This window comes from Acidovorax sp. Root275 (assembly GCF_001428965.1).
Taxonomy (GTDB): domain Bacteria; phylum Pseudomonadota; class Gammaproteobacteria; order Burkholderiales; family Burkholderiaceae_C; genus Acidovorax; species Acidovorax radicis.
On record NZ_LMJH01000001.1, the window covers coordinates 783,720 to 837,604 of the forward strand.

A 53,885-nucleotide genomic window follows, 5' to 3' on the forward strand; every position below is an offset into this window, starting at 1 on the left:
CCCAAACCAGAGGCTACCGGCGCCAGCCAGGCAGAGTGCCGCTTGACCGCAACGGCCCGCTCGATACCGATGACGGTGCCCATGAACCCGCAAATCATCAGTGCACCGTGGCTCACCGCTGCGTTGCCCAACCAATGGCCCGTCGGAAAGGGCAAAGAGAGTACCCAACCTGCTCGCAGCAGGCCTCCAGCGATGCCGCTCAGCAGCGCCAGTGCCACCAGTATCAAGAGGATGGGGACCAAGGTGCTGGCACGGGTAGATGCAGCGCGTTGCCTGGCAGGAGGTGAGCCCGCCGAAGGAGTCACCATCCCATGAAGCGCTTGGCGCCTTCGCTCAAGCGGTCGGTGGTCCATGGTGGCTCCCAGGCCAGCTCGACCTGGATCAGCAACTCCGGTGGCATGTCGCGGTCGAGCTCGGTTTCGATTTCTTCCAGGATCACGTCGGTCACGGGGCACGCTGCAGAGGTCATGGTGACCAGGGCATGCAGCTTTCCTTGCGCTACGGTGACGCCGTAGATCAGCCCCACATCCACCACGTTCATGGCTACCTCGGGATCGACCACACGGCGCAGCGCTGCAAGGATCGGTGCGCGCAACTCCTCTGGGCCGTCGTACGGAAAAGGTGATGCGCTCATGGCAATGTCTGCACTGCTTGGTGCCTACTCTTCACCGTGAGCGCGAGCAGGAGAATGGCTGTGGCGCCTGCTTGTGTAGGCGCTGAATGAGCGCCTGCAGAGGCCATTGGTGGGGAGGCGGTGGGCTGGAACATTGTGGCTCCTGAAAGGAAGTCAGCTTGGACGCACTATTGATTCGAATCGAGCACAGAGACCTTTGCAAGCACGCCAGGAGATCAATGGCGCGCAGCACTTGCAATGCAATGCAAACTCAAAGTGAAAAATATGAATTAAATCAGTCTCTGGCGCTTTATCAATAAGCGTTAGTGGCTATCAATTTAATAGTATTCTTTCTGCGACTCAACGCGGCACGCACCCCGCGAAGCCCTTCGGCCCCGCCGCATCCACGTCCGCCAGCGTCAGCGCCACCGTGCTGTCGTTCTGTCCCGGAATCTTGGTCAGTCGCTGTCCGTTTTGCCAACGCCACAGCTTGCCGTCAAAGCTGTAGATGAAGGTGTGGGTGCGGTTGGACAGCAGGTGCGCGGGGGTCAGGGTGATGGCCTGTGCGGCGGCCTCGGTGGTGGCCGTGGCCTGGGCTTCGTTGTCCTTGATGACGATCTTGCCGACGTAGGGTGTGACGGGCGATTCGGTGCGGTTGATTTCGCGCTGTACCAGGGCGGGGCTGTGGCCGGTCTTGGTCCATTCACCGCTGCCGCCTGGGCGCACATGGGGTTCGCGCGCGGCGAGGAACTGTGTACATGCTGCCACGAGGGTGCCGAAATCAGCCTCGGCAGTGCTGGATGTTGCAGGGATCTCGCCAGCCCGATCACACCCCGAAAGTACCAGGGCTGTCAGCACCAGGACCGATAGGCCCACAGGCCCTTTGGCGAACTGTGGCCAGTGGTGGAGGGCCGTGGATGGCGACGAGGAGGAAGGGCGGGGGATGTGGGGCACGGGGTGATTGTGGCGGCTCATGGGGGTGCGCGGTCTTGATGTGCGTCAAGTGCCGGTCTGTCGCTGCTGCTGCCGCCGCCGCCGCCATTCCCGCCGGCCACTCAGTCTGCCGGCCGGGCGTGTGGCAGCCAGACGCTGGCGACCAGCCCTGGGCCGTCTTGTGCCGGGTCCAGTGCCAGCCGTCCGCCCATCAGCTGCGCGTAGCGCGCCACGATGGACAGCCCCAGCCCCGCACCCTGGCCCAGGCGCACGCCCTGGTCGCCTTGTGCCCAGCGCTGCAGCAGGCGCTGCGCCAGTGCAGCGTCCACCCCGGGGCCGTTGTCGGCCACGCTCAGCACCACGTGCTCGCCCCGCATCTGCAGTGCGACGGTGATGCGGGGCGGGTTGCCGCGCCCGTAACGCAGCGAGTTGTCCAGCAGGTTGTTCAAGATGCCTTCCATGAGGGCCGCGCTGGCGCGCACCTCCACGGTCTGCTCCAGGCCTTCGGCCCCCAGGTCTACGCCCAGGGCGTCTGCGCGCGATAAAAAGCGCAGAAGTACATCGCGCACCAGGGCGTTGAGCGCGATCGTCTGCAGCGTCAGCGCAATGCCGCCTTCGGCCGCGCGTGCCAGTGCGAGAAGCTGGTCCACCGTGCGGCTGGCACGCTGTTCGGCCTGCGTGATGCCTTCGAGTTCGCTGCGCCAGATGGCGGGGTCGTCCTGTGCCAGCGCATGGGCGGCCTGGGCGCGGATACCCGCCAGGGGCGTGCGCAGCTCGTGCGCCACGTTGCCAGCGAACTCGCGCTGCGCATGCAGGCTGTGTTGCACCCGCGCCAGCAGGCCGTCCAGGGCCATGCCCAGGCGTTGAACATCGCGGGTGCCTGCCTGCTGCGTCAGCGCCTGTGACAGGGGCTGCAGGTCGGCGGCGTCGCGCTGGTCCACCGCATCCTGCAGCGTGGTCAGTGGCCGCAGGTCGCGTTCGATGCCACGCAACAGCCATGAGCCCAGCACCACCAGCAGCCACAGCTGGGCCAGGCCTGAATACACCAGCAGCCTGCGCAGCAGCTGTGTGCGCTCGGCCGTGGTTTGCGCCATGACCACCGTGAAGGAGGGGGTGCCTGCAATGTGCAGGCTCACGCGGCGCAGTTCGCGCCCTTGATGCGCGAGCTGCGAAAACGCGTGGGTGCTGCCCGGGGCCACGGTGCCCGCCGCCAGGTCGTGGTCGCCCGCGATGAAGATGCCGTCGGGCCCATACACCGCAAACCACACGGTCTCGCTTTGGTCAAAGCGCAGCAGGCCCACCTCGCGCGGGGTCAGGTCCAGCCGCAGCGCGTCGGCCCCTGGGCTCCCGCCGCGCACGTGGGCCGCCAGCGCATGGGCGTCGTCCAGCAGCGCACGGTCAAAGGCCTGGGCCACAAAGTGGTTGCCCACGCCCAGCACCACGGCACTGCCCAGTCCCCAGATCAGCACCAGTGACAGCAACACGCGGCGCCCGATGCGCTGGCGCAGGGCGGGCGGCTGGCGCCCGAGTGCCTGGCTGGCGCTAGGCACTGGTTGCCTCGTCCTCCAGCACATAACCCAGCCCGCGCAGGGTGCGGATCGCAGCGCCGCTGCCTGCGATCTTGCGCCGCAGGCGTGAAAACGAGGCCTCCAGTGCGTTCTCGCCCAGCACCTCGCCCGAATCGGACAGGCGCGACGACAGATCGCTCTTGCTCAGCACGCGGCCGGGCGGGGTCATCAGCTCCCACAGCAGGTCGAACTCGCGCGCGGGCAGCTCCAGCGGCTGCCCAGCCACGCTGACGCGGCGGGCCTGCCGGTCCAGCGCCAGTTGGCCCACGGTCACCAGGTCGGCCGTGCCGCTGGCGCGCCGCAGCAGCGCGCGCAGGCGGGCTTCGACCTCCTTGAGTTCGTAGGGCTTGCCCAGGTAGTCGTCGGCGCCTGCGTCCAGCCCGGCAATGCGTTCTTCGGTGCTGTCACGCGCGCTGAGCACCAGCACCGGCGTGCGGTCGCCACGTGCACGGGCGCCGCGCAAAGCCGTCAAACCGCTGCCCAGGCCGCTGCGAGCGTGTGCGGCATGGGGCAGGTTGAGGTCCAGCAGCACGGCGTCAAAGGCTTGCACGGCCCACCAGTGCTGGGCTTCTTCGATGGTGTGGGCCAGCTCGACGCGGTGGCCTGCGTTTTCAAGGCCGTGCGCCATGGTGCGGCTCAACACGGGATCGTCTTCCACCAGGAGGAGGCGCATGGGTCGGCTCTTCGTTCTACGCGAAATTACGCATGGCCCAGATCAGCCAGCGATCAGGTTCGATGGGGATAGTCCACCAGCATAACGTTTCAGGAGACAGACTTTTCATGATCAATCGCAATCTGGTCAGAGGCTTTGCCCTCATGGCCCTGGCGCTGGGCTTTGGCCTGCCGTCGATGGGCTACTCGCTGGGCTCGCTCAGCCGCGCCGGCTCGGGGCTGTTCCCGTTCATCGTCAGCTGCATACTTTTTGCCATCGGGGGCATCACCGTGGTGCGCGCGCGCCTGGTGGCGCCAGTGCCGATGGATTTTCAATACCGCAACATCGCCATCATCCTCGGCAGCCTGTGCGGCTTTGCCGCGCTGTCGCACTTCGTGAACATGATCGCGGGCATCGTCTTCCTGGTGTTCTGCTCGGGGTTTGCAGGCACGTCGTACTCGGTGGTGCGCAATCTCAAGATCGCGGCGGTGCTGGTGGGCATTGCCTTCATGTTCCAGAAGCTGCTGGGCGTCAACCTGCCGCTGTACTGAGGTCATCACCATGGACGTCCTCCACAACCTCGCGTTCGGCTTCAGCCACGCGCTCACACTGCAGAACCTGATGTTCTGTGCCCTCGGCTGCACCGTGGGCACCCTGGTGGGACTGCTGCCGGGCCTGGGCCCGCTGGCCACCATCAGCCTGTTGCTGCCGCTGACGTATTCCATCGACACCACCGGCGCACTCATCATGCTGGCCGGCATCTACTACGGGGCGCAATACGGCGACAGCGTGAGCGCCATCACCATGAAGATCCCGCACGCCAGCAGCATCGTGGCGTGTATCGATGGGTACCAGATGACGCTCAAAGGCAAGACGGGCCTGGCGCTGTTCACGGCGGGGGTCTCCAGTTTCATCGGTGGCACCGTGGCCATTGTGGTGCTGGCGTTTCTGGCCCCTAGCCTGGGTGAGGTGGCCTTCCTGTTCGGCCCGGCAGACTACTGCGCGCTGATGCTGGTGGGCTTTGTGTGCGTGAGTTTTGTGACCACGGGCAGCCTGCTCAACGGCCTGGCCATGTGCATGGTGGGCGTGCTGCTGGGCTCGATCGGTACGGACGTCAACAGCGGCCTGGCGCGCTTCACCTTCGACATGCCGTTTCTGGCCGATGGTGTGGGGATCGTGAGCATTGCGCTCGGCTGCTTTGGCATCGCCGAGATCACCAAGAACCTGGATGCCCGCGAAGAGCGCTCGCCCTTCAACGGCAAGATCAAGCTCATCCCCACCTGGCCCGAGTTCAAGCGCATCATCCCCAGCGCCCTGCGTGGCAGCGTGGTGGGCTCCATCCTGGGCATCCTGCCTGGCGGAGGCCCGGTGATCGCGCAGTTTGCGGCCTACGCGCTGGACAAGAAGGTCAGCAAGTACAAGCACGAGATCGGCAACGGCTCCATCGAAGGCGTGGCCGGCCAGGCCGCTGCCGACGAGGCCGCCGCGCGCACCAGCTTCATCCCGCTGATGAGCATCGGCATCCCCGAGAACGCGGTGATGGCGCTGATGATGGCCGCGTTCATCATCAAGGGCATCCAGCCCGGCCCCAACATGATCGCCGGCCACCCTGAGCTGTTCTGGGGCCTGGTGGCCAGCATGTGGATCGGCAACTGCTTTTTGCTCATACTGAACGTGCCGCTGGTGCGCTACTGGCTGTCGGTGTTCAAGATCCCGTACAACGTGTTGTTCCCGGCCATTTTGTTCTTCTGCTGCATCGGCACCTACAGCATCAACAACAACCTGGACGACGTGTTCATCACCGTGGCCTTCGGGGCGCTGGGCTACCTCTTCATGCGGCTGGAGATGGACCCGTCACCGCTGATGCTGGGCTTCATCCTGGGCCCCATGCTGGAGGAGAACTTCCGCCGCTCCATGCTGCTGTCGCGCGGCAGCTTCGATGTGTTCATCAACCGGCCCATCAGCGGCACGTTGATCAGCCTGATCGTTGCATTCATCCTGTGGCAGACCTTTGTGTTCTTCCGCCAGCGCGGCAGGGCCAAGCAGCTGGTGGTGGCAGAGCCCGCCGCAACCTGACGATTGACTCTCCGTTGGCTGCTTCGCAGTCTTGCAAGGCCGGTCGCCCCAGGGCGAGCGGCTTTTTTTGTAGATCACTCCACCTTCCACCATCCGGGCAGCAGCATGCGCACTTCGGCCCGCTCGAAGCGGTCGTCCATCAGGTGCACCACGCCTTCGTCGCTGGGCGTGCGGATCACCCGGCCTGCGGCCTGCACCACCTTTTGCAGCCCGGGGTAGAGGTACGTGTAGTCATACCCTTCCCCAAACAGTGCCTGCATGCGCTGGCGAATCTGCTCGTTGACGGGGTTGACCTGCGGCAGGCCCAGCGTGGCCAAAAACGCACCAATCAGCCGCCGGCCCGGCAGGTCGATACCCTCGGCAAACGCGCCGCCCAGCACGGCAAAGCCTATGCCTTCACTGGTGTCGGTAAAACGCTCCAGAAACTGCCGCTGCTCCGCTTCGAGCATGCGGCGCGACTGGCGCCAGTGCGGCAGATGCGGGTGTCGCTGCGCAAACCCATCGGCCACCTGCTGCAAGTATTCGTAGCTGCTGAAAAACGCCAGGTAGTTGCCCGGCCGCGCGTTGAACTGCTGTGCCATCAGGTCGGCAATCGGCACCAGCGATGCGTGGCGGTCTGCGTACCGGGTGGAGATGTGGCGCGCCACCTGCACGTGGAGCTGCGCACTCTCAAACGGCGACTCCACGTCCACCCACACATGCTGATCGGGCAGGCCCAGCAGGTCGGCGTAGTAGCGCGCGGGCTGCAGCGTGGCCGAAAACAGCGTGCTGGTGTGCGCGGCCGCAAGCCGCGGCTGCAGATAGGGCGCGGGCACGACGTTGCGGATGCACACCGTGGCGCTGCCGGGCTTGGCGGCGGCGCTGCCCGGGCGCGACAGATGTGATGCGTGCGGTGCAGGCCGGGCAATGTCTACCAGCGAATTCGAGTCCAGCAGCTCGGCCAGGCGCGTGATGTGCATCGCCTCGAAGTAGAAGGTCTGCAGCGCCACATCAAGGTCGGCTGGGTGGTCGGCAAAGTGGTCTGACAGTGTGGTGCCGCACTGCTGCAGTGCGCCCTGCAGCGCCTCCGGAAAGGCGTCGTACACGGCATAGTCTGCTGCCTGCGCTTTGTCGAGCGCCACCCAGCAGCGGCGCACCTTGTCCAGCGCCTTTTTCACCACGGGGTGGTGGCTGGCAGCGGGCGATGTGCGGGCCGCCGCCAGCGTGTCGGGGCGCAGCTCGGCGCTGTACATCTTGCGGCCGCGCTCCACCAGGTTGTGGGCCTCGTCCACCAGCAATGCGGCGCGCCATTGGTTGGCCTGCGTCAGCCCGTGCAGCAGGCCGCCAAAGTCAAAGTAGTAGTTGTAGTCGCCCACCACCACATCGGCCCAGCGGGCCAGCTCCTGGCTGAGGTAGTAGGGGCACACCCGGTGGGCCAGCGCCGCATCGCGCACCTGCGCCTGGTGCAGCGGCACGCTGTGGTGGTGATGGGCCGGGGCATTCGGTGCCGCTGCCTCCGCCGTACCCCGGGCCACTTCCGCCGATGCCGCACCGCTGCGCGCAGCCTGCAGCGCCGCAGCGCGCGCCCCGGGCAGCCGGTCGTAAAAGCCTTGCGCCAGCGGGCACGACTCGCCGTGGCAGGCCTTGTCGGGGTGCTCGCAGGCCTTGTCGCGCGCCACCAGCTCCAGCACGCGCAGCGGCAGCGTGGGCGCGCTGTCGGCCAGGCGCGCCAGTGCGTCCAGCGCGGTCTGCCGGCCCGAGGTTTTGGCAGCCAGAAAGAACACCTTGTCGAGCTGCTGCGCCGGCGCCGCCTTGAGCAGCGGGAACAGCGTGCCCATGGTCTTGCCAATGCCCGTGGGCGCCTGGGCCAGCAGGCAGCGGCCGCCGGTGGCCGCCTTGTACACGGCCTCGGCCAGCGGGCGCTGCCCCGCACGAAAGCCGCCAAACGGAAACATCAGCGCGCCCAGCGCCGCATCGCGCGCCGTGCGGTGCGCCACCTGCTGCTCGGCCCACGCCAAAAAGCGCTGGCACTGCGCCTCAAAGTGCTCGCGCAGTTCGTCGGCGGTGCAGTGCTCGGAAAACACCGTCTCCTTCTGCGAGCCAATGTCAAAGTACACCAACGCCACGTCGATGTGCGCCAGCTGCTCGTGCTGGCACAGCAGCCAGCCATACACCTTGGCCTGCGCCCAGTGCAGGTGGCGGTGTGATGCGGGCTGGCGGTCGAGCCGCCCCTTGAAGGTCTTGACCTCGTCGATGCGTTGCAGCGCAGGGTCGTAGCCGTCGGCACGGCCGCGCACCTGCAGCGTCTGGTAGCTGCCGCTCAGCGCCACTTCGGCGCGGTACCCCTTGCCCCGGCGCGCGGCCACTACGCCATGGCCGGCCATGCCTTCGAGTGCGGTAGGGGCGGGGGTAAAGCGCAGGTCCAGGTCGCCCTGCTTGGCGGTGAACTCGCACAGCTCCCGCACCGCCACGGTGTAGGTCATGGGGCCTCGGTGCAGGGCGGGGCGCTGTCGTCGGGCGGCAGGAGCAGCTCACCCGCCGCAGAGTCGCCCGCGCCGGGCTCACCCAGGTGCGCCTGCGCCAGTTCCGCCTCGCTGCGCATTGGCGTGGCCTTGCACAGCGCCATCCACACCGCAAAGGGCAGGGCGCAGCTGGCATGCCGCGCGGGCCGCAGCAGCTCAAAGCGGCCCCCATCGCCATCGTCCAGCCCGCCGTGCAGCACCCACACGCCAAAGTGCTCGGGGATCTCATCGGCCTCGGCCACGCCCGCGGGGAACACGTAATAGCACTCCTCGCACAGCCACTGGTAGGCCTGCCGCTTGGCGTCGTGCCGCAGGTCCGACAGCAGGTCGGCCCGGCTCGCCTTGACCTCGTGCACCATCGGCTGCAGGTACGCCGGCACCGTGGTGTTGCGCACCGAGAAGAGATCGGGCCGCGCCATGCGCCATACGTTGGCCGCGGCGCGGGTGGCGGGGGTGTCGGCGTCTTCGCTCCACAGCGGGGTGCTGTGGCGCTGGGTAGTGCTGCTGATGTTGCTGTTGCTGCCGGTGGGCGCGGTGGCCGCGGCGGTATCCAGCGGGTTGGCAGGCGGCTTCGGCGCCGGCCCATCCACCACCGCGCGCAGCGATAACTCCCGCCACACGATCCGCCCCGCCGCCAGCAGGTGCTCGGCAAACTTGGCCGCCAGCCGGTCGTGCGTGCTCAGCGCCCGCACGCTGCGCTGGCGCGCGACGGCCAGGGTGCGAATGCCTTCATCGGTGAGCCGCAGCGACTCGAACCCCTCGGGCGACACCTGCAGCGCCACCAGCTGCGCGGCCAGCAGGTCAATCTCCAGCGCGTCCTTGCACGGCCACCCCGCAGAGCGCCAGATTTGCATGAGGCGCGTGCGGTGGAAGCGGGTGAGTTGGATGGGGGGTGGAGAGGACGGGGTGGGGGAGGGCAGCGCCGTCATGGGGTGGAGGGACTGGTGGCTGGGAACTGATTTTAATCACAGTGTCCATGGGGGCGCGTCCCTCAAGCGGCTAGGGCAGCGCCAGACGGATGAAAATTGAGAGAAATTGGCCTCTAGCGCTTTATGGGTAAGCGCAATATGCTATAAAAAAGTGAGCATTCTTATGCAGGCAGCCGTATAGGCATACGATGACTGCCGTACAGCGGTTGCCGCCTTTGGCAGTCAGTTTTCTAGGGTCAGCTTTGTCGCCAAAAGCCGTGTGTGCAAGACGCCGACGCGTTGATCTGTCGATCCGCCTGAGTCCTGAGCTAGCTGTGCAACCGCCCCGAATGAAGGCATGTATATCCGAGCCAGGCTTTCATTGCCGACCGCTACATGATGGTGACGTAGCGCAATCAAGTGCTGGCGGCACCTTGTACGGCAGCGATGTATAGAGCGCTGCAGGTGCTCAAGCCGGGCGCTGGCGGCACACCCACCAAGAAAGGCCCAGGCCTACCACCGAAGCCACGCCGGTGACCACCCAGGTGAAATGCCAGCCACCCGCCAGGCCCGCCACCCAGGCCACAAGCGGTGGCCCCACGAACTGGCCACAGGCCGAGCACTGCTGCACCCAACCCATCGTGGTGGACACCGTACTCTCGCTGGGTGCCAGCCGTACCGCCAGGGCAAACAAGGTGGCGGGAATCATCCCGCCCACGGCCGAAAACGTCACCACGGCAGCGAAACGAAGTACCGGGCCATCGCCCGCGAAGGGGCTGAAGGCCACCACCGTCGCCAATGCCGTGCCGCCGAAACCGATGACCAACAGATGGTGCGTGCGCCAACCCGCCCGCATCAAGCCGCCGGCCCCCAGGTTCCCCACCACGTTGGCCGCGCAGGCCAGTGCGGTCAGCGCACCCGCAGCCACGCCGCTGACGCCCGCCTGCATGTAGATGGAGGGCAGAAACCCGATGACGGCCAGCCACTGGCAGGAGTACATGCCAAACGCCACCGCCACCACCCAGGGCCCGGGACTGGCCAGGGTGAGCCGCAGCCGCCGCGTCAGAAGCACCACCGCGGGAGGCGGCGGGTCGGTGCGCGGCCGCGCCACGGTGGCGCGCCGCGCATCCGGGCCAACGGCCAGGGCCAGCCAGAGCCCCGCGCAGCCCGCCAGCACACCCAGCAGCCCCCACCAAGCCTGCCAGTTCCACAGCCCCATGACCACCGGCCCCGCCAGAAGCGCCAGGGCAACGCCGGCGGGCATGTAGGCCCCCCACAGCCCCATGAAGGCGGGCAGCCTGGCAGCGGGCACCAACTGCCGCATCAAGCTGGGCGCCGGCAGCACAACCCACAGGAAACCCAGCCCCTCCAGCGCCCGCAATGCCAGCAGGTCCGCCGCCTGGCGGGCCCACACGCCCGCCAGGCTGGCGATACACAGCACGCCCAGCCCATACAGCATGCTGCGCCGCAGGCCAAAACCATCGGCCAGCGCCCCCACCAGAACGCCGAGCAGCATGCCCGCCAGCTGGACAGCCGACAGCAAGAAGCCCGCTTCGACCAGCGAGACCCCCAACGCATCCCGCAACACGCCGATGGCGGGTGGAATCTTGCCGATGTGCACGGCGGCCGCGAGCCCAGCCAGAAAGACGGCAATGGGCGCGCGCAGGGGAAAGGAAATCAACGATCGCATTTCTTCAAGGCCTGAATACGGAAGGGGGCGGCGGACATGCAATCCCCCACACGATAGCAGGCAGCCCCGCCGCCACGAAACACCGCCGTCGCCGGTGAGGTATGTCCTTGGCAGAGCGGCCCAGGCCCACTGTCGTGTTTTCAGGAATCGCGGACATGGACGCATTCCGCACCGACCACGCCGCGCGAAGGGCCTGTAGGCCTTGCGTCCCTCCAGGTGCCCCGATTGGCGCACTCGCGCTCGCGCTGCGCCAGACTGAAGAGGCAATCGTTGCCATCCGCCGAGTGGCATTTCGGGGTTCCCTTGGCGCACGCCGAAATGCCCGCCGAGTGACCTAGGGCACTTTTAACTATTGATACCCCAGAAGGGCATTCCACACGCGCATCTGGGCGATCTTCGGCACCGTGCCAAACGCGATGGATGAAGACGCTCCGGAGCCAATCAGTGCAGAGTTTGTGTTGCCACTGCCGTAGCTTTGCCAGACTGTGCCATCCGCAAAAGTCGCCGTCCCGTTTTGGGCGAAAGTGGCCACTGCGCTCATCAGATGCCGACTGAGCTGCTGCTCTGCAGCGCCCGATCCGACTTTTTGACGGTAGTAGTCAAGCCCATATGTGCCGAACAAGAACGGCAGCTCTGCACAATGGGGAACGCCTCGCCCCGGGGGGGGCAAGTCATGCATGAAGGTTCCATATCGCACGTTTGCGCCTTGCTTCACGAGACTGTCTGCATAGCGAACGCAGAAGTTGCGCAGGTTCCTGTCACCGTTGATTTCAACCCACAGGTTGCCCGGCGCTGAGGAACGACCCTCTGTCAGGGCCGCATCCTGGTAGGCTGTGATCACCTGGGAAGCCCGACTCGCAGAACCAGAAAGTGGCGCGACAAGGGCCGTGAGCGCCTCCATGGTGGAAGGCAGTGGAGCGGTGAGCGAAGCCTGCGTCACTGGATCGATCAGGTCAACAAAAAAAGACCCCTCAGTGAGCGTGTTCGTGATCAGCACCGGTACACGCTGGGGCCATGCCACCCGGGTCCAATCGGCGAACACAGTCTTCCCATCCATCACGGGCGACGCCTTGACGCCAAAGCCGGACCGAAACGTAGAGGGCAGCGGTTGAGCGTTCAGTGCCAACTCGGCCGCGTGCAATGTGGCCGCAGGAATGCCCAACAGCCCCTTAGGTGTCGTCTTGAGGCTCGTGGCCAGCAGCTCGGTGTAGCTGGCCGCGTCTTGAAGGGTGAACCCCGCAGGCGCTGCAATGCCGGCAGAACTGAACAAAACAGCTTTGTGCAGCCACTGGCTCCAGACAGGGTGCTGCGCGATCAATGCCGTGTTGACTGCGCCCGCTGATTGCCCTGCGAGGCACACGTTGCCTGGGTCTCCGCCGAACCGGGCAATATTCTCGTGCACCCAACGCAACGCGGCTGCCTGATCCTGCAGGCCCCAGTTCGCAGCAAGTCCGGTTTCAGGATCTGTGAAATCTGGGTGGGCCAGGCTGGACATTGCACCCAAGCGGTAGTTGACCGTGACGACAACCAGTCCCTGTTCAGCCAGTCTCTGCCCGTCCATCAGGGGCATGCTGGTCGCGCCCGTGCGCCACGCACCGCCATGGAGCCACACCATCACGGGGGCCTTGCTGACGTCGCGAGGTGCCCAGATATTGAGAGTGAGACAGTCTTCGCTCTGCGCTTCAGGTTGCGTGTAGATCCAGGTCACGTTCGCAGGGAGCGTCTGCAAGCTGGCAGGACCAAACGCTGTGGCAGGGGTCACCTGGGCCGTGGTGGGCACATAGGGCTTGGGCGATTGAAACCGCAGCGCTCCAACAGGCGGCTGCGCATAGGGGATACCCTTGTACATCGCAGTGCCACCCAGCACGGCTCCGCTGAACTTGCCCGAAGTGGTGTCCACCACGGGGTTGTCATCGCCTCCGCCGCCACACCCTATCAACGAACCGGCAAGCGCCCCGGAGGAAACCTGTAGAAAGATCCTTCGCGTTGTCATCATGTCTCCTGGAATAGTTGGTCTAGATGTCAGTTGCTGACAAACTTATGCTAGGTAACCAACCTTGTGGTGGCGAGACTCACTGATAGAACACCCCGTTGCAAAAACAGGCCCATCGAAGCAGGTCTGGGCTGCAGCAACCTATGGCAAGCTGGGAATTGCACAGCGGTAGAGCTTGAACCTCAGGCGCACGCGTTATTTGCACAACGACGATGACGGATGGACCTAATGGACAACGTGTTGCTGGCTGTGGAAGACCTTCTGAGTTTTGTAGAGGTAGCCGACGCACGAGGCTTCACCGCTGCCAGCAGGCGCACAGGCATACCGAAGTCGCGATTGAGTCGGCGCGTGGCGGCTCTTGAGTCATTCCTTGGGGTTGCCCTACTGCACCGCAATGCAAGGCGGTTTGAATTGACCGATGTAGGGCAACGCATTTTTCTACATGGCCAGGTGGTGCGAGCTGAAACGCAAACTGCTATCGCCGTCGCACGTGAGAGCCTGGAGAGTCCCTGGGGGCAACTACGGGTGGCTTGCCCAGCAGCCATTGCGGCATCGCTTGTTGGCCGAATAGCCCTGCAATTCAGCGCTCGCTATCCTCGCGTCACCCTGTCACTTCAAACTACTGACGGGCGTTTGCGCCCTTTGGATGACACGGTGGATCTCGTGATTCAGCCGACCACACAGCCTCTGACAGACTCCAGCCTCGTCGCCAGAAGGCTTGCAACGGTCCCCTATGCCTTGTACGCAAATCCAGCACTCGTTGCAGCTCTCAACACCCCGGAGACGCCATTGGCACTATCCCGCTGCGCTGCTGTCGGCTGGAGCATTACTGCGTCACCGGCGCGCTGGACGCTAATCGGCCCCCAGAACCAAAGCGCGGACGTCGAACTGGACGTGCGCTTCGTGAGCGACAACCTGCTATTGAACCGGGACGCGGCGCTTCAGGGGCTAGGGGTTGTGCAGCTTCCAAGGATCATGGCGGCCAGCTTTGTCGCGAGCGGACAACTGCTTCAGGTGGCGCCCGACTGGGTTCCCCCCGCGATGCACATCTACGCCCTGTATCCGTCGCGCCGCCACCTCACGCTCGCGGGTCGCTGCTTTCTGGATATGCTGGAAGAGGGAATGAAAGATGCAGCAATCACTCCGGCCTGAATCGTCCCGGGGGCGATTCACTTATGTTGCATGACCAGCGCTCGCGATCCGACCTGATCGCCACAGCAGACGTCAAGGAGGTTGAGGGCCACCCAGCCGCATCCGCGAAGCTTGCTGTCAATTCCCAAATGGAAGAGCGCCAACTCCCGCACCCGGTTTTCCATCTGCAATCTCACGCGGAGCGCTCAGATGTCTCTGGGCTTGAACGGTGCTTTTTGACTAACAATCGTGCCTTTGGTCCAGGGCTCGCGATGTACAGCGACACTGGCGGATTCCATGATGGTGTCCCACTGAGTTGAGGGACCAGAGACGATGCGCCTTTCGATTGCAGTTGTCCACACCACGCTGGCCGTGATAGGCCTTGAATTTAGAGATTCGCTCGACGGTGACGTTCAATGACTGCTCCCGCAATGAGCAGCCGCTCGCCGACGGCGGGCTGAGCGGCTGCATGCAGCCTCAAGCGACCCTGCACGCGGCACCCGCGAGGGACATTTCCCTGAGCTCACAACCACTGAAAAACTACAGCAAAGCTTGTCAGTGTCGTGAGATGCTAAGGTGAGCCCAATTGCATCAACACGCGCTGGAGGGCATTTCTAAACCTCGGATCCATCACTGCCCCCACGTTGTAGCGCGACCATGGGGAGGCCGCTGAGGCGTCGACGCCAAAAATCCTGCCCGGAGCCAGTCGTATGTTGTGCGGCAGCAGGGAGTCTGCAAGAGTCATCGAATCATCCACCCCTGGCATGGATGCCCACAGGTAGAGGGACTGGGCGTTCTTCGCGAAGATGTTCGCTCCGACGGATTCGAACAGTGCTCGTGCTCCTTCTGTGGCTTCCCCGAGCCGACTACGCAACCGGGTCAGATGCCGCTGATAGTGGCCTTCGCTCAACATGACATCGACCGTCCTTTCGCAAAGCTCCGAACTACTTACGTGGATCAGCGCTTTCAGGTCGGCAAGATCACTGGCTAAATCTGCGCCACAAGCAATGAAACCCACACGCAGCGCGGCCGAGAACGACTTTGAGAAGCTGCCGATGTAGATCGTGCGCTCAAGTTGGTCCAGAGAAGCCAAACGTGGCGACGATGTCGGTTTGAAGTCCGCAAGCGGATCGTTCTCAACGATCAGTAGATCGTATTTCTGTGCCAGTTGCAGCACGCGAAAGGCTTTTGCTGCGGACAGGTCCGAGCCTGTCGGGTTGTGTGCAAGCGACTGCGTAAAGAAGAGCCTGGGCCGCTGGGTGATCAACAACTGCTCCAAGGCTTCCAGGTCCGGCCCATCGTGCAGGCGCGGCACGCCTAGAACCTCAGCACTGGCCATCTTCAACTTGCCGAACAAAGGGTAGTAGCCGGGGTCGTCCACCAGAACCTTGCCACCGGGCGGCACGAAATAGCGAATGACGATGTCCATCGCCTCGTTGGCACCGTGCGTCAAAACGATCTGCCGGGGTTCGGCACCGATCCCAAAGTCCGCGAGCTTGCGCACCAAATGCTTTCGCAGTGGCGCGTACCCGAAGCGGCTGCCATAGCGGAACAGGGAGCCCAGTCCCGTGCGCACGACTTTCTGGTGGTACTTGTCCAGCCTCACATCCGAAAGCCATTCGACTGGCGGGAAGCCATCAGCTATTGCCAGCGCGCCAGGCTCGGTCTTGAGCTGCTCACGCATCAGCCAAACGATGTCTTTTGCTCGCCCCAAGCTTCCCGCCTCGTCGTCGGCCGCCTTGGATGGAGGCTTGTCGACCACAAAGTACCCGGCACCTCGACGAGGTTCAATCAGCCCGCGCGAAACGAGTAGTTCGAAAGCCGTGACCACCGTGTTCTTGGCGTACTTGTGGAGTTCGGCCATCTCGCGCAGCGAGGGCAATTTATCGCCGACCTTGTAGGCCCCGTCGCGTATCTGCCTCTCGATGCCGTCTGCAACCGAGACGGGCAATGTGGCTGATCTGGAGCGATGTGTCGGGGAGTGTCCTTCAACTGTCATTTGTCAACTATGGCACATCGCTGAACTTTGCCAGAAGAGAGACTGTTTGGCCAAACTGTACCTTTCTTGTTTGGTACGGTGGTTTTAAAGTTTACCCATACCGTAACCACCACTGAGCAGGCAACTAATGGTCGATTCACGACTCCCGAATTTTCGTTCCCTCACCCCTGCACAGCGACTGGAGCATGTCGCACGTATCGCCAACCTGTCCGAGGGAGACATCGCGCTCATCACCCAGCCCGGAGCGCTCAGCGTAGAGCGCGCCAACGGCATGGTGGAGAACGTCATCGGAACGTTCGAACTCCCGTTCGGCATCGGCGGCAATTTCCAGATCAACGGTCGCGATGTCCTGGTGCCGATGGTGGTCGAAGAGCCTTCTGTCGTGGCCGCAGCTTCGTTCATGGCCAAGTTGGCCCGCGACTGCGGCGGCTTCGAAACCTCCAGCACGGGGCCGCTGATGCGCGCCCAGGTGCAGGTCATCGGCATCACCGACCCCTATGGCGCCCGTCTGGCGCTCCTGAAGCATCGCGATGAAATCTTGGAGGTCGCCAACAGCCGCGATAAGGTGCTCATTGGCCTGGGCGGCGGCTGCCGCGACATTGAGATCCACGTGTTCCCTGACACGGCCCGCGGTCCGATGATCGTCATGCACCTGATCGTCGACGTGCGCGACGCGATGGGTGCCAACACCGTCAACACCATGGCCGAGTCGGTTTCACCTCTGGTCGAGAAGCTCACGGGCGGCATCGTGCGGCTGCGCATCCTGTCCAACCTGGCAGACCTGCGTCTGTCACGTGCCCGCGTGCGGCTTACGCCCGAGACGCTCAAAACCAAGGAGCGCAGCGGCGAAGAGATCATCGAAGGCGTGCTCGATGCCTACACGTTCGCTGCCATCGATCCCTACCGTGCGGCCACACACAACAAAGGCATCATGAACGGTATTGATCCTGTCATCGTCGCCACCGGCAACGACTGGCGTGCGGTCGAGGCCGGCGCCCATGCCTACGCTTGCCGAAGCGGCCGCTACACCTCGCTGACGACCTGGGAGAAAGACACCCAGGGCGCGCTGGTCGGCACCATTGAAATGCCCATGTCAGTGGGCCTGGTGGGGGGCGCGACCAAGACACACCCTTTGGCCCGGTTGTCACTCAAGATCATGGGCGTCAAGTCGGCGCAGGAGCTGGGCGAGGTGGCCGTCGCCGTGGGCCTGGCCCAGAACTTAGGAGCGTTGCGAGCCCTGGCCACCGAAGGGATCCAGCGCGGCCATATGGCTCTGCACGCCCGCAACATTGCAATGGTTGCAGGGGCAGCGGGTGACGAAATCGAGATCGTTGCCAAGCACATGGCAGATGAACATGACGTACGCACCGACCGAGCGCTCGCCTTGCTCGAAGAGCTGCGCCGCAAGTAAGGCAGCCACCGTTCCCGACTGGGTGGCTGATTCAGCCGACCTCGAAGCCAGTGAGACCTTTCGCCCATCTAATAACTTGGAGACTATCGAAATGACACAAACTCAGCTCAAGCGCCGCACGGTGCTCAGCTCCCTCGGCGCCACAATGTTGTCAACGTTGGCGTCTCCCACGCTAGCCCAGAGTGCTGCGTTCCCCAACCGTCCGATCAAGATCATTGTCCCCTGGGCAGCGGGGGGCGGCGGTGATGTGATCGTGCGTCTCATGGGCACGAGTCTTCAGAAGCGGCTCGGCCAGGCCATCGTGGTTGACAACCGCCCCGGCGCTGTCGGCACGATCGGCAGCGTCGCGGCTGCGCGCAGTCCGGCCGATGGTTATACGCTCGTGTATGGCGGAATGGAGTCGCACACCATCGCGCCCCATGCAATGAAGAGGGCACCATACGACCCCAAGAAGGAATTTGTTGCCATTGCACCGCTGGGCTTCTTCCCCGCAGCCTTGGTCGTGAGCGCTTCACACCCAGCCAAGAACCTGAGCCAGTTCCTGCAGATGGCCAAGGATGCCAAGACCCCGATGAGCTTCGGCTCGTGGAGCACTGCCACTTCCGGACACCTCATGATGGAGGCCCTCAAGGTGGCGAAGAGTGTCGATCTCCTGCATGTGCCGTATAACGGCACCGCGCCCCTGCTCAATGCCCAACTGTCTCAACAGGTCGACTGCTCCATCAACGTCTTGTCGACCGTTGAACCCCACATCCGCAGCGGCACACTGCGCTTGCTGGCAGTTTCAATGCCCCAACGCCTGCCGGAGTTTCCGGACGTTCCGACCCTGAAAGAGATCGGTCTCAATGTCGAAAGAGGACCGTGGGTGGGAATTTTTGGCCCGGCAGGCATGCCGGAAGACGTCATTTCGCGCGTGCATCAGGCGGTCGACGCCACCCTCAAGGAGCCTGCCATCGTTGAGCAGACCAAGAAGATGTTCTTCGTCGTCGAGCACATGGACCAGCGCACGTACCAGAATTTCTATTTCAGCGAGATCGATCGCTGGGGTCAGTACGTCAAAACGGCCAAGGTAGCGATCGAGTGATCGCATCCCCGTTGCGTAAAGGCACAGGTAGACAACCCCGGGGACCTGTGCCGCATGCGCCTCGGCGGGGCGAACGCCCGTTTTGAGGGCGGCGCCCCAAGCCGGTTGCAGTCCGTTGTAGATCAAGCCACTTCAGCACCAGCAAACCCCATGAGCGAGCACATCAAGATTGTTGAAGTCGGGCCCCGAGATGGTCTGCAGAACGAGAAGCAGCCCATTAGCGTGGACACCAAGGTCGGACTGGTCGAACGGCTGGTTGATGCAGGCGTCAGGCACATCGAGGCAGCGTCTTTCGTATCTCCAAAATGGGTGCCGCAAATGGCTGGCAGCGCGGAGGTCATGCACCGCGTGCCGCGCACGGCTAACTTGTACTACAGCGCGCTCACGCCTAACCTTAAAGGACTGGAGGCCGCCATCGCGGCCGGCTGTGAGGAAGTGGCGGTCTTTGGCGCTGCCTCGGAAACGTTTTCGCAGCGAAATATTAACTGCTCGATACGCGAGAGCTTGGAGCGCTTTCGCTCTGTAATTGAGGTCGCGCTTGAAAGTAAGCTGCGGGTACGCGGTTATGTTTCTTGTGTCTTGGGGTGTCCATATAAAGGAGACATCGCACCCGAGAGGGTCTCCGAAGTGGCGCTCATGCTGAGCGAGATGGGGTGCCACGAGATCTCACTTGGAGACACCATTGGTCGCGGAAACCCCAACTCCACACGACGCATGCTGGAGGCCTGTATTCGTGTGATTCCAGCATCGCAGTTGGCAGGTCACTACCACGATACCTACGGGATGGCCATTGCCAACATTGTTGCGTCTCTGGAACTGGGTCTCCGTACCTTCGACAGCTCCGTTTCGGGGCTGGGAGGCTGCCCCTACGCCACTGGCGCTTCCGGCAACGTCGCTACTGAGGACGTGGTGTACCTGCTTCACGGCCTGGGGCATGAGACCGGTATCGATCTGCCCAAGCTTATCCAGGCGGGGCTGTACATCAGCTCTGCATTGGGACGTGGGACCTCTTCGCGCGTGGCGCTGGCCATGTCCAGCAACTGCTCAACAACATCGGCTGATTGATCGTGCTACGAGGAAAGTAGGCTAGACGCCAGCGAGCGGCGTAGATTTATCGCAAAAACACTCGCGGCCTTTTTTACGGACGGCAATCCGGACCTTTTGCAGCCGACAGTGCGTATCCGTTTGCAGGCGCCTCATGTACGAACTCACCTGCAGCAGTCCTCAGCATGCAGATGGCGACTTCGCAGCAGTTGCTGCCGGTGATGTCGGCCCCCTGAGTTCACGTTCTGGGCCACGCAGCGGTCATTCAAGCGCGAGCGCCATCTCGGACCCATGGACCGGTTTCAAAGTACTGCTGGCCTTGCCAGCCAGCCGGTATGTTCATGACGCCTGAAAGTCTGCTGACCTCGTCCAATTCGGCGCGAACTGGCTTGCAGATTATTGAACCCGCAGTACCTCAAACTGCTGTCGGATGGGAGCGACCTGCATCGACACCTCATCACCCTCGCATTTCCCTAGCATGGCCCTGCCCAAAGGGGCTTCGCTGCTAATGACCTGAACGAGCTGAGCGCCGCTGAACAACTTCATGCTGCCCCCGTCGGGACCGAGAAAGATCTGTTGCTGCTTGTCGTCGGAATCGATCAGGCAGACCAGCGCGCCGAGCTGTATACCTTTGCTGGCGTCGTAGGGGCGCGGGCGGAATCGGCGCCAATTGGCCATCGCCTGGCGGATGGCTTCGGCGCGCCGGGCTTGACCGGTGGCCAGGTAGGCGGCTTCGAGTCCCAATGTGTCGTATTTGTTTTCGGCGATGTTTTCTTCGTGGGTCGCCGTTTCATGGGCCGCCTGCACTGCCTGTTCGGCTTGCAGCAGGTCTTCGGCGAGCTGTTCCAACACCTGCTGCTGCAGCAAAAATTTATCCATCATGAGAAGTAGGCATCTCGAAAAAATTGGAGCAGGTCTTCATTGTGAAGGGCTTCACCAGCCGTCGACGCTTTTGTTGGCTGCAGGTTTACTTCAGCTAAGGGCCTACTGCTACCGGCGAGATCATTGATGGAGCCTGTCACCAGGTACGAAGGGATAGACTGAGCTATGCAAAGATTTCCCCTCAGCGCTATCGCAGCCATTCGTTGGTTGGCTTTGACAATTTTGTGCTTTGGCATTGTCACTGTCGGCAAGATGCTGATTTTTTATCAGGTCACGCTTTGGGGGAGTTTTGTCTGTCCAGACGGGTGGTGGCGCTCATCGCCCGGACTATGTGCTTTTCCACCCGTATCAATTTCGATCTGGTCGATTAGCTACGCTGCAGTTTCGATACTTCTTGTCTGTGCCGCAGTGTTGCTCGCGCCCTCACATAAGCTTAAAGTTTGCGCGGCTCTGCTGATCGCGTTGATGAGTTGGCAAGCCCACATCCTCATCTCCAAATCCTTTTCTTGGGTGGCTCTCGGGTCGCTGTGTGCAGTGGTTGGTATAGCAACGTGCTTTAGCCTTGGCGCTCTGGCTTCGCGTAGCCCATCATTGCGGCGAACGTACCAAAATATCCCCGCTCCCCAGTAGATTAAGCATCCGTTGCCGCTAGCGCTTGGACGGCGCCTACTGGTCAATAGCCACAGTCATTGCAGCGGCTGCAACGGGCCCGTAGTGAAATTGCGGCCTACTGCCCGCCCAGAGCCTGTTGGAACGCAAGCAGATACCCGTTGCAATCGGCGACGGAAAATTCTCTGCTTCCATAGGGCATATCCTGTAGAGGCTAGGCAACGGACGTCTTGTCTTTGAAGGCAGAAAAATACCGGTCCACATCCGCAACGGTGAGGTAAATCGTCCCTGAAATGATGGGATGCGTGCGCCACAAATCTCGGTCCGTGAAAATGAGGCGGGCTCCATTCTTTGAGACGGTGATCGTGCTGCCGGCAGTTGATGCCGTGCTGAAACCAAGCACAGATTCGTAGGAGTTCCTCGTCTGCTCGATGTCAAAGCACCGCAACAAAATAGACAAACTCATGTTCACTCCGAGAAGCAATGTCCGTGGTTGGGGCAGCCTTATGGTTCGGCTGACTGTGCTGCAGCATTGGGCCCTGAGCAGCCGGTGGACAGCATTACCCCAAAACTGGCATTTGTCATAACCCGGCTTGCTCGCTGTCCGAAAATATGCCGATTGAAAGCCAGGCCCTTGCCTGCTCGCAAGCTATAGTTTGCCCAGTTGCTCTTGCTAGGTCTCGCGGAATTTCGACTTGGACGTTGAACATCCCTGTGCTTGCACACCTAAGTTGCAAACCACTTCCAGGAGGAGCAGTGTCCAGAATATCCCGCACGATCCGGTTCATTCCGCAGACGCTGCGGGTTACATCATGTAGAGATTCCGAATGCAGTCACCCACAAATCAAGCTTTCTCGCCAAACACTAAGGTCAACTGGTGGTCTGCATTGGTGGGAAGCGCGGCAGCCATTGGCGGGTCTGCTTTTCTTGGAACGGTCGTCGCAAACGCATATCTCTGGCTGCACCTAGCTAAAGGGTTTTCCCCTGAGCAAGCGTATGCGCAAATGGGACGCGGACTCACATCAACAGTTGAGCTTTTATCACTCGCTACTCTCGCAATTGCCACTGTTTTCGGTGGCTATGTGTCCGCACTTTACGGAAAAGGACGTGACCTCATTCAGGGCCTCATAGCGGGAGTCCTAAGCACATCTTTTTTCTTCGTCATGGCTCTTAACCCAGCGAGCACGTCTGTTCTGACCTGGAGCGCGGCTATTTACTTTGTCGTTGCCACCTTGTCTGGCTTGTTCGGCGGCTTTGTTCGCGCCCAGCGGACTGTCTAACCCCAGCAGTCAAGCAGGCCCGCATGCTGCGGGCCTCATACTTTGTCTGTTGCGCCCCTTTCGTTAGCCGCAACAGGCGGCTTCTGGCCAATGGTACGCACTCGTAAAGACGAAGCGAGTGCCCGCAGCCAGCCTGAAGCAGCATTTCGTTTGAGTGTGGTTTCGCTGGTTGGGTCGCCGTTATGGGTAGTCTGACGGACCGGTGCTTATCTCCCTTTGCCCGCGGCAGGCATCGCCCCCATTGGCACAAGCCGTGATCTCTCGCAAAATCTGCGCGAAGCACCGTGCGCTTGAATAAACATGACTCCAGACCCGCTTGACTCGTTTCTTTCCCAGTCGTCCTGGATGTCCTCTCTGACCGGCGAAGAAGCTAAACGCGTGCGCAGTGCCATCACGGTGCGCAGCTTTGCTGCTGGCAGCGCCGTATTTGCACGCGGTATGCCCCCTGCGCATTGGGCCGGCGTGATGGAGGGCATGCTCAAGCTCGACAACATTACCGAAGAAGGTCGGATCAGCACGTTCGCAGGCGTGCCATCGGGCGCATGGTTCGGCGAGGGCTCGGTGCTCAAGGATGAGCCCCGGCCCTATGCGGTGACGGCGCTGACCGACAGCGTGGTGGCGCTGCTGCCTCGCAGCGAGTTTTTGCGGCTACTGCACGAGAGCCATCCGTTTGCGCTGTGGCTGATCGGGCAGCTCAACGCGCGCCTGGCCCACTACGTGGCGCAGGTGCAGACCGACCGGCTGGGTGACACCACGGCGCAGGTGGCCTACAGCCTGTCGGGGCTGTTCAACGATGCGCTGTTCCCCAACACTGCCCGGCGCATCACGCTGTCGCAGGAAGAGCTGGGGCGCCTGTCGGGCGTGTCGCGCCAGGTGGCCAACCGGGCGCTGCAGGAGCTGCAGGACCGGGGCGCCATTCGCCTGGGCTATGGGTCGATCGAGGTGATCGACCTGAAGGTACTGCAGTCGATTGCCCGCGAAGGCTGAATGCTCAGCCTGCAGGCTCGGCCTGAACCTGCGCCAGCTTTGTGATGGCCTCGCGGCTGCCCGCGATCTCGCGCAGGCGGAACTTCTGGATCTTGCCGGTGGCGGTCTTGGGCAAGACCTCGAATACGATCCGGCGCGGGCACTTGAAGCGCGCCAGATGCTCGCGGCAAAACGCGATCAGTTCGTCGGCGCTGACCGTGCCCACCGCATCGGGCTTGAGCTCCACGAAGGCGCAGGGCACCTCGCCCCACCGCTCGTCGGGCTGCGCCACCACGGCGGCCAGCAGCACGGCGGGGTGGCGGTGCAGCACGTCCTCTACCTCCACCGAGGAGATGTTCTCGCCGCCCGAGATGATCACGTCCTTGGAGCGGTCAGTGATCTGCACATAGCCATCAGGGTGCAGCACTGCGATGTCGCCGGTGTGGAACCAGCCGCCCGCAAAGGCCTTGGCCGTGGCGCCGGGGTTCTTGAGGTAGCCCTTCATCACAGTATTGCCGCGCAGCATGATTTCACCAGCCGTCACGCCATCGGCCGGCACGGACTGCAGGGTGTCGGGGTGGAGCACGCGCAGGTGTTCCAGCGCGGCGGCGCGCACGCCCTGGCGCGCCTGCAACTGCGCGCGCCCGGCTTCGGGCAAGGTGGCCCAGACCGGCTGGTGCACGCAGCTCACGGGTGTGCCCGAGACCTCGGTGATGCCGTACACATGGTCCACGTCGAAACCCATGGCCGCAATCGCCTGCAGGATGGCTGCGGGCGGTGGCGAGCCCGCTGTGAGCACGCGCACCGGGCGCGGCAGCGCGATGCGCTCGTGCGCCGGTGCATTGGCCAGCATGGCCAACACCGTGGGCGCGGCACAGAAATGGTCCACACCATGCTCGGCAATGGCCTCGAAGATGGCCTTGGCCGTGACCTTGCGCAGGCACACGTGCGTGCCCGCCGCCGCCGTGATGGCCCAGGTGAAGCACCAGCCGTTGGCGTGGAACATGGGCAGCGTCCACAGGTACACCGGGCGACGCGGCATGGCCCAGTCTGTCATCTGCAGCAGGCTCATGAGGTAAGTGCCGCGGTGGCTGGGCACCACGCCCTTGGGGTCGCCCGTGGTGCCCGACGTGTAGTTCAGCGCGATGGGGTCCCACTCATCCTCGGGCCACAGGCCTTCGAAGGCCGGGTCGCCTTCGGCCAGCAGGGCTTCGTAGTCCATTGCACCGAAGGCCGGCTGCGCGGGCAGGCCCGCATCGTGGACGGCGACCACCAGCGGCGGCTGGTCCAGGCCCGCAACGGCCTTGTCTGCCAGCGCTGCGAATTCGCTGTCCACCAACAGGATGCGCGCCTCGCCGTGCTGCAGGATGAAGGCGATGCCCTCGGCATCGAGCCGGCAATTGATGGCGTTAATGACCGCGCCGCACAGGGGGATGCCCAGGTGCGCCTCCAGCATGGCGGGCGTGTTGGGCGCCAGGATGGCCACGGTGTCGCCGCGCCGCACGCCGCGCTGTGCGAGTGCACTGGCTAGGCGGTAGGCACGATCGCGCGTTAGCGCCCAGGTTTGCTTGGTACCCGCATGCACCACTGCAATTCCCTCAGGGTGGACCAGTGCGCTGCGGTCCAGGAAACCGAGAGGCGTGAGCGGCAGGTGGTTGGCGGGTGTACGTTCCAGGCCGTTCTGGTAGGGACTGCGGGATGGGCTGCTTGCCGTAGTGGGGGTCATGCTGTTGTCTCCATAGCTGCTATTCGTGGTAGGTGGTGAAGGATTCGACGCTCTCGCGCTCGGTCACCAACGTGTTCTCGATGCGGGCTGGGTCGGCATGGCCCAAGCTCATGCCGCAGACCACCATGTGGGTGTCGGGTATGCCCAGCTCGGCATGGATGATCTGGTGAAACTTGGTGAACGCTACCTGAGGGCAGGTATCAAGCCCGCGTGCACGGGCTGCCACCATCACGCTCTGAAGGAACATGCCGTAGTCCATGAGGCTGCCGGCCTGCATGACACGGTCCACCGTGAAGATCAGCCCTACCGGCGCATCAAAGAAACGATAGTTGCGGCCGTGTTGCGCGTGCATGCGCGCCTTGTCACCCTTGGCAATGCCAAGCAGGCCATACAGGTCCCAGCCCACTTTGCGGCGTCGATCCACATAAGGTGATACCCATTCGAGTGGGTAATAGTGGTAGGGCTCTGTGAGTTCCGTGGACGCTTCCCCATCGTTGTCCGCCGTAGCGATGGCTGAACTCAGCCGTTCCTTGGCGCTGCCCGTTAGCACATGCACGCGCCAGGGCTGGGTGTTCATGCCTGAGGCTGCGTGGCGCGCTACGTCCAGGATGGCATGAACCTCTTCGCGGGGGACCTGCGTAGGCATGAAAGCGCGAATGCTGCGCCGCGATACGATGGCCCAGTCCACCGCCTCGCTACTTTGGAGTGTGGTGCCGAGCGCTTGAACGTGCAAACGGCCTGTGGACCTTGTTGGAGGCGTGTACGAACTGCTCATGCCGGAATGCTAGGCATTGATACCGCTCATGACTGTCGATGCGATGACATTTGCGATCTGCAGAAGTACCGTCCAAATTCTTGAATCTGTATTTCTCGACAGTCTGACCACTTGGTCCTGGCACCCGTTTTCTAGCTCCTAGAGGCAGGCGGTAGGCAGTAGAAAATAAGGCGTAAGCCAGCTACACCAGTAGTCGGAGATTGTTCAAATCAATCTACTGCTGCGTAGTACCTGGCGCAGCGAGCTACATGCGTCCAAGGTGGTGCGCAAGCTCCGGGACGTGGAGCGTGGTTTTGTATGGATGTAGAAGAAAAACGGCTGTGGAAGAACTGCCAGAGGCTACCCAACGCCTGCCTGCAATGGATCCACCTTGCATTTTTTTGACACCGTCCGTCAGAAGATCGTGGACAGGTTCTTCGGACTGTTGGCAATGTTCGGTATCAAGGGTTTATGGTCACGGGCTTGCCGAAGTGAAGCGGCAGCATTCAGCCTGGCGCAGCCATCCTGCCGATGAGGGCGCCGCCGCTGCGGTCCTCAGTGTGCTTGAGACGGGTGAATTGAGCTCCGCATGGACGTGTTGATGCCCCTGGCCGGATGTAGACGCGGCGCAGCACCCCAAACACCCTCACCACTCCGCAAAACTCCCGTCCCGATGCCGCCACACCGGATTCCTCCACCGGTGCCCCTGCTGCGCGCGCTCCCGCACGTACTCCTCGTTGACCTCAATCCCCAAACCCGGCCCGCTCGGGATGGCCACCATCCCGTCCTCGTACTTGAACACTTCCGGGTTGGACACGTAGTCCATCAGGTCGTTGTCCTGGTTGTAGTGGATGCCCAGGCTTTGCTCCTGGATGAAGGCGTTGTAGCAGACCGCGTCCAGCTGCAAATTGGCGGCCAGCGCGATGGGGCCCAGGGGGCAGTGCAGTGCCAGGGCCACGTCGTAGGCCTCGGCCATGGTGGCGATCTTGCGGGTTTCGGTGATGCCGCCGGAGTGCGAGGGGTCGGGCTGGATGATGTCGGCATACCCCTCCTGCAGCACGCGCTTGAAGTCCCAGCGCGAGTACAGGCGCTCACCCAGGGCGATGGGGGTGGACGAGATGCGGGCGATCTCCTTCAGGGCCTCTTCGTGCTCGCTGAGAACGGGCTCTTCAATGAACATGAGCTTGTAGGGCTCCAGTTCCTTGATCAGCACCTTGGCCATGGGGCGGTGCACGCGGCCGTGAAAATCTACGCCGATGCCCACGTTCGGGCCCACTGCCTCGCGCACGGCGGCCACGTTTTGCAGGCAGCGCTCCACCTTGTCGAAGGTGTCCACAAACTGCATTTCTTCGGTGCCGTTCATCTTGACGGCAGTAAAGCCGCGGGCCACGGCGTCGCGGGCTTGCTGCGCGGTTTCGCTGGGGCGGTCGCCGCCGATCCAGCTGTACACGCGAATGCGGTCGCGCACGTTGCCGCCCAGCAGTTCGGACACGGGCACGCCCAGGGCCTTGCCCTTGATGTCCCACAGCGCCTGGTCAATGCCGGCCAGCGCGCTCATGTGCACGCCGCCGCCGCGGTAGAAGCCGCCGCGGTACAGCACCGTCCAGTGGTCCTCGATGTGGCGCGGATCCTTGCCAATGAGGTAGTCGCCCAGCTCTTCAACTGCGGCAGCAACGGTCTGCGCGCGGCCTTCCAGGATGGGTTCGCCCCAGCCGACGATGCCTTCGTCGGTTTCGATTTTCAGAAAGCACCAGCGCGGGGGAACGATGAACGTGGTCAGTCGGGTGATCTTCATGGGAGGGCGGGGGAAGGGGGCGAGAGAGGACGTTGAAGAAAAAGAACTGGACTAGGCGCTGGCGGTGGCCTGGCCGGGTGCGGTGGCGGCCGCTGCAGCGCGTGCCGCGCCGTAGGAGGTGTGCCATGCGGCCACAAACGCGGCGGCCTTGCCGGCCACGTCGGTGGCGCTGTCGCCAGGGCGGTACAGGGCCGAGCCCAAGCCGAAACCGCTGGCGCCTGCTGCGGCATAGGTGGCAATGTTTTCGGGTGCGATGCCGCCCACCGGCACCAGGGCCATGGGCGGGGTGATGACGGCGCGCCAGGCCTTGAGCACATGCGGTGGCAGGGCCTCGGCCGGGAAGAGCTTGAGCATGTTGGCGCCAGCGGCCAGCGCGGCATAGGCTTCGGTCAGCGTGGCCACGCCGGGTGCGCAGGCCATGCCGGCAGCGCGCGCGGCGCGGATCACAGTGGGGTCGCTGTGGGGCATGACGATGATCTGCCCGCCAGCGGCCTGTACATCGGCACACGCCTCGGCCGACAGCACGGTGCCCGCGCCGATTAGGCAGTCGGCAGGCAACGCGTCTCGCAGCGCACGGATGCTGGCCAGCGGCTCGGGGGAGTTGAGCGGCACCTCGATGATGCGAAAACCCGCGTCGTACAGCGCGTGGCCAATGGCCGCGACTTCGTGCGGCCGCACGCCACGCAGGATGGCGATCAGGCCGCACTGCTGCATGGTCTTGTACAGATTCTTGTCGATCGGGTTCATGCGGCGAGGCTCCTGGTGGATGGGGTGGGCTGCGCGTGGGTGGCTGTCGTCACCAGCCCGGCGGCCTGCGCGATCTGCCACAGGCCGGTGACGGTGGCCTGCGCCGCAATGGTGGGCGGCGCAAATCCGTAGGCTTGCAGCGCGAGCGTGTATCTGCGGCACAGATCGGGCTCGCCACACAGCACCAGCTGGTGCGGCGCGGCGCTCGTGGGCGGGTGCACGCGTGCCAAGCCTGCGATCTCATGGCCGATGAGGATGCCCGAGAGGTAGTCCGCCTGCGCGGCGGCGGGCAGCGCGCCCGTGAGGCCCAGCGTGCGGGTGCTGAAGATGTGCGACAGCAGGCCCAGGTCGGCATCGCTGCCGCGCGCCACCTGCAAGCCCTGAGCGAATCCGGCGTCGTCGGGCTCGGCTGGCGGCTGCATGGTCTTGCCCAGGATGGTGTGCCCGCGCAGTGCGGCAAACACTTCGCCTGTCATGAAGGTGTGGAACCGCTGGATGCTGCACCGGGTGCCATCCTTTTGCGCCACCACCCACTTGCTGTGTGTTCCGGGCAGGCCTACCAGCAACGGGCCTTGGCCCACCAACGCGGCATCGCCTAGCACGCCCAGCACCTGCGTTTCTTCTCCGCGCATCACGTTGGGCAGGCCCGTGCGCTGCAGCAGCCCGGGCACGATGTGCAGGGGTGTGGCACTGCCACGGCCCACCACCGTCAGCCCGCGCGCCAGGTCGTCGAGCGAGGTGGGTGCGTCGAGGTATTTGGCTTCGCGCCAGCCCTGGGCGCTGCCGACCATGCCACAGGCCAGCAGGGGCACCGAGGGCAGGGTGGCCAGCCAGTCGCCGCAAGTGTCTTGCAGTGCACGCTCGAAGGCTGCCCCGGGCTCTGCGCCAGTTTGGTCCGCGGGAGCCGGCGGCAGATTCATGATGCCCCAGGGGCGGCTGCGTTGCTCCAGCACCTGCCCGCTGGCACCCAGGCGGAAGGCGCGCAGCGAGCTGGTGCCCCAGTCCAGGGCCACCAGGTGGGTGCCAGCGAGGTTGGCGGTGATATCTGCCATGGCGTGCTTATTTGCCCCAGCGCAGCACCAGCGGGTCCAGCCGGCGCGCGATGTCAATGAGGCCCCGGCGAACCTCGGGGTGCATGGCCGGGAAGGGGTGGCGCCCCGCCTCGCAGGCAATCACGCCGCCTTCCTTCATCAAGGCCTTGGCCGTCAGGATGCCGCCCTGACGGTTCTCGTGGTTGATGAGCGGCAGCCAGCGCTGGTAGAGCGCAAAGGCCTGGTCCATATCGCCCTGGCGGTGGGCCTCAATGATGGGGCGAATGCCATCGGGGAAGGCGCCGCCCGTCATCGCGCCGGTGGCACCCGCATCCAGGTCGGCCAGCAGGGTGATGGCCTCTTCGCCATCCCACGGGCCTTCGATGGCCGCGCCGCCCAGGCGGATCAGCTCGCGCAGCTTGCTGGCGGCACCCGGCACTTCGATCTTGAAGTAAGCCAGGTGCTCGATCTCCTGCGCCATGCGGGCGAGGAACGGGGCCGACAGCACGGTGCCGCTGGCGGGGGCGTCCTGCACCATGATCGGGATGCTGATCGCATCGGACACACGGGCGTAGAACTCATAGATCTGCGCTTCGGGCACGCGAAAGGTGGCACCGTGGTAGGGCGGCATCACCATCACCATAGCGGCGCCCATGTCCTGTGCGGCGCGGCTGCGCTCGGCGCAGACCCGGGTGCCGTAGTGGGTGGTGGTGACGATGACCGGCACGCGGCCGGCCACATGTTCCAGGGAGACGCGGGTCAGTGTCTCGCGCTCGGCATCGGACAGCGAGAACTGCTCGGAGAAGTTGGCCAGGATGCAGAGGCCATCCACGCCGGCGTCGATCATGAAGTCGAGGCAGCGCTTCTGGCTGTCGATGTCGAGGGTGCCGTCTTCATGGAAGGTGGTGGGCACGACGGGGAAGATGCCGCGGTAGCGGGCGAGGGCAGCGGTAGATGTCATGGGTCAGGTGGCTTTGATGTCGTTCTTCTTGGCGATTTCGCCCCACAGGCGATAGTTGTCGCGGGTCAGTTTGGCCAGCCGTTCCGGTGTGCCGCCGCCCACCATGTCACCGTTCTTGGTGACGGTGCCGCTGACCGCCGGGTTGGCGAGCGCCGCGTTGAGCGCGGCATTGGTCTTGCTGACGATGTCCGGGGTGAGGCTGGGTGGCCCCCACAGGCCGACGAACACGGTCACGAGGAAGTCCTTCAGACCCGCTTCGGCCGCGGTGGGCACGTCGGGCAGCGCGGGAAGGCGCTCGGCACCAGTGACCACAATGGCGCGCAGCCGGCCGGATGCAATGAAGGGGATGAGCAGCGACGCGGCATCCACGATGCACGGCACCTGGTTGCCCACCACGTCCTGGATGGCGGGGGCGCTGCCTTTGTAGGGCACCTGGTTCATCGGTGGCAGGCCGGCGCGCTCGCGCAGGTGCTCCATCGCCAGATGGGTGTTGCCGCCACTGCCCGCAGAGGCATAGCTGAAGCCACCAGCCTTGACGCCAGCCCGCACCCAGGTACGGAAGTCTTCGAGCGTCTTCACCGGTGCGGATGGGTGCACGCACAGCACCAGCTGTGATTCCAGCACCAGACCGATGGGCGTGAAGTCCAGCGGATTGGGCGACGGTGTCGCATAGGTGTGCGGGTTGATGGTGAGGCTGGTGTTGGCCACCAGCAGCTTGTGGCTGTCGTTCAGGCGCAGGGCCTCGGCCGCTGCCAGGTTACCGGAGGCGCCGGGTTTGTTCTCCACCACCACCGGTTGGCCCAGCGCGCTGGCAAGGCCGTTGGTGATGAAGCGCGCGCCAGCGTCGGTCAAGCCGCCGGGCGGGTAGCCGACAAGCAGCGAGACGGGTTTGGAGGGCCAGGCCGGTGCAGCGGCCACGGCAGATGTGGCGCCCAGCGCGGACAAGGCACTGCCGGCTGCCGCGGTGAGAATGGTGCGTCGGGAGGGGGACCGCATGGAGTCTCCTTGTTCTTGTTTCAAGTGGGCGTGATCAGTGCGAATGGCGCGGCACAGCCGAGCCGCGGCAGCCCACCAGAAAGTCGAAGTCGCAGCCCTCGTCCGCCTGCAGCACATGGTCTACATACAGGCGCTGGTAACCACCGCGGCCACCCTGGTCGGTGGTGGACAGCGCATCCAGGCGAGCGGCCAGCTCTTCGTCGCTGATGTCGAGGTGCAAGCGACCTTGTTCGCAGTCGAGCTCGATGAAGTCACCATCTCGCACGGCGGCCAGCGGGCCACCGTCAGCGGCCTCGGGCGCCACGTGCAGCACGACGGTGCCGTAGGCGGTACCGCTCATGCGCGCGTCGGAGATGCGCACCATGTCCTTCACGCCCTGGCGCAGCAGCTTGGGGGGCAGGCCCATGTTGCCCACCTCGGCCATGCCGGGGTAGCCCTTGGGGCCGCAGTTCTTCATCACCATCACGCAGCTGGCGTCGATGTCCAGGTTCTCATCGACGATGCGCTCCTTGTAGTGCTCCAGGTTCTCGAACACCACAGCGCGGCCGCGGTGCTTGAGCAGCTCGGGCGATGCGGCGGACGGCTTGAGCACCGCACCGCGGGGGGACAGGTTGCCGCGCAGGATGCAGATGCCACCGTCGGCGATGAGCGGGTTGTCGATCGTGCGGATGACCTCGTCGTTGTACTGGGGCGCCTCGCGCACGTTGTCCCACAAACTCTTGCCGTTGACGGTCAGCGCGTTGGGGTGGGGCAGCAGGTTGTTCTCGCCCAGTCGGCGGAGCACGGCAGGCAAGCCGCCAGCGTAGTAGAACTCTTCCATCAGGAAGCGGCCGGAGGGCTGCAGGTCCACCAGGGTGGGCGTGCCGCGGCCGATGCGCGTCCAGTCCTCCAGGTCCAGCTGCACGCCGATGCGGCCCGCGATGGCCTTGAGGTGAATGACCGCATTGGTCGAACCGCCGATGGCCGCGTTGGTGCGGATGGCGTTCTCGAAAGCTTCGCGGGTCAGGATCTTGGACAGCGTCAGGCCTTCGTGCGCCATCTCCACAATGCGTTTGCCCGACATGTGGGCCAGCACATAGCGGCGTGAATCCACGGCCGGGATGGCCGCGTTGTGCGGCAGCGAGGTGCCCAGCGCCTCGGCCATGCAGGCCATGGTGCTGGCCGTGCCCATGGTGTTGCAGGTGCCGGCGGAGCGGGACATGCCCGCTTCGGCCGCGAAGAACTGGTGCTCGTTGATTTCGCCGGCCTTCAGCGATTCGTGCAGCTGCCACACGGCCGTGCCCGAACCGATGTTCTTGCCTTCGAGCTTGCCGTTGAGCATGGGGCCGCCGGTGACCACGATGGCAGGCACGTCGCAGCTGGCCGCGCCCATCAACAGCGCGGGCGTGGTCTTGTCGCAGCCCACCAGCAGCACCACCGCATCGATGGGGTTGCCGCGAATGGCTTCCTCCACGTCCATGCTGGCCAGATTGCGCGTGAGCATGGCCGTGGGGCGCAGGTTGGATTCGCCGTTGGAGAACACCGGGAACTCGACCGGAAAGCCGCCCGCCTCGTAGATGCCGCGCTTGACATGCTCGGCGATCTTGCGAAAGTGGGCGTTGCAGGGCGTGAGCTCGGACCAGGTGTTGCAGATGCCGATGATGGGGCGGCCATCAAATTCATGGTCGGGGATGCCCTGGTTCTTCATCCAGCTGCGGTACATGAAGCCGTTCTTGTCGGCCGTGCCGAACCAGGCAGTGGAGCGGAGTTTGCGCGGGGTGGTGGTCATTGTGATGATGGGTCAGAGAGATGATGGAAAGAAGGTCAGGACCGCTTGGCGGCGCGGCGTGTGAGCAGGCGCTGCAGCAGGCAAAAAACAAACAGCAGCACGCCGACGACGATGCGCGTCCACCACGAGCTGAGCGTTCCGTCGAACGAGATCAGGGTCTGGATGATTCCGAGCATGAGCACGCCAAACAGCGTGCCGGCCACATAGCCCACGCCGCCCGTGAGCAACGTGCCGCCGATCACCACGGCGGCGATGGCGTCGAGCTCCATGCCCACGGCGTGCAGGCCGTAGCCCGAGAGCATGTAGAACGTAAACACCACGCCCGCCAGGGCAGAGCAAAAGCCCGAGAGCGTGTACACGCCGATGACCGTGGCGCGCACGGGCAGGCCCATGAGCACGGCGGAGTTCTCGCTGCCGCCCACGGCATACACCGCGCGGCCAAACGGCGTGCAGTGCGCGATGAACAGGGCGGCCAACAGCACCGCGATTGCGATCAGCGCGCCGAGGGACAGCGAAGCGCCTTCCCACAACTCCAGCCGCCATTGCGACAGCTCGGAATACGCTTCGTTGGTGATGCTGATCGAGTCGATGCTGATGAGGTAGCACAGCCCGCGTGCAAGGAACATGCCGGCCAGCGTCACGATGAAGGGCTGCAGCTTGAAGCGCTCGATCAGGACGCCCATGAACGCGCCGAACAGCGTGCCCATCAGCAGCACGACCGGCACGGCCACCAGCGGGCTCCAGCCTTTGTGCTCCACCAGCGCGGCGAGCACCATGGTGGTCAGCGCCACCACCGAGCCCACCGACAGGTCGATGCCACCCGACAGGATGACAAACGTCATGCCCACCGCCACGATGATGAGGAAGGCGTTGTCAATCAGCAGGTTGAGGAACACCTGGGCCGAGAAGAAACCGGTGTACATCACCGAGCCCAGCGTGGCCATGGCCACAAAGAGCGAAATGGTGGCGGCGAGCGGCAGGTACTTGGGGTTCCACCGGGCGCGCGCTGCGCCCGGCTGAGGCGCCACCTCGGCGGCAGCGCCGAAAGAAGTCTTGGGCACGGCGCTCATGACACGGCTCCTGCGCCCGGGCGGCGTGCGATGGCGCCAATCTGCGCGCGGAACTCTGGCGACTGCAGCAGCATCACGATGAACACCACCACCGCCTTGACCACCAGGTTGACCTCGGGCGGTACGCCCAGCGAATAGATGGCGTACGTCAGCGTCTGGATGATGAGCGCACCGATCACGCTGCCGACTAGGCTGAATCGCCCGCCGGTCAGGGCGGTGCCGCCCAGTGTCACGGCCAGGATGGCGTCAAGCTCCAGCAGCTGGCCGGCGTTGTTGCCGTCGGCGCTTTTCACGTTGGAGCTGATCAACAGCCCCGCGATGCCCGCGCACACGCCGCAGAAGACGTAGGCCGCTACGGTCAGGCGGCCCGCCTGCACGCCCGCCACGCGCGCCGCCGTGGGGTTGATGCCCACCGCCTGCACGAACAGGCCCAGCGCCGTGCGCGTGACGGCCAGGTACAGCACGGCAAACACGGCCGCCACGATGAACAGCGAGAACGGCAGACCGGCCAGGTACCCGCCGCCGATGAAGAAGTAGGGCGTGTAGTAGATGGTGATGATCTGCCCGTCGGTGATCAGCTGGGCGATGCCCCGGCCAGCCACCATGAGGATCAGCGTGGCAATGATGGGTTGCATGCCCACGCGCGCCACCAGCACGCCGTTCCACAACCCGCAGAGCAGGGCCACACCAAGGGCGCCAAGGATGGCCACGGGCAGCGGAAAGCGGCTTTCTGTGCCCGATACCGAGCCGCCGATCATCCAGGCCGCCACGGCAGCGGCAATGGCCACGACGGCACCTACCGAGATATCGATGCCGCGCGTGGCGATCACCATCGTCATGCCCAGCGACACCAGCACCAGCGGCGCGGCGCGGTTGAGGATGTCGATCAGACTGCCGTACAGGTGCCCGTCGCGCCATTCGATGTGCAAGAAGCTGGCGTTGAAGGCCGTGTTGACGGCCAGCAGGAGCAGCAGCGTGATGATGGGCCACGCCAGGCGGTGGCGCATCAGCGCTGCAAAAGGGGAAGGGGTATTGCGTTCGTCAGACATACAAGTCATTCATGGCGTAGCGCACGACACTGGCGCGGCCTAGGCCAGGGCGGCCGCGCAAGGGCCGCCCCGCCGCGCTGGCTGCGTCCCCCTGTCCGCAGCGCGTAGCGATGCGAGAGCGGGGGGAAGACGCGAAGCGGCTCAGGGGGGTGTTCTCTATTTCAAGCATGTTGTTCAGCGGCGATCAGTTCGTAGACGGCGTCTTCGGTACTGCCAGCGGGCAGCTCGCCGACCTTGCGGCGGTCGCGGAGCACGACGATGCGGTGGGATACGCGCACCACCTCGCTCATCTCGGATGAGATGAACAGCACGGCCATGCCGGCCTGGGCCAGTCGCAGGATCTGCTCCATGATTTCCTGCTTGGCCGCCACGTCGATGCCCCGGGTGGGCTCGTCCAGGATCAACAGGCGCGGCTCGATGGCCATCCAGCGCGCGAGGATGGCCTTTTGCTGGTTGCCGCCCGACAGCAGGCCGATGGGGGTGTCCACGCTGGCGGTCTTGATGCCCAGCAGCTGCACGTAGCGGTCGGCAATGGCCGTCTGCTCGGCGCGGGAGAGGAACTTGCCCACGCCCATGCGCGCCTGCAGCGCCAGCGCAATGTTCTCGCGCACCGACAGTTCGGCGACGATGCCGTCGGTCTTGCGCTCTTCGGGGCACAGGGCCAGGCCCTGGCGAATCGCATCCATGGGGTTGGAGAAGCTCACAGCTTTGCCGTCGATGCGCAGCATGCCGCGGTCAGGCTGCTCCAGCCCGAAGAGCAGGCGCGCCAGTTCGGTGCGGCCCGCGCCCAGCAGGCCTGCGAGTCCAACGACTTCGCCTGCTCGGATCTGTAGGTCCAGCGGTTGCAACTGTCCGGTCTGCCCCAGGCCTTCGGTTTGCAGCAGCGCGGTATCCGACGCGTTCGCCGGGGGCGGCGGCGATGTCTGCGCGGCCTGTGCGGCCAGGTCGCGGCCCAGCATGGCGGCGATCAAGGCTTGGGGCCCCAGGTCTTTGACAGGCCATTCGCCCACCCAGCTGCCGTTGCGCAGCACGGTGATGCGGTCCGACACGGCATACACCTGGTTCAAAAAGTGCGTCACGAAAACGATGGACAAGCCCTCGCCACGCAGACGGCGCAGCACCTCGAAGAGTTTTTGCACCTCGTCGTCGTCCAGGCTGGAGGTGGGCTCGTCCAGGATCAGCACGCGCGCTTCGATGCTGAGTGCGCGGGCAATGGCCACCAGCTGCTGCACGGCCACGGGGTAGTCCGACAGCAGGCGCGTCACATCAATGGACAGGCCGATGCGCTCCACCAGCTCGCGCGAGCGCTGGTGCATCTGCGCCCAGTCGATGCGAAAGCCCTGCGCGATGCCGCAACGCGGATAGCGGCCTGCAAAGATGTTCTCGGCCACCGAGAGGTTGGGGCAGAGGTTGACCTCCTGGTACACGGTGCTGATGCCAAGGCGCTGCGCGGCCAGGGGCGAATCGGGCCACACCGGCTCGCCGCCCAGTTGCATCTGGCCGCCGCTGGGCTTGATCACACCCGTGAGCACCTTGATGAGCGTGGACTTGCCCGCGCCGTTCTGCCCCATCAGCGCATGGATCTCGCCGGGGTACAGGCGCAGCTGCACATCGCGCAGCACGGGGATGCCCGCAAACTGCTTGTGAATGCCCGCGAGTTCGAGCACGGGGGCAGGGGTGTGAGCGGTGGCCGCGTCCATGGGATCAGGCTTTGTTCTTGTTGTAAACGTCGACCAGCACGGCAGCCAGCAGCACCACGCCCTTGATGACTTGCTGGTAGTCGATGCCGATGCCCAGGATCGACATGCCGTTGTTCATCACGCCCATCACAAAGGCGCCGATGACAGCACCCATCACCTTGCCCACACCGCCCGAGGCCGAGGCGCCGCCGATGAAGCAGGCCGCGATGACATCGAGCTCGAAGCCCAGGCCCGCCTTGGGCGTGGCGGTGTTCAGGCGCGCTGCAAACACCAAGCCTGCCAGCGCGGCCAACACGCCCATGTTGACGAAGGCATAGAACGACAGTCGTTCGGTCTTGATGCCCGAGAGCTTGGCCGCCTTTTCGTTGCCGCCCATGGCGTAGATGCGCCGGCCGATGGTGGTGCGGCTGGTGATGAAGTCGAACAGCACGATCAGCAGCGCCATCACGATGAGCACGTTGGGCAGGCCCTTGTACGAAGCGAGCAGATAGCTGAAGTAGATGAGCAGCGCTGCAAATACTGCGTTGCGCGCCACGAAGAAGGCGGTGGGCTCCACGTGCACACCGTGGCGCAGCCGGTTGGCCCGGGCCCGGATGCCTGCCACCACCAGCGCTGCGGCCACGGCCACGCCCAGCAGCAGCGACGTGAGCTTGATGCCTTCCACGCTGAACAGGTCGGGCATGAAGCCCGAGCTCAGCATCTGAAACGCCTCTGGGAAGGGGCCGACCGATTGCCCGGCCAGCAGCGCCAGCGCCAGACCCTTGAACACCAGCATGCCGGCCAGCGTGACGATGAACGAAGGAATCCGCGAGAACGCCACAAACCAGCCCTGCACCGCGCCAATGAGGCCGCCGCACAGCAGGCAAGCCAGCGTGGCGGGCACGAAGTGCCACTGGTACTGCACCATCAGCACCGCGGCCAGCGCGCCGATGAAGCCGCACACGGACCCCACCGACAGGTCGATGTGCCCGGCCACGATCACCAGCAGCATGCCCAGCGCCATGATGACGATGTAGCTGTTTTGCAGCACCAGGTTGGTGAGGTTGAGCGGCTGCATCAGCGTGCCGTCCGTCATGTACTGGAAGAAGCCCATGATGGCGACCAGCGTGATCAACATGCCGTACTCGCGCAGGTTGTGCTTGGCGTGGTCCAGCAACGAACGGGTGGGGCGGGCCGCTGCACCCATTGCAGGCGCAGCCGAGGCCGTGGGGGAGGGATTGGTCATCTGGCTCATGGTTGTTATGCGTTGCGCTGGTTGCTGTTCGATGCGTCCACACTGGCGCTGCCCAGACCAGGGCCGCCGTGCAAGGGCCGCCCCGCCGCACGGGCGGCGTTCCCCTTGGGGGGGATGGCGCGAAGCGCCTCAGGGGGGGCATTTACTATGACGCGCATGATCTTTTCCTGCGTTGCCTCGGCGGTGGGCATCTCGGCGACAAAGCGGCCTTCGTTCATCACGTACAGGCGGTCGGTGATGCCCAGCAGCTCGGGCATTTCTGAAGAGATCACGATCACGCACTTGCCCTCGGCCGCCAGCTGGGCTATGAGGGTGTAGATCTCGTACTTGGCGCCCACGTCAATGCCGCGCGTAGGCTCGTCGAGGATCAGCACCTCGGGGTTGGTAAAGAGCCATTTGCTCAGCACCACTTTTTGCTGGTTGCCGCCCGAGAGGTTCAGCGTTTTCTGGTCCACGCCCGAGCAGCGGATGCGCAGCTTCTCGCGGTAGTCCTGCGCCACGCGGTGCTCGCGGCCGCTGTCGATCACGGCGGCCGTGGAGACGCCACCCAGGTTGGCCAGCGACACATTGAACTGGATGTCTTCGCTCAGCACCAACCCGTTGCCCTTGCGGTCTTCAGTCACGTAGGCCAAGCCATGGGCCACGGCCTTCTCTACCGTGCCCACGTCGATGGGGCGGCCGTGCAGCAGCACCTGGCCACCGATGCGCTCGCCCCAGGAGCGGCCAAAGATGCTCATGGCCAGCTCGGTGCGGCCTGCGCCCATCAGCCCGGCAATGCCCACGATCTCGCCTTTGCGGACCTGCAGGTTGATGTTTTTGATAAAGGCGCGCTCGGGGCGCTGCGGGTGGTATGCGTTCCAGTCGCGCACCTCAAACACCGTCTCGCCGATGCACGGCTCGCGCGGGGGGTAGCGGTCGGCCATCTCGCGGCCGACCATGGCCTTGATCACGCGGTCTTCGCTCACGGGCGCTGCGCGGCAGTCCATCGTCTCGACGGTGCTGCCGTCGCGCAACACGGTGATGGAGTCCGCTACGCGCGAGATCTCGTTGAGCTTGTGCGAGATCAGGATGCAGGTGATTCCCTGGGCCTTGAGCTCCAGCAGCAAATCCAACAGCGCCTGGCTGTCGTTTTCGTTCAGGCTGGCGGTGGGCTCGTCCAGGATCAACAGGCGCACCTGGCGTGACAGCGCCTTGGCGATCTCCACCAGTTGCTGCTTGCCCACGCCCAGGTGGGTGATCAGTGTTTCGGGCGATTCGCGCAGGCCCACCTTGTGCAGCAGTGCTTGCGTTTTGCTGTGCGCCGCCATCCAGTCGATGACGCCGTACTGCGCGGTCTCGTTGCCCAGGAAGATGTTTTCGGCGATGGAGAGCAGAGGCACCAGGGCCAGCTCCTGGTGGATGATGATCACACCCAGGTGCTCGCTGTCGCGGATGCCGCCGAACTGGCGTTCCTCGCCGTCATAGACGATCTCGCCGCTGTAGCTGCCGTGCGGGTACACGCCGGAGAGCACCTTCATCAGCGTGGACTTGCCCGCGCCGTTCTCGCCGACAATTGCGTGGATTTCACCCGCCTTCACGCGCAGGTTCACTTGGTTCAGTGCCACCACACCAGGGAATGTTTTGCGGATATTCCGCATTTCAAGAAGCATGGTCTCGGAGTCTCTTGGCGGGCCATCGGCCCATCGTCGCGTCTGTTGCACGGCCGCCTGCAAGGCCTGTGGGGTGCACTTGCAGGCGGCCAGTCCCACGCCGCTTCGGGAGCGGCTTGGAGCTTCTTACCTACCTACTTACTTGACCTGCGATTCCTTGTAGTAGCCGCTGCCTACCAGGATGGAGTTCCAGTTGGAGGCATCCACCGACACGGGTTTGAGCAGGTACGAGGGCACCACCTTCACGCCGTTGTTGTAGGTCTTGGTGTCGTTGATTTCGGGCTGCTTGCCCGACAAGGTGGCGTCCACCATGTTGGCGGCGACCTTGGCCAGCTCGCGCGTGTCCTTGAACACGGTGGAGTACTGCTCGCCCTTCAAGATGGACTTGACCGAGGGCACTTCGGCGTCCTGGCCGCTGACCACGGGGCAGGGCTGCTGGGCCGTGCAGTAACCGACGCCCTTCAGGGACGACAGGATGCCGATGGACAGACCGTCATACGGCGACAGCACCGCGTGGACCTTGTCCTTGCCGTAGTAGGCTGACAGCAGGTTGTCCATGCGCGCCTGGGCCACCGAGCCATCCCAGCGCAGCGTGCCCACCTTGTTCATGCCGGTCTGCTTGCTGCGCACCACAAGCTTGCCGCTGTCGATGTACGGTTGCAGCACGCTCATGGCGCCGTCGTAGAAGAAGAAGGCGTTGTTGTCGTCGGGCGAGCCGCCGAAGAGTTCGATGTTGAACGGGCCCTTGCCTTGCTTGAGGCCGAGCTTGTCGACGATGGAAGTGGCCTGGAGCACACCCACCTGGAAGTTGTCGAACGTGGCGTAGTAGTCCACGTTCTTGGAGCCCTTGATCAGGCGGTCATAGGCGATGACCTTGACGCCCTTGTCCGCAGCACTTTGCAGCACGCGCGAGAGGGTGGTGCCGTCGATGGAAGCAATCACCAGCACCTTGGCGCCCTTGGTGATCATGTTCTCGATCTGTGCGAGCTGGTTCGGGATGTCGTCGTCGGCGTACTGCAGATCGGTCTTGTAGCCGCGCTCCTTGAGCACCTTGACCATGTTGTCGCCGTCGGCGATCCAGCGCGACGAGGACTTGGTGGGCATCGAGATGCCGATGCTGCCCTTGTCCTGCGCCAGTAGCAGGGGCGATGCGCCCATGGCGGAAAGGGCCACAGTGGCCAGCACGGTCTTGAAAATTGCACGCTTCATTGAAGTGTCTCCAGGTGTTGTTGTGTTTTTGCGCTTGCGCGCGCCAGGGTTTTTTTTTGAAACTGACGCTCATCCAACCAGAGCCGCCAGGCAGCGAAGTGGGCTTTCCTTCTGCACGCGCTGGCGGCTCAATGGCTGTTAGTACTTCCGGTTCGGAAACTCTTTGGCAGCCACTTCCATCGGGAAGATGCCTTCTTCGGTCACGATGCGCTTTTGCACCGCCTTGCCGGCCTTGATGTCCTTGACCGCGCTCATCAGTTGCGGGCCCAGCAGGGGGCTGCACTCCACGCTCACGTTGAGCTTGCCGGCGATCATGGCTTCGAAGGCGCCCTTGACCGCATCGATGGAGATGATGGTGATGTCCTTGGCGGGCTTGAGGCCCGCTTCCTCGATGGCCTGGATCGCGCCGATGGCCATGTCGTCGTTGTGCGCGTACAGCACGTTGATCTTCTTGCCCTCGGCCTTCAGGAAGGCTTCCATCACTTCCTTGCCCTTGGCGCGGGTGAAGTCGCCGGTCTGCGAGCGCAGGATCTTGAACTTGGGGTCGGCCTTGATGACTTCTTCAAAGCCCTTCTTGCGGTCGATGGCGGGGGCGGAGCCCACGGTGCCTTGCAGTTCGACGATGTTGACCTCGCCCTTTTGGTCCTTCATCTTCTCAACCAGCCAGCGGCCGGCCTTGCGGCCTTCTTCCACAAAGTCCGATCCCATGAAGGTGACGTACAGCGAGGTGTCCTTGGTGTTCACCGCACGGTCGGTCAGCACCACGGGGATCTTGGCGGCCTTAGCTTCGCGCAGCACGGGCTCCCAGCCCGACTCGACTACCGGCGAGAACGCAATCACGTCCACCTTCTGGGCGATGAACGAGCGGATGGCCTTGATCTGGTTTTCCTGCTTTTGCTGGGCGTCCGAGAATTTCAACTCAATCCCGGCCTCCTTGGCGGCGGACTTGATCGACTCGGTATTGGCGGTGCGCCACTCGCTCTCGGCCCCCACCTGGCTGAAACCCAGCACGATGGGCTTTTGGGCCCATGCAGCTGCGGGGAGCAGTGCGGCCACGGGCGCGCAAGCAAGGGCTGCGGCAACAGTGCGGCGGTTCAATTTCATCATCTTGTCTCCTGTCTTTAATGGTTGGTTGACGATGGGTTGCGGGATCGGTGACTGGGGAGAGGCTGGGGCTCAGGCCAGCATGTAGCCTGTCTTGACGGTGGTGTAGAACTCGGCAGCGTAGCGGCCCTGTTCGCGCGGGCCATGGCTCGACTCCTTGCGGCCGCCAAAGGGCACGTGGAAGTCCACACCCGCCGTGGGCAGGTTCACCATGGTCATGCCCACCACGGCGTGGCGCTTGAAGTGCATGGCGTGCTTGAGCGATGTGGTGCAGATGCCTGCACACAGGCCAAACGGCGTGTCGTTGGCCAGGGCCAGCGCGTGTTCGTAGTCGTCCGCGCGCAGCACGCAGGCCACCGGGCCAAAAACTTCTTCGCGCGCAATGCGGTGCTCGGGGCGGGCCAGGAACAGCGCCGGGCTCATGTAGTGGCCGGGTGTGGCGCGCTCCAGGCGCTCGCCGCCCCATACGTGCTCGGCGCCTTCATTGCGAGCAATCTCCACGTAACCCAGGTTCTGCTCCAGCTGGCTGCTGTCCACCACCGGGCCCATTTCGGTGCCACGCTCCAGCGCGTGGCCCACCTTCAGGCTGACCAGCCGCTGGCGCAGCCGGGCCACAAAAGCGTCGTGCACGCTGGATTCCACAATCAGGCGGCTCGATGCCGTGCAGCGCTGGCCGGTGGAGAAGTACGAGCCCTGCAGTGCGCAGTCGATGGCCTGGTCCATGTCGGCGTCGGCCAGCACGATGAGCGGGTTCTTGCCCCCCATCTCCAGCTGCACCTTGGCGCGGCGTTGACTGGCGGCGCGCAGGATGCGGTCGCCCGTGGCCACCGAGCCCGTGAAGCTCAGCGCGTTGACCAGCGGGTGGTCCACCAGCGTCTGCCCCACCTCGCGGCCACTGCCCATGATGAGGTTGAATGCGCCAGCGGGCAGGCCGCTGCGGCTGATGATCTCGGCCAGCGCCCAGCCACAGGCGGGTACCAGCTCGGCGGGCTTGAAGACCACCGTGTTGCCGTAGGCCAGCGCCGGGGCGATCTTCCAGGCCGGGATGGCAAAGGGGAAGTTCCACGGCGCGATGATGCCCACCACGCCCACGGGTTCGCGGGTCACGTCCACCTGCACGCCCTGGCGCACCGATGCCATCAGTTCGCCCGGGATGCGCAGCGCCTCACCAGCAAAGAACTTGAAGATCTGCCCGCTGCGGGCAACTTCGGCCACGGCTTCGGGCAGGGTCTTGCCTTCTTCGCGAGCCAGCAGCATGCCCAGCTCGTCCTTGCGGGCCAGCAGCTCGGTTCCGATCATGTCCAGCACATCGGCGCGGCGCTGTGGCGTGCTTTGGCTCCAGTAGGGCAGGGCGTCCGTGGCGGCGCGCACGGCCAGTTCGGTCTGGTTGCGGTCGGCCCGGGCGTATTCGGCCACCACTTCACGGGTGTCCGAAGGATTGGTGCTGACGCCTGTGGTGGTGCCGATCTCCCAGCGGCCATTGATCAGGTGCCGGGGGTTCTGCTGCATGTCGCCGAACTTCATGGAGGCCTTTGTAACTATTGCGGCGAAGTCTATGGATGATTTTGATATCAATCCAATCATTTTTTAGACAAAATACATATCTATCCCTGCATTCTGGAAAACCCCATGAGCACCTACAACCACTGGTTCATCCGCGCCCGCCTCAAGACGCGCCAACTGCTCCTGTTGGTGGCCTTGGCCGAGGAGGGCAACATCCACCGCGCGGCCCAGGTGCTCAGCATGACCCAGCCCGCGGCGTCCAAGCTGCTCAAGGATCTGGAGGATGTGCTGGAGGTCCCGCTGTTCGAGCGCCTGCCGCGCGGCATGCGGCCCACCTGGTACGGCGAGACCATGATCCGCCACGCCCGCATGGCCCTGGCCAGCCTGAACCAGGCGCACGACGAGATCGGCGCGCTCAAGACCGGGCACTATGGCCAGGTGGGCATCGGCGCCATCACGTCGCCCGGCCTGACCCTGTTGCCCGCAGCGGTGGCCCTGGTCAAGCAAGAGCACCCCACGCTGCGCATTTCCCTCGATATCGAAACCAGCCCGGTGCTGCTGGAGCGGCTGGACCAGGGCAAGCTCGACATCGTGATCGGCCGCCTGTTTGCCGAGCACGACAAGAGCAACCTGCGCTATGAATCGCTGACGGAAGAAATGGTGTGCGCCGTCACGCGCCCGGGCCACCCGTTGTCGAGCATGGGTGGGTTGACGCTGCGCGACGTGCTGTCGGCCAGCTGGATCGTGCCGCCCGCGGGCAGCGTGCTGCGGCACCGGTTTGACCTGATGTTCCAGCAAGACGGCCTGGCGCCGCCGATCCACACGGTGGAGACCTCGGCGCTGTTGTTCATCACGCGGATGCTGCAGCAGAGCGACATGATCGCGGTGCTGGGCGCAGATGTGTCCCACTACTACGCGGCACACGGGATCGTGACCGTGTTGCCGCTGGAGATGCCGTGCCATATGGACGCGTTCGGGATCATCACGCGGTCGGACAGGCTGTTGTCGCCGGCTGCGAAGGTGATGATGAAGGCGTTGAAGCAGTCGAGTCTGGTGCAGTATGGGCGGAGGTTAGAGGCGGGAGATTGAGGGGTGGGGTTTAGGTAAAAATGGGCTATAGCGCTTGTCTGGTAATCGCTGGTAGCTATTGTTTTTGTAGTGGCTGAGTTTTTACCTGCCGTTCGAGCCCGTCAAAGCCAAGGTGAACTGCCCTCCACCCGTTCGGGCTGAGCTTGTCGAAGCCTAGGCGTGCTGGTTTGAAAGGCGTGCTTGTGTTGAGGGCGGAGGCCGGGAGTCGCCCGGCATGCGAGTAACTTTCTTTCGCGTCGCCGAAAGAAAGTCACCAAAGAAAGGGCGACCCCCAGTCTGCGACCCCTTCGCGTTGCGAAGGGGCGACCTGCGGCGGGGCGGTTGCGGGGTGCGCCGTGGAACTCGCTTTGCGCTGGCGCGCGCCGCTCGGACAGCCACGGCGAGTCAGTTAACGAGGCATTGGCGCTCCGACGCCCATGCTCACCCCGCAACCGCCCCGCCGCAGGCGCAGCCAGCAGGGGGTTGGGCAGCCGAACAGCCACACGGGCCATTGCTTCGCTCGGCCTCGCGGTCGCGGCGCGAAGCGCTCGCGCGTTCGGGGCCGAGCGAAGCAACGGCCCGTGCGGATGTCCGCTTCCGGGTTCCCTTCAGGATGCGCCGAGGAGCGCAGCGGCCAGCGGATCAGGGCTCGCGATTGTCTGAGCGCAACGCAGTGAAGCGAGTTCGAGCGAGACCCCGCTGGACGCGAGCACCGCAGGTTTCCCCGCCCGCACGCAGGGCGGGTGGGGACGCAGGCTGTAGGGTCGCCTTTTCTTTGGTGACTTTCTTTTGGCGACCCAAAAGAAAGTTACTGCGCCGCCGGGCGCACACCCCGGCTCCCGCCCTCGGCACAGGCATGCAACCAACCCAGCGCACGTGCCCCGGCTTCGACAAGCTCAGCCCGAACGGGTGAAGTGGAGCTCAGGCTTCAACAAGCTCAGGCTCATAAGTGGGGTAGTGCTCAGGCTTCGATCACTTCAGCCCGACCGGATAGAGAAGCCGCAAACACTACAAAAACAATAGCTATCAGCGCAATTCAGACAAGCGCTACAGCCCATTTCAATTCAAAAACCTCAAACCCACCCCGCATCCACCTTGAACTCCTGCGCCGTACACATCGCCCCATCATCCGACGCCAAAAACAGCACCATCCGCGCAATGTCATGCGGCCTCAGCTTGTCCGGCAAGCACTGATTGCGCGCAATCTCTTCCTCCCCCGCCGCATCGAGCCACAGCTTGATCTGCCGCTCCGTCATCACCCAGCCGGGCGACACGGTGTTGATGCGGATGCGGTCCTGCCCCAGCGTCTTGGCCAGCCCGCGCGTGAGGCCGTTCACCGAAGACTTGGCGATCGCATAGCAGGGGTAGCCCGTGCCCTTGCCCTGCCAGCCGGTGGAGCCCAGGTTGACCACCGAGCCGCCGCCCAGCTTGCGCATGCCGGGCACCACGGACTGGATGGCGAAGAAGGCCGGGCGTTCGTTGATGGCCATGCGCTCGTCGTAGTAGGCGGGCGTGACGGATTCCAGCGTGTGGCGGTCGTCGCTGGCCACGTTGTTCACCAGCACCGAAAAGTCGCCCAGCTCGGCGGCGGCCTCGGCAATGCAGGCCTGCAGTGCCCCGATATCGCGCACATCGCAGGTGCGCCACCAGGGGCGCTCCATGCCGGCGTCGGCCAGTTGCTGCGCCAGGGCCTCGCTGGCCTCGCGGGCCACGTCCACAAAGGCTACGCGGGCGCCTTGTTCTGCAAACGCGGCCACGATGGCGGCGCCAATGCCGCTGCCGCCGCCGGTGATGAACACCGAGCGCCCGCGCAGGCTGGGAAAGCGCGACAAGCCCTGCGACCCTGCCGCCGTGGTGGTGCTGGAGGAGGAAGAGGAGGGGAGATACGTGTCGGAAGAATGTGACATATCAATATATATATCAATTGATGGTAAAAATATTCATTACAGGCATCAATTGGCGTTGATAAGATGCCGTCCGTCAAGTGCCTGGCAGCAGGCAAGTGCAAAAAAACTACCGGAGACAAGCGTGCACCACCTGGATAACCCCCTCCAACCGCTTGCGGGCGCTGCCTTTGCTACCCCCGTGGCCGGGGCCGTGCGCTGTGTGCAGGCGTTGGGCTGCGAACTGGGCGAAGGCCTGCTGTGGTCTGTGCGCGAACAGGCCCTGTACTGGGTGGACATCCTTGCATGCCACCTGCACCGGTGGGACCCCGCCAGCGGCGCGCTGCAGCGCTGGACCTTTGCCGAAGAAATCTCTGCCCTGGCCGAACGCGCCCAGGCACCGGGCCTCATCGTGACCCTGCGCCGGGGTTTTGCCCTGTTCGACCCAGCCACCGATGCCGCCCCCCGCTACCTGCACCAGCCCGAGCCCGAGCGCCCGGGCAACCGCTTCAACGACGGCAAGTGCGATGCGCAGGGCCGGTTCTGGGCGGGCTCCATGGACTTTGCCTGCGAGGCCCCCACCGGCGCGCTCTACCGCTACGACCCCGATGGACGCTGCACGCGCCACGACGACGGTTTTGCCGTGACCAATGGCCCCACCTGGTCTGGCACGGGGCAGGGCACGGCCATGTATTTCAACGCCACCATCGAAGGCAACACCTACCGCTACGACAGCGACCCCGCCACCGGCACGGTGTCGAACAAAACGCTGTGGAAACACTGGCTGCCCGAAGACGGCCTGCCCGATGGCATGACGACCGACGCCCAGGGCCGCGTGTGGATTGCGCACTGGGGCGGCTGGTGCGTCACCTGCCACGACCCCGTCACCGCCGCCGAGCTGGGCCGCGTGACCTTGCCGGTGAGCCAGGTCACCACCTGTGCCTTTGGCGGCGCCGACCTGCGCACGCTGTTCATCACTTCGGCGCGGGTGGGCCTCACCCCCGAGCAGCTCGCTGCCGAGCCCCTGGCCGGCGCGCTGTTTGCGGTGGACACCGACAGCCTGGGCCTGCCGGCCCATCCGTTTGGCGGCTGAGAGCCCTGCACCTGGCATTGCCTGTGTTCCTGCAGGCCCGTCAGCGTGCCGGACAGCCCCCGCCCATCCTGCCATTCCTTTTTTCAACCCTTTTCAGAAAGCCCACCCATGACCGAGGCCTCCCACCCCATCGTCTGGCTGCACCACGCCGGCCAGCATCTTGGCCTGGTGCCCTCGCTGGGCGGCAGCGTGGCTGCCTGGCAGATCGACGACCCGGAGGGTTCGCAGGCCCGCATCGACCTGTGGCGGCCGTGGGACGGCAAGACGCCGGACCTGTACCAGATGGCGTCCTTTGCCATGGTACCCTGGTCCAACCGCATCAGCGGCGGCGGGTTTGAGCACGCCGGGCAGTTCCACCCCATGCAGCCCAACCGCGCGGGCGAGCCCTATCCCATCCATGGCGACGGCTGGCTGCAGCCCTGGCAGATCACCCAGCCAGCGGCCGACACGCTGCAGATGACCTTGCGCTCGCAGCACTTCGACGGCAACCCGTACGACTACGAATGTGTGCAGACCTTCCGCCTGGTGGATGGCGGCCTCGACCAGTCGGTGCAGGTGCGCCACCTGGGGCCAGAGCCGCTGCCCTACGGCCTGGGCCTGCACCCCTGGTTTCCGCGCACGCCCGCCACGCGCATCACGGCCCCGGTGCAGGCCGTCTGGCTGTGCGGCAACGACCCGCTGCCCACCGAACTGACGCAGCATTTCCCCCCAGGTTGGGACCTGAATGCCGGTGCTTCGGCCCATGGCGGCCTGATCGACAACGCCTACACGGGCTGGGGCGGCACGGCGCAAATCGACTGGCCCGAGCGCGGACTGCACCTGACCGCCCACATGCCCGACTTTGCGCAAGACGGTGGCACCGCCCGGCACTACTGCCTGATCTACCGCCCACCCCAGGGCTCCGCCTTCTGTTTTGAACCCATCACCCAGCCCATCGACGCTTTCCACCAGCCCGGGCAGCCCGGCCTGCGCACCCTGGCGCAGGGGGAGGCGACGGCACTGAAGGTGCAGTGGCGCTACCGCAGCGGCGCGGGGGCAGCGGGTTCGGGTCAGTAGATTTTGATAAAAATCGGCCCTGGCGCTTGATGGGTAACGTTTGATTGCTATTGAAAAAGTAGCAATCAAGCCAGGCCATTTCGCGCAGACCTTTCGGGCCTGACTAACGGACCTGACTAATGGGCTGCCCCTGCAGCCCGCGCTGGTTTTGCCTTGGCCTTGGCACCCTCGGCATTCAAGGCCACCGCTGCACGGATCAGCGCCTTGAAGGCCTCCGCGTCCACGGTGTCCCCTTCGTGGATATCAATCGCGCGCCGGGCGTTGCCATCCAGGCTGGCGTTGAAGAGTTTTGCCGGGTCTGGCAATGAAGCACCTTTCAGAAAGGTCAGCTTCACCGCGGTCTTGTACGACTCGCCCGTGCACAGAATGCCGCCCAGCGACCACACGGGCGTGCCTTTCCACTTCCACTCCTCCACCACTTCGGGCGCCGCCTCGTGGATCAGCTGGCGCATGCGGCCCAGCACGGGCCCGCGCCAGTCCTGAAGGTGGGCGATGCGCTCGTCGATCAGCACCGATGCGGGCGGGCCTTCGGGGGGTTTCGCGATGCTCATGGGGTCTCCTTGTCGGTCAATGTGGCCAGCACCGCCTCCAGCCGGTCCAGATTCTGCTCATTGGCGGGGATGACCAGCTCGCGCAGCCTGGCCGCCAGTTCAGTGCTGGCAAATTCCTGTGCCCAGGCCAGGTGGGTGTGGTGTTCGCCGTGGGGGGCCAGCTCCACCGTCAGCGTGAACAGCGGCGCCATCACATGCTCGATCACGATCCGCGTGTCGGGCTCGATGGCGCGGAACACGTTCTCGTTGGGGTAGTGCGTGCCGTCCGGGCCGTGCATCACAAACACCCACCGCCCGCCCGGCGCAAAGTCAAACCGCTCGAACGTGTTGGTAAACCCCGCCGGCCCCCACCAGCGTGCCAGCAGCTCTGGCTGCCGGAAGGCGGCAAACACCTGGCTTGGGCTGGCGTGCAGCAGGCGTTGGGTGGCAAGGGTGGCGTCTGGATGGCGGCTGGGCATGGGCAACTCCCTGGGGTGATGCGGATGGGCTGGCAAATGGCGGCGTCGGGACGCAATGATGCCAGCCAGACATGGTTAGGAGCGTGCTGCAAGCGTGTTCAGCATGGGGCTTCATGCCCAGGCGCTGTATGGCTTGGGCGGTGCTCCGGGCCACCTCCACGCGCCACATCCGCTCCCGCTTCAGCGATTGTGATAATTTGCAACTATCTCGCCGCCATCCCAACCACCCCAGAGGCATCCACTGATGAACACCAAACCCGGAAGCACTGGCCTGTTGGCACTGCTGGCAATGCTGGTGGCCGCGCTGCCCTTTGCCGCCTCGGCCCAAACGATCTCCAGTGGTGCCCCTGCCGTGGCCAATGTACCGGTGGACAACCCGCTGGCGCTGGTCGCCTTGCTGGTGGCGGTTGCACTGGCCGGGTGGTGGTCGCTGCGCCACAGCCACGGTGTGCGGCGTGTGGTGTCGCTGCTGCTGGTGGCTGCGGTGGCGGGCCTGGCGGGGCAGGGGTCGGGCCTGATGGCGCAGGTTGTCAGCGCGTTCACCCATCCTGCTGGCGAGACCCTGCCCATCACCGTCAGCCCGATCACGGCCGGCGGCTTCACGGGCTTTCAGCCTGCGGACTTCAGCAATAGCTCAGGCGCTGCGCTGCGGATTGCAGCCATCGCCCCTCCCAATCTGGCCCAGTGTTTTGCCACCAACCCGGCCAACACCTTGCTGCCCCCCGGGCCGCCCACGCCATCGCCCCATCCCGCCTGCGGCGTGGGGGCCATGCTGGCCAACGGCGCCACCTGCCGGGTGGATGTCGAGGCCATCTGCCGCAGCCTCTATGCCTCTGGCGCCACGCTGACCGCCCTCAGCCCCAGCTCCGGCACCGCATCGGGCGGGGCCGGCGTCACGCTGACTGGCACCGGGTTCACCGGCGCCACCAGCGTCACGTTTGACGGGATGCCTGCAACCTCGGTCAACGTGGTCAACGCCACCACCATCACCGCCGTCACACCAGCGCACGCAGCCGGTACCGTCAATGTGGTGGTCATCACCCCGGGCGGGGCCGCCCAGCTGGCTGGTGGCTATACCTATCTCACCGCAGCCGTTCTGACCAGCAGCAGCCCCAGCTCCGGCACCGAATTGGGCGGGACTGCGGTGACGCTGACCGGAACCGGGCTGACCGGCGCCACCAGCGTCACCTTTGGCGGCGTGCCTGCAAACTCGGTCACCGTGGTCAACGCCACCACCATCACGGCCGTCACGCCCGCGCACGCCGTGGGTGTGGTGGACGTGGTGGTCACCACCCCCGCCGGGGCCGCCTCGCTGGTCAACGGCTATACCTATCTCACTGCAGTCGTGCCGAGCACACTGACCGCCATCGGCCCCAACTCCGGCACCGCATCGGGCGGGGTTGGCGTCACGCTGACCGGTACCGGGCTGACCGGCGCCACCAGCGTCACGTTTGACGGGGTGCCAGCAACGTCGGTCAACGTGATCAACTCCAGCACCATTACAGCCGTCACACCCGCACACGCGGTGGGTGTGGTGGACGTGGTGGTTAATACCCCCGCCGGGGCCGCCCAGCTGACCAACGGCTATACCTACCTTGCCACCGCTGTGGGGCAAAGCAGCGGGGGCGGCGTGATCGCGGTGATCAACGGCGGGTTGAACAACCTGATTGCGGCCACGGCAGACAACAACACCGGGATCGGGTGGGGTGGCTTCGGCACGGCCGTGGGGCCGGGTGCGCAAAGCGACACCGACGGCGCCAGCAACACCGCCGCCGTCGGAGCGACCCTGGGTGCGGGTGTTTATGCCGCACAACTGTGCAGCACCTACCAGGTCGATTCGCAAGGCAATACGCCCTGCCAGCCGGGCAACATCTGCTACAGCGACTGGTTCCTGCCCGCCCGCAACCAGCTCGCGGCGCTGTATACCAACAGGGTGGAGGTAGGCGGCTTCACCAACGCCCTCTATTGGAGCTCCACCGAGGGTTCGGCCTCGCCCACGACCGACGCATGGATCAATGATTTTTCCATCGGCAATCCGGTGACACTTCCCAAGACCCAAAACCTGCAGATGCGGTGCGTGCGCGCCTTCACGCCTTGAAGGGCAGGGCGCACGCCGCAGATGGCCATCGTTTTGAGTGGAATATGGCTCTAGCGCTTGAAGAATAAGCGCTATTTGCTATTAAATGGTGAGCAAACAACCCTGGGCAAATAAATGCAGAACCCCGGGTGGCCCCGGCCCGTGGTTCAACCGCTTGCTGCCCATTGAGCCTGCCCATACCCTCAACGTCATCCTTTGCAGCGCGTAGTTTGCAGGTGACGGTGCATGGCGTCCCTTCATGCTTTAACGCCCTGGCCTGCGCACCCCGTCCCCAAACCGGAACGATTCCGGCAAACTGGCACCACCATGAACGTGCTAGACCCGCGTACCGCCATCGTGTTGATCAGTGCCATGAGCGCGCTGATGGCCCTGGTGCTGTGGGCCCTCAAGCGCAGCTACCCGCCCAGCATCCAGGGCCCAGGCCGCTGGGCGCAGGCGCTGCTGATCATCGTGGTGGGCGGCGTCCTGGCGGCATCGCGCGGCCAGCTGCCTGAAATCCTCACCACGGCCGTACCCAATTTTCTGCTGAGCTGGGGCGTGTATGGCTTGTACGCAGGCACCCAGCGTTTTCATGGGGTGCGCCCGGCCACGTGGCGCTGGCTGGGCACCATTGCCGCCGTGGTGCTGGGCACCATGTGGTTTACCTGGGGCGACCCCAACTACGCCGCGCGCCTGCGTCTCATCACCGCACTCATGGCCGTGATGTTTGCGGTGCACGCCTGGTTCATCGTGCGGCAGGGCATGGGCAGCTTTTCGCGCTGGCTCACGGTGGGGGTGCTGGCCTACATCGCCGCGATTCAACTGGTGCGGCTTGCCACCACGTTCTTTCTGCCCACGGGCGACACCATCCTGAACGCCACGCCCCAGCATGCGCTGTTCATCGCCAGCTTTTCCGTGTCCATCCTGCTGTTTTCGGTGGGCGCCGTGCTGATGGCCGGCGACCGCCTGCGGGCCGAGCTGGAGTTGCTGGCCACCCGCGACTCGCTCACCAACACCCTGACCCGGCGCTACATGGACGAGGCCTGCGCCATCGAGCTGGAGCGCAGCCACCGCACCGGCCAACCCCTGGCCCTGCTGATGATGGACCTCGACCACTTCAAGTCCATCAACGACACCCACGGCCACCAGGCCGGCGACCGCGTACTGGTGGAGTTCGCCGCCAAGGTACAGCGCTGCCTGCGCAACAAGGACCTGCTGGGCCGCTTTGGCGGGGAGGAATTTGCGCTGCTGCTGCCCAACACCCCTCTGGACGCAGCCCTTCAAGTGGCCGAGCGCATCCGGGCCGCTTGCGCACCCCACGGCAAGGAGGTGGGCTGCACCGTCAGCATCGGCGTAACCCTGAGCCTGCCGCAGAACGACTCCATGGACAAACTGCTGGCGCGTGCAGATGCGGCGCTGTACCAGGCGAAGAACGCGGGGCGGAATCGGGTGGTGGCGGGGTGAGGGGGCTCTCTGACGAGGGGTTGTAGTGGGGCGCTTTCGGCCCGCAACGGCCCATGGAGGAAATCCGGCCGATGATTTCCCAGCAGCGGTTGTTGTCATCCGCGCTTCGTCGTTGAACGCGTACTATCGGCCACAACCGGCCGTTCGCACGACCCGTTAAATGTATGAAGAAATCCACTCGCGCATTCATCGAGGTGCTGGCCAACTCACCAGTTCTGAAGCCAGTCTTGTACGAGGCTGATGAGAGTTGGACGCCGCAAGAGCCGCCGGAGACGACGCTGTTGTCGAGCTTCGTCGATCGGTTGTTGGACGTCTCAAAGAATCCAGCTGCCGCTGAGACACGGCGAGCGATCTTGCTGGTTGAGACCGCGATGGAGAGCGGGGATATTGCTTTGGTGACGATAGTGGCCACAGGGTTCATCGAAGGGCTAGTCGCCTCAGCCAGTGAACTGGGCGTGCTCCCGCAGTTTCTTGCCGCACTTGGCCCATCGTCGCGGCGCCATGCAGATGCCTGGCTGGAGTTCAAGGGCTGAAGCCGGCCACAAGCTGCCGGTGGTGAGTCGTGAGAGCGGCCGCTCAGAGAAATGAGCTAGCGGCCC

At 64.4% G+C, this 53,885-nt stretch carries 45 protein-coding genes and 1 pseudogene (1 of these 46 only partly in view); 14 read left to right on the top strand and 32 right to left on the bottom strand.

The window, feature by feature from the left end; genetic code table 11:
- The 5 genes from ASE52_RS03635 to ASE52_RS03655 form a co-directional block, all read right to left on the bottom strand.
- On the bottom strand, positions 1-242 hold the 5' end (the start) of the coding sequence (locus tag ASE52_RS03635; protein ID WP_057223867.1) for a hypothetical protein. 841 nt of this gene lie to the left of the window's left edge; the window shows 242 of its 1,083 coding nt (coding positions 1-242); its start codon is at positions 240-242; its stop codon lies off the left edge, out of view.
- Between the two features lie 59 nt (positions 243-301).
- Positions 302-634, bottom strand: coding sequence for a metal-sulfur cluster assembly factor (locus tag ASE52_RS03640; RefSeq protein WP_057223869.1), 333 nt, complete (start codon positions 632-634; stop codon positions 302-304).
- A 339-nt stretch (positions 635-973) separates the two neighbouring features.
- Entirely contained in the window at positions 974-1,588 is a 615-nt protein-coding gene (locus tag ASE52_RS03645) for a hypothetical protein (RefSeq protein ID WP_057223871.1), read from the bottom strand.
- An 80-nt stretch (positions 1,589-1,668) separates the two neighbouring features.
- The gene (locus tag ASE52_RS03650) at positions 1,669-3,096 is read right to left on the bottom strand and encodes a sensor histidine kinase (protein WP_241776909.1); all 1,428 of its coding nucleotides are present in this window, start codon (positions 3,094-3,096) and stop codon (positions 1,669-1,671) included.
- A complete protein-coding gene (locus ASE52_RS03655; RefSeq protein WP_057223875.1) occupies positions 3,089-3,787 on the bottom strand; it encodes a response regulator transcription factor in 699 nt (232 codons plus the stop codon). The genes ASE52_RS03650 and ASE52_RS03655 overlap by 8 nt, the downstream gene beginning before the upstream one ends.
- A gap of 107 nt (positions 3,788-3,894) precedes the next feature.
- Between ASE52_RS03655 and ASE52_RS03660 the strand changes: the two genes are divergently transcribed.
- Positions 3,895-4,317 (top strand): tripartite tricarboxylate transporter TctB family protein, encoded by a 423-nt coding sequence (locus ASE52_RS03660; protein ID WP_010461343.1) that lies wholly within the window; start codon positions 3,895-3,897, stop codon positions 4,315-4,317.
- A 10-nt stretch (positions 4,318-4,327) separates the two neighbouring features.
- On the top strand, positions 4,328-5,842 hold the full coding sequence (locus tag ASE52_RS03665; protein ID WP_010461345.1) for a tripartite tricarboxylate transporter permease: 1,515 nt from the start codon (positions 4,328-4,330) through the stop codon (positions 5,840-5,842).
- 74 nt (positions 5,843-5,916) lie between these two features.
- Here ASE52_RS03665 and ASE52_RS03670 read toward each other — a convergent pair whose 3' ends face one another.
- The 4 genes from ASE52_RS03670 to ASE52_RS03685 all read right to left on the bottom strand — a co-directional run bounded on the left by ASE52_RS03670 (position 5,917) and on the right by ASE52_RS03685 (position 12,937).
- Positions 5,917-8,304 (bottom strand): ATP-dependent DNA helicase, encoded by a 2,388-nt coding sequence (locus ASE52_RS03670; RefSeq protein WP_057223877.1) that lies wholly within the window; start codon positions 8,302-8,304, stop codon positions 5,917-5,919.
- Positions 8,301-9,197, bottom strand: coding sequence for a hypothetical protein (locus ASE52_RS03675; RefSeq protein ID WP_057223879.1), 897 nt, complete (start codon positions 9,195-9,197; stop codon positions 8,301-8,303). The genes ASE52_RS03670 and ASE52_RS03675 overlap by 4 nt, the downstream gene beginning before the upstream one ends.
- 523 nt (positions 9,198-9,720) lie before the next feature.
- Positions 9,721-10,932, bottom strand: a complete 1,212-nt coding sequence (locus ASE52_RS03680; RefSeq protein ID WP_241776910.1) for an MFS transporter — start codon at positions 10,930-10,932, stop codon at positions 9,721-9,723.
- Positions 10,933-11,290: 358 nt separating this feature from the next.
- On the bottom strand, positions 11,291-12,937 hold the full coding sequence (locus ASE52_RS03685) for a carboxylesterase family protein (protein ID WP_241776911.1): 1,647 nt from the start codon (positions 12,935-12,937) through the stop codon (positions 11,291-11,293).
- Between the two features lie 225 nt (positions 12,938-13,162).
- Here ASE52_RS03685 and ASE52_RS03690 point away from each other — a divergent pair, with 225 nt between their 5' ends.
- Positions 13,163-14,086 (top strand): LysR substrate-binding domain-containing protein, encoded by a 924-nt coding sequence (locus ASE52_RS03690; protein ID WP_158004139.1) that lies wholly within the window; start codon positions 13,163-13,165, stop codon positions 14,084-14,086.
- A 20-nt stretch (positions 14,087-14,106) separates the two neighbouring features.
- Here ASE52_RS03690 and ASE52_RS26135 read toward each other — a convergent pair.
- Both ASE52_RS26135 and ASE52_RS03700 read right to left on the bottom strand, forming a co-directional pair.
- Positions 14,107-14,364, bottom strand: a pseudogene (locus ASE52_RS26135) (integrase); the annotation flags it as partial.
- A 272-nt stretch (positions 14,365-14,636) separates the two neighbouring features.
- Positions 14,637-16,064, bottom strand: a complete 1,428-nt coding sequence (locus ASE52_RS03700) for a PLP-dependent aminotransferase family protein (RefSeq protein ID WP_057223885.1) — start codon at positions 16,062-16,064, stop codon at positions 14,637-14,639.
- Positions 16,065-16,191: 127 nt separating this feature from the next.
- On the opposite strand from ASE52_RS03700, the gene ASE52_RS03705 reads away from it, so the two are divergent.
- From ASE52_RS03705 to ASE52_RS03715, 3 genes are all read left to right on the top strand, one after another.
- Positions 16,192-17,475: a hydroxymethylglutaryl-CoA reductase, degradative gene (locus ASE52_RS03705; protein WP_057223888.1), complete on the top strand. Its 1,284-nt coding sequence runs from the start codon at positions 16,192-16,194 to the stop codon at positions 17,473-17,475.
- Positions 17,476-17,566: 91 nt separating this feature from the next.
- The gene (locus ASE52_RS03710; RefSeq protein WP_057223890.1) at positions 17,567-18,559 is read left to right on the top strand and encodes a tripartite tricarboxylate transporter substrate binding protein; all 993 of its coding nucleotides are present in this window, start codon (positions 17,567-17,569) and stop codon (positions 18,557-18,559) included.
- A gap of 150 nt (positions 18,560-18,709) precedes the next feature.
- A complete protein-coding gene (locus tag ASE52_RS03715; RefSeq protein WP_057223892.1) occupies positions 18,710-19,624 on the top strand; it encodes a hydroxymethylglutaryl-CoA lyase in 915 nt (304 codons plus the stop codon).
- Between the two features lie 375 nt (positions 19,625-19,999).
- Here the strand turns inward: ASE52_RS03715 and ASE52_RS03720 are convergent, their stop codons facing one another.
- Both ASE52_RS03720 and ASE52_RS03725 read right to left on the bottom strand, forming a co-directional pair.
- The gene (locus ASE52_RS03720) at positions 20,000-20,482 is read right to left on the bottom strand and encodes a GreA/GreB family elongation factor (protein WP_057225166.1); all 483 of its coding nucleotides are present in this window, start codon (positions 20,480-20,482) and stop codon (positions 20,000-20,002) included.
- 826 nt (positions 20,483-21,308) lie between these two features.
- The gene (locus ASE52_RS03725) at positions 21,309-21,560 is read right to left on the bottom strand and encodes a bleomycin resistance family protein (protein ID WP_241776912.1); all 252 of its coding nucleotides are present in this window, start codon (positions 21,558-21,560) and stop codon (positions 21,309-21,311) included.
- A gap of 361 nt (positions 21,561-21,921) precedes the next feature.
- Between ASE52_RS03725 and ASE52_RS25455 the strand changes: the two genes are divergently transcribed.
- Positions 21,922-22,374, top strand: coding sequence for a YrzE family protein (locus ASE52_RS25455; RefSeq protein WP_140426127.1), 453 nt, complete (start codon positions 21,922-21,924; stop codon positions 22,372-22,374).
- 345 nt (positions 22,375-22,719) lie between these two features.
- Positions 22,720-23,361: a Crp/Fnr family transcriptional regulator gene (locus tag ASE52_RS03730; RefSeq protein ID WP_198928056.1), complete on the top strand. Its 642-nt coding sequence runs from the start codon at positions 22,720-22,722 to the stop codon at positions 23,359-23,361.
- Between the two features lie 4 nt (positions 23,362-23,365).
- Here ASE52_RS03730 and ASE52_RS03735 read toward each other — a convergent pair whose 3' ends face one another.
- From ASE52_RS03735 to ASE52_RS03810, 16 genes are all read right to left on the bottom strand, one after another.
- A complete protein-coding gene (locus tag ASE52_RS03735) occupies positions 23,366-25,066 on the bottom strand; it encodes an acyl-CoA synthetase (protein ID WP_057223896.1) in 1,701 nt (566 codons plus the stop codon).
- 19 nt (positions 25,067-25,085) lie between these two features.
- Positions 25,086-25,841 carry a nitroreductase gene (locus tag ASE52_RS03740; protein ID WP_241776913.1) on the bottom strand — a complete coding sequence of 252 codons (756 nt, stop codon included), beginning with the start codon at positions 25,839-25,841 and terminating at the stop codon, positions 25,086-25,088.
- A gap of 625 nt (positions 25,842-26,466) precedes the next feature.
- A complete protein-coding gene (gene dgoD, locus ASE52_RS03745) occupies positions 26,467-27,615 on the bottom strand; it encodes a galactonate dehydratase (protein ID WP_057223900.1) in 1,149 nt (382 codons plus the stop codon).
- 51 nt (positions 27,616-27,666) lie between these two features.
- On the bottom strand, positions 27,667-28,362 hold the full coding sequence (locus ASE52_RS03750; RefSeq protein WP_057223902.1) for a 2-dehydro-3-deoxy-6-phosphogalactonate aldolase: 696 nt from the start codon (positions 28,360-28,362) through the stop codon (positions 27,667-27,669).
- Positions 28,359-29,414 (bottom strand): 2-dehydro-3-deoxygalactonokinase, encoded by a 1,056-nt coding sequence (locus tag ASE52_RS03755; protein ID WP_057223904.1) that lies wholly within the window; start codon positions 29,412-29,414, stop codon positions 28,359-28,361. The genes ASE52_RS03750 and ASE52_RS03755 overlap by 4 nt, the downstream gene beginning before the upstream one ends.
- Before the next feature lie 7 nt (positions 29,415-29,421).
- On the bottom strand, positions 29,422-30,354 hold the full coding sequence (locus ASE52_RS03760) for a dihydrodipicolinate synthase family protein (RefSeq protein WP_057223906.1): 933 nt from the start codon (positions 30,352-30,354) through the stop codon (positions 29,422-29,424).
- 3 nt (positions 30,355-30,357) lie between these two features.
- The gene (locus tag ASE52_RS03765) at positions 30,358-31,350 is read right to left on the bottom strand and encodes a tripartite tricarboxylate transporter substrate binding protein (RefSeq protein ID WP_057223908.1); all 993 of its coding nucleotides are present in this window, start codon (positions 31,348-31,350) and stop codon (positions 30,358-30,360) included.
- Between the two features lie 34 nt (positions 31,351-31,384).
- Positions 31,385-33,118: an IlvD/Edd family dehydratase gene (locus ASE52_RS03770; RefSeq protein ID WP_057223911.1), complete on the bottom strand. Its 1,734-nt coding sequence runs from the start codon at positions 33,116-33,118 to the stop codon at positions 31,385-31,387.
- A 35-nt stretch (positions 33,119-33,153) separates the two neighbouring features.
- Positions 33,154-34,188, bottom strand: coding sequence for a galactofuranose ABC transporter, permease protein YjfF (gene yjfF, locus ASE52_RS03775; RefSeq protein WP_057223913.1), 1,035 nt, complete (start codon positions 34,186-34,188; stop codon positions 33,154-33,156).
- On the bottom strand, positions 34,185-35,237 hold the full coding sequence (locus ASE52_RS03780) for an ABC transporter permease (protein ID WP_010461382.1): 1,053 nt from the start codon (positions 35,235-35,237) through the stop codon (positions 34,185-34,187). The genes yjfF and ASE52_RS03780 overlap by 4 nt, the downstream gene beginning before the upstream one ends.
- 161 nt (positions 35,238-35,398) lie before the next feature.
- Entirely contained in the window at positions 35,399-36,937 is a 1,539-nt protein-coding gene (locus ASE52_RS03785; RefSeq protein ID WP_057223915.1) for a sugar ABC transporter ATP-binding protein, read from the bottom strand.
- A gap of 4 nt (positions 36,938-36,941) precedes the next feature.
- On the bottom strand, positions 36,942-38,171 hold the full coding sequence (mmsB, locus tag ASE52_RS03790) for a multiple monosaccharide ABC transporter permease (RefSeq protein ID WP_057223917.1): 1,230 nt from the start codon (positions 38,169-38,171) through the stop codon (positions 36,942-36,944).
- A gap of 5 nt (positions 38,172-38,176) precedes the next feature.
- A complete protein-coding gene (gene mmsA, locus ASE52_RS03795; protein WP_057223919.1) occupies positions 38,177-39,820 on the bottom strand; it encodes a multiple monosaccharide ABC transporter ATP-binding protein in 1,644 nt (547 codons plus the stop codon).
- Positions 39,821-39,958: 138 nt separating this feature from the next.
- Positions 39,959-41,029, bottom strand: coding sequence for a multiple monosaccharide ABC transporter substrate-binding protein (chvE, locus tag ASE52_RS03800; protein ID WP_010461390.1), 1,071 nt, complete (start codon positions 41,027-41,029; stop codon positions 39,959-39,961).
- A 138-nt stretch (positions 41,030-41,167) separates the two neighbouring features.
- On the bottom strand, positions 41,168-42,133 hold the full coding sequence (locus tag ASE52_RS03805; protein WP_010461392.1) for an ABC transporter substrate-binding protein: 966 nt from the start codon (positions 42,131-42,133) through the stop codon (positions 41,168-41,170).
- 72 nt (positions 42,134-42,205) lie between these two features.
- On the bottom strand, positions 42,206-43,657 hold the full coding sequence (locus ASE52_RS03810; RefSeq protein WP_057223922.1) for an aldehyde dehydrogenase family protein: 1,452 nt from the start codon (positions 43,655-43,657) through the stop codon (positions 42,206-42,208).
- Positions 43,658-43,762: 105 nt separating this feature from the next.
- Between ASE52_RS03810 and ASE52_RS03815 the strand changes: the two genes are divergently transcribed.
- Entirely contained in the window at positions 43,763-44,725 is a 963-nt protein-coding gene (locus ASE52_RS03815) for a LysR family transcriptional regulator (protein ID WP_057223924.1), read from the top strand.
- Between the two features lie 1,052 nt (positions 44,726-45,777).
- On the opposite strand, the gene ASE52_RS03820 is transcribed toward ASE52_RS03815, so the two are convergent.
- Positions 45,778-46,611: an SDR family oxidoreductase gene (locus ASE52_RS03820; protein WP_057223926.1), complete on the bottom strand. Its 834-nt coding sequence runs from the start codon at positions 46,609-46,611 to the stop codon at positions 45,778-45,780.
- 121 nt (positions 46,612-46,732) lie between these two features.
- Here ASE52_RS03820 and ASE52_RS03825 point away from each other — a divergent pair, with 121 nt between their 5' ends.
- Positions 46,733-47,680, top strand: a complete 948-nt coding sequence (locus ASE52_RS03825) for an SMP-30/gluconolactonase/LRE family protein (RefSeq protein ID WP_140426128.1) — start codon at positions 46,733-46,735, stop codon at positions 47,678-47,680.
- 108 nt (positions 47,681-47,788) lie between these two features.
- A complete protein-coding gene (locus ASE52_RS03830) occupies positions 47,789-48,736 on the top strand; it encodes an aldose 1-epimerase (RefSeq protein ID WP_057223929.1) in 948 nt (315 codons plus the stop codon).
- A 116-nt stretch (positions 48,737-48,852) separates the two neighbouring features.
- Here the strand turns inward: ASE52_RS03830 and ASE52_RS03835 are convergent, their stop codons facing one another.
- A complete protein-coding gene (locus ASE52_RS03835; protein ID WP_057223931.1) occupies positions 48,853-49,287 on the bottom strand; it encodes a DUF1801 domain-containing protein in 435 nt (144 codons plus the stop codon).
- Positions 49,284-49,745: an SRPBCC domain-containing protein gene (locus ASE52_RS03840; RefSeq protein ID WP_057223933.1), complete on the bottom strand. Its 462-nt coding sequence runs from the start codon at positions 49,743-49,745 to the stop codon at positions 49,284-49,286. Before ASE52_RS03840 ends, ASE52_RS03835 begins: the two co-directional genes overlap by 4 nt.
- Positions 49,746-49,989: 244 nt before the next feature.
- On the opposite strand from ASE52_RS03840, the gene ASE52_RS03845 reads away from it, so the two are divergent.
- From ASE52_RS03845 to ASE52_RS03855, 3 genes are all read left to right on the top strand, one after another.
- Positions 49,990-51,843, top strand: a complete 1,854-nt coding sequence (locus ASE52_RS03845; protein WP_057223935.1) for a midcut-by-XrtH protein — start codon at positions 49,990-49,992, stop codon at positions 51,841-51,843.
- 306 nt (positions 51,844-52,149) lie between these two features.
- Positions 52,150-53,286, top strand: coding sequence for a GGDEF domain-containing protein (locus tag ASE52_RS03850; protein WP_057223936.1), 1,137 nt, complete (start codon positions 52,150-52,152; stop codon positions 53,284-53,286).
- 164 nt (positions 53,287-53,450) lie between these two features.
- The gene (locus ASE52_RS03855) at positions 53,451-53,819 is read left to right on the top strand and encodes a hypothetical protein (RefSeq protein ID WP_057223939.1); all 369 of its coding nucleotides are present in this window, start codon (positions 53,451-53,453) and stop codon (positions 53,817-53,819) included.
- Positions 53,820-53,885: the final 66 nt, after the last annotated feature.

Coding starts and splice junctions, on each gene's coding strand:
- dgoD (WP_057223900.1), bottom strand. CDS start 27,615: ATGAAGATCACCCGACTGACCACGTTCATCGTTCCCCCGCGCTGGTGC.
- ASE52_RS03815 (WP_057223924.1), top strand. CDS start 43,763: ATGAGCACCTACAACCACTGGTTCATCCGCGCCCGCCTCAAGACGCGC.
- ASE52_RS03830 (WP_057223929.1), top strand. CDS start 47,789: ATGACCGAGGCCTCCCACCCCATCGTCTGGCTGCACCACGCCGGCCAG.
- chvE (WP_010461390.1), bottom strand. CDS start 41,029: ATGAAGCGTGCAATTTTCAAGACCGTGCTGGCCACTGTGGCCCTTTCC.
- ASE52_RS03685 (WP_241776911.1), bottom strand. CDS start 12,937: ATGATGACAACGCGAAGGATCTTTCTACAGGTTTCCTCCGGGGCGCTT.
- ASE52_RS03785 (WP_057223915.1), bottom strand. CDS start 36,937: ATGGACGCGGCCACCGCTCACACCCCTGCCCCCGTGCTCGAACTCGCG.
- yjfF (WP_057223913.1), bottom strand. CDS start 34,188: ATGAGCGCCGTGCCCAAGACTTCTTTCGGCGCTGCCGCCGAGGTGGCG.
- ASE52_RS03805 (WP_010461392.1), bottom strand. CDS start 42,133: ATGAAATTGAACCGCCGCACTGTTGCCGCAGCCCTTGCTTGCGCGCCC.
- ASE52_RS03850 (WP_057223936.1), top strand. CDS start 52,150: ATGAACGTGCTAGACCCGCGTACCGCCATCGTGTTGATCAGTGCCATG.
- ASE52_RS03665 (WP_010461345.1), top strand. CDS start 4,328: ATGGACGTCCTCCACAACCTCGCGTTCGGCTTCAGCCACGCGCTCACA.
- ASE52_RS03770 (WP_057223911.1), bottom strand. CDS start 33,118: ATGACCACCACCCCGCGCAAACTCCGCTCCACTGCCTGGTTCGGCACG.
- ASE52_RS03835 (WP_057223931.1), bottom strand. CDS start 49,287: ATGAGCATCGCGAAACCCCCCGAAGGCCCGCCCGCATCGGTGCTGATC.
- ASE52_RS03765 (WP_057223908.1), bottom strand. CDS start 31,350: ATGCGGTCCCCCTCCCGACGCACCATTCTCACCGCGGCAGCCGGCAGT.
- ASE52_RS03675 (WP_057223879.1), bottom strand. CDS start 9,197: ATGCAAATCTGGCGCTCTGCGGGGTGGCCGTGCAAGGACGCGCTGGAG.
- ASE52_RS03640 (WP_057223869.1), bottom strand. CDS start 634: ATGAGCGCATCACCTTTTCCGTACGACGGCCCAGAGGAGTTGCGCGCA.
- ASE52_RS03660 (WP_010461343.1), top strand. CDS start 3,895: ATGATCAATCGCAATCTGGTCAGAGGCTTTGCCCTCATGGCCCTGGCG.
- ASE52_RS03715 (WP_057223892.1), top strand. CDS start 18,710: ATGAGCGAGCACATCAAGATTGTTGAAGTCGGGCCCCGAGATGGTCTG.
- ASE52_RS03820 (WP_057223926.1), bottom strand. CDS start 46,611: ATGTCACATTCTTCCGACACGTATCTCCCCTCCTCTTCCTCCTCCAGC.
- ASE52_RS03760 (WP_057223906.1), bottom strand. CDS start 30,354: ATGACATCTACCGCTGCCCTCGCCCGCTACCGCGGCATCTTCCCCGTC.
- ASE52_RS03645 (WP_057223871.1), bottom strand. CDS start 1,588: ATGAGCCGCCACAATCACCCCGTGCCCCACATCCCCCGCCCTTCCTCC.
- ASE52_RS03810 (WP_057223922.1), bottom strand. CDS start 43,657: ATGAAGTTCGGCGACATGCAGCAGAACCCCCGGCACCTGATCAATGGC.
- ASE52_RS03710 (WP_057223890.1), top strand. CDS start 17,567: ATGACACAAACTCAGCTCAAGCGCCGCACGGTGCTCAGCTCCCTCGGC.
- ASE52_RS03670 (WP_057223877.1), bottom strand. CDS start 8,304: ATGACCTACACCGTGGCGGTGCGGGAGCTGTGCGAGTTCACCGCCAAG.
- ASE52_RS03845 (WP_057223935.1), top strand. CDS start 49,990: ATGAACACCAAACCCGGAAGCACTGGCCTGTTGGCACTGCTGGCAATG.
- ASE52_RS03855 (WP_057223939.1), top strand. CDS start 53,451: ATGAAGAAATCCACTCGCGCATTCATCGAGGTGCTGGCCAACTCACCA.
- ASE52_RS03705 (WP_057223888.1), top strand. CDS start 16,192: ATGGTCGATTCACGACTCCCGAATTTTCGTTCCCTCACCCCTGCACAG.
- ASE52_RS03780 (WP_010461382.1), bottom strand. CDS start 35,237: ATGTCTGACGAACGCAATACCCCTTCCCCTTTTGCAGCGCTGATGCGC.
- ASE52_RS03690 (WP_158004139.1), top strand. CDS start 13,163: ATGGACAACGTGTTGCTGGCTGTGGAAGACCTTCTGAGTTTTGTAGAG.
- ASE52_RS03720 (WP_057225166.1), bottom strand. CDS start 20,482: ATGGATAAATTTTTGCTGCAGCAGCAGGTGTTGGAACAGCTCGCCGAA.
- ASE52_RS03655 (WP_057223875.1), bottom strand. CDS start 3,787: ATGCGCCTCCTCCTGGTGGAAGACGATCCCGTGTTGAGCCGCACCATG.
- ASE52_RS03840 (WP_057223933.1), bottom strand. CDS start 49,745: ATGCCCAGCCGCCATCCAGACGCCACCCTTGCCACCCAACGCCTGCTG.
- ASE52_RS03725 (WP_241776912.1), bottom strand. CDS start 21,560: ATGAGTTTGTCTATTTTGTTGCGGTGCTTTGACATCGAGCAGACGAGG.
- ASE52_RS03740 (WP_241776913.1), bottom strand. CDS start 25,841: ATGAGCAGTTCGTACACGCCTCCAACAAGGTCCACAGGCCGTTTGCAC.
- ASE52_RS03730 (WP_198928056.1), top strand. CDS start 22,720: ATGTCCTCTCTGACCGGCGAAGAAGCTAAACGCGTGCGCAGTGCCATC.
- ASE52_RS03750 (WP_057223902.1), bottom strand. CDS start 28,362: ATGAACCCGATCGACAAGAATCTGTACAAGACCATGCAGCAGTGCGGC.
- ASE52_RS03755 (WP_057223904.1), bottom strand. CDS start 29,414: ATGGCAGATATCACCGCCAACCTCGCTGGCACCCACCTGGTGGCCCTG.
- ASE52_RS25455 (WP_140426127.1), top strand. CDS start 21,922: ATGCAGTCACCCACAAATCAAGCTTTCTCGCCAAACACTAAGGTCAAC.
- mmsB (WP_057223917.1), bottom strand. CDS start 38,171: ATGAGCCAGATGACCAATCCCTCCCCCACGGCCTCGGCTGCGCCTGCA.
- ASE52_RS03700 (WP_057223885.1), bottom strand. CDS start 16,064: ATGACAGTTGAAGGACACTCCCCGACACATCGCTCCAGATCAGCCACA.
- mmsA (WP_057223919.1), bottom strand. CDS start 39,820: ATGCTTCTTGAAATGCGGAATATCCGCAAAACATTCCCTGGTGTGGTG.
- ASE52_RS03735 (WP_057223896.1), bottom strand. CDS start 25,066: ATGACCCCCACTACGGCAAGCAGCCCATCCCGCAGTCCCTACCAGAAC.